At 59.1% G+C, this 56,707-nt stretch carries 56 protein-coding genes and 1 pseudogene (1 of these 57 cut by a window edge); 20 read left to right on the plus strand and 37 right to left on the minus strand.

Going from position 1 to position 56,707, the window contains the following annotated elements; translation table 11 throughout:
• Nucleotides 1–8: 8 nt before the first annotated feature.
• The 13 genes and pseudogenes from DQ393_RS12685 to DQ393_RS12745 form a co-directional block, all read right to left on the minus strand.
• Nucleotides 9–2,348, minus strand: a complete 2,340-nt coding sequence (locus DQ393_RS12685; protein WP_112342126.1) for a methyl-accepting chemotaxis protein — start codon at nt 2,346–2,348, stop codon at nt 9–11.
• Between the two features lie 281 nt (nt 2,349–2,629).
• Nucleotides 2,630–3,094 carry a helix-turn-helix domain-containing protein gene (locus DQ393_RS12690; protein WP_245430334.1) on the minus strand — a complete coding sequence of 155 codons (465 nt, stop codon included), beginning with the start codon at nt 3,092–3,094 and terminating at the stop codon, nt 2,630–2,632.
• Between the two features lie 828 nt (nt 3,095–3,922).
• A pseudogene (locus DQ393_RS12695) lies at nt 3,923–5,172 on the minus strand (malic enzyme-like NAD(P)-binding protein); the annotation flags it as partial.
• Nucleotides 5,173–5,288: 116 nt separating this feature from the next.
• Nucleotides 5,289–6,104 (minus strand): SDR family NAD(P)-dependent oxidoreductase, encoded by an 816-nt coding sequence (locus tag DQ393_RS12700; RefSeq protein WP_112342139.1) that lies wholly within the window; start codon nt 6,102–6,104, stop codon nt 5,289–5,291.
• A gap of 27 nt (nt 6,105–6,131) precedes the next feature.
• Complete coding sequence (locus DQ393_RS12705) at nt 6,132–7,436, minus strand: MFS transporter (RefSeq protein WP_181592336.1); 1,305 nt, start codon at nt 7,434–7,436, stop codon at nt 6,132–6,134.
• 112 nt (nt 7,437–7,548) lie between these two features.
• Complete coding sequence (locus DQ393_RS12710; protein WP_112342141.1) at nt 7,549–7,815, minus strand: hypothetical protein; 267 nt, start codon at nt 7,813–7,815, stop codon at nt 7,549–7,551.
• A complete protein-coding gene (locus DQ393_RS12715) occupies nt 7,812–8,651 on the minus strand; it encodes an extradiol ring-cleavage dioxygenase (protein WP_168598184.1) in 840 nt (279 codons plus the stop codon). The genes DQ393_RS12710 and DQ393_RS12715 overlap by 4 nt, the downstream gene beginning before the upstream one ends.
• 247 nt (nt 8,652–8,898) lie before the next feature.
• Nucleotides 8,899–11,730, minus strand: coding sequence for an ATP-binding protein (locus DQ393_RS12720; protein WP_112342143.1), 2,832 nt, complete (start codon nt 11,728–11,730; stop codon nt 8,899–8,901).
• Between the two features lie 350 nt (nt 11,731–12,080).
• The gene (locus DQ393_RS12725) at nt 12,081–12,350 is read right to left on the minus strand and encodes a helix-turn-helix domain-containing protein (protein WP_112342144.1); all 270 of its coding nucleotides are present in this window, start codon (nt 12,348–12,350) and stop codon (nt 12,081–12,083) included.
• Nucleotides 12,350–13,603 (minus strand): MFS transporter, encoded by a 1,254-nt coding sequence (locus tag DQ393_RS12730; protein WP_112342145.1) that lies wholly within the window; start codon nt 13,601–13,603, stop codon nt 12,350–12,352. Before DQ393_RS12730 ends, DQ393_RS12725 begins: the two co-directional genes overlap by 1 nt.
• A 165-nt stretch (nt 13,604–13,768) precedes the next feature.
• Entirely contained in the window at nt 13,769–14,653 is an 885-nt protein-coding gene (locus DQ393_RS12735; protein ID WP_245430335.1) for a dihydrodipicolinate synthase family protein, read from the minus strand.
• Entirely contained in the window at nt 14,650–15,132 is a 483-nt protein-coding gene (locus DQ393_RS12740; protein ID WP_112342146.1) for a hypothetical protein, read from the minus strand. Before DQ393_RS12740 ends, DQ393_RS12735 begins: the two co-directional genes overlap by 4 nt.
• 25 nt (nt 15,133–15,157) lie before the next feature.
• On the minus strand, nt 15,158–16,321 hold the full coding sequence (locus DQ393_RS12745) for a zinc-dependent alcohol dehydrogenase (RefSeq protein WP_112342147.1): 1,164 nt from the start codon (nt 16,319–16,321) through the stop codon (nt 15,158–15,160).
• 186 nt (nt 16,322–16,507) lie between these two features.
• Here DQ393_RS12745 and DQ393_RS12750 point away from each other — a divergent pair, with 186 nt between their 5' ends.
• Entirely contained in the window at nt 16,508–17,155 is a 648-nt protein-coding gene (locus tag DQ393_RS12750; RefSeq protein WP_245430336.1) for a FadR/GntR family transcriptional regulator, read from the plus strand.
• A 438-nt stretch (nt 17,156–17,593) separates the two neighbouring features.
• Here the strand turns inward: DQ393_RS12750 and DQ393_RS12755 are convergent, their stop codons facing one another.
• Entirely contained in the window at nt 17,594–17,800 is a 207-nt protein-coding gene (locus DQ393_RS12755; protein ID WP_112342149.1) for a hypothetical protein, read from the minus strand.
• Nucleotides 17,801–17,963: 163 nt separating this feature from the next.
• Here DQ393_RS12755 and DQ393_RS12760 point away from each other — a divergent pair, with 163 nt between their 5' ends.
• The 5 genes from DQ393_RS12760 to DQ393_RS12780 are packed head-to-tail and all read left to right on the plus strand — an operon-like array spanning nt 17,964 to nt 23,262.
• Nucleotides 17,964–18,752 (plus strand): alpha/beta fold hydrolase, encoded by a 789-nt coding sequence (locus tag DQ393_RS12760; protein WP_210209416.1) that lies wholly within the window; start codon nt 17,964–17,966, stop codon nt 18,750–18,752.
• Nucleotides 18,749–19,639, plus strand: coding sequence for an alpha/beta fold hydrolase (locus DQ393_RS12765; RefSeq protein WP_112342151.1), 891 nt, complete (start codon nt 18,749–18,751; stop codon nt 19,637–19,639). The genes DQ393_RS12760 and DQ393_RS12765 overlap by 4 nt, the downstream gene beginning before the upstream one ends.
• On the plus strand, nt 19,636–21,219 hold the full coding sequence (locus tag DQ393_RS12770; RefSeq protein WP_112342152.1) for an FAD-dependent oxidoreductase: 1,584 nt from the start codon (nt 19,636–19,638) through the stop codon (nt 21,217–21,219). The genes DQ393_RS12765 and DQ393_RS12770 overlap by 4 nt, the downstream gene beginning before the upstream one ends.
• A complete protein-coding gene (locus DQ393_RS12775; protein ID WP_112342153.1) occupies nt 21,216–22,604 on the plus strand; it encodes an amidohydrolase family protein in 1,389 nt (462 codons plus the stop codon). The genes DQ393_RS12770 and DQ393_RS12775 overlap by 4 nt, the downstream gene beginning before the upstream one ends.
• Before the next feature lie 37 nt (nt 22,605–22,641).
• On the plus strand, nt 22,642–23,262 hold the full coding sequence (locus DQ393_RS12780) for a TetR/AcrR family transcriptional regulator (RefSeq protein ID WP_210209417.1): 621 nt from the start codon (nt 22,642–22,644) through the stop codon (nt 23,260–23,262).
• Between the two features lie 153 nt (nt 23,263–23,415).
• On the opposite strand, the gene DQ393_RS12785 is transcribed toward DQ393_RS12780, so the two are convergent.
• Nucleotides 23,416–24,405, minus strand: a complete 990-nt coding sequence (locus DQ393_RS12785) for an IS5 family transposase (RefSeq protein ID WP_112342154.1) — start codon at nt 24,403–24,405, stop codon at nt 23,416–23,418.
• 333 nt (nt 24,406–24,738) lie between these two features.
• On the opposite strand from DQ393_RS12785, the gene DQ393_RS12790 reads away from it, so the two are divergent.
• The 3 genes from DQ393_RS12790 to DQ393_RS12800 all read left to right on the plus strand — a co-directional run bounded on the left by DQ393_RS12790 (nt 24,739) and on the right by DQ393_RS12800 (nt 27,613).
• Nucleotides 24,739–25,944 carry an aminotransferase class I/II-fold pyridoxal phosphate-dependent enzyme gene (locus DQ393_RS12790; RefSeq protein ID WP_112342155.1) on the plus strand — a complete coding sequence of 402 codons (1,206 nt, stop codon included), beginning with the start codon at nt 24,739–24,741 and terminating at the stop codon, nt 25,942–25,944.
• 37 nt (nt 25,945–25,981) lie between these two features.
• Nucleotides 25,982–26,632, plus strand: coding sequence for an RraA family protein (locus DQ393_RS12795; protein WP_112342156.1), 651 nt, complete (start codon nt 25,982–25,984; stop codon nt 26,630–26,632).
• A gap of 78 nt (nt 26,633–26,710) precedes the next feature.
• Nucleotides 26,711–27,613, plus strand: coding sequence for a LysR family transcriptional regulator (locus DQ393_RS12800; protein WP_112342157.1), 903 nt, complete (start codon nt 26,711–26,713; stop codon nt 27,611–27,613).
• Here the strand turns inward: DQ393_RS12800 and DQ393_RS12805 are convergent, their stop codons facing one another.
• Genes DQ393_RS12805 through DQ393_RS12835 form a run of 7 tightly spaced genes read right to left on the minus strand, consistent with a single transcriptional unit; the run spans nt 27,614 to nt 33,687 of the window.
• Nucleotides 27,614–28,375: a LamB/YcsF family protein gene (locus DQ393_RS12805; protein ID WP_112342158.1), complete on the minus strand. Its 762-nt coding sequence runs from the start codon at nt 28,373–28,375 to the stop codon at nt 27,614–27,616. It abuts the gene before it with no gap.
• Nucleotides 28,372–28,806, minus strand: coding sequence for a hypothetical protein (locus tag DQ393_RS12810; protein WP_112342159.1), 435 nt, complete (start codon nt 28,804–28,806; stop codon nt 28,372–28,374). The genes DQ393_RS12805 and DQ393_RS12810 overlap by 4 nt, the downstream gene beginning before the upstream one ends.
• Nucleotides 28,806–29,780 carry a biotin-dependent carboxyltransferase family protein gene (locus tag DQ393_RS12815; RefSeq protein ID WP_112342160.1) on the minus strand — a complete coding sequence of 325 codons (975 nt, stop codon included), beginning with the start codon at nt 29,778–29,780 and terminating at the stop codon, nt 28,806–28,808. The genes DQ393_RS12810 and DQ393_RS12815 overlap by 1 nt, the downstream gene beginning before the upstream one ends.
• Nucleotides 29,777–30,439: a 5-oxoprolinase subunit PxpB gene (gene pxpB, locus DQ393_RS12820; RefSeq protein ID WP_112342161.1), complete on the minus strand. Its 663-nt coding sequence runs from the start codon at nt 30,437–30,439 to the stop codon at nt 29,777–29,779. Before pxpB ends, DQ393_RS12815 begins: the two co-directional genes overlap by 4 nt.
• Nucleotides 30,429–31,784: an acetyl-CoA carboxylase biotin carboxylase subunit gene (gene accC / locus DQ393_RS12825; protein ID WP_112342162.1), complete on the minus strand. Its 1,356-nt coding sequence runs from the start codon at nt 31,782–31,784 to the stop codon at nt 30,429–30,431. The genes pxpB and accC overlap by 11 nt, the downstream gene beginning before the upstream one ends.
• 28 nt (nt 31,785–31,812) lie before the next feature.
• Entirely contained in the window at nt 31,813–32,256 is a 444-nt protein-coding gene (locus tag DQ393_RS12830; RefSeq protein WP_146758977.1) for an acetyl-CoA carboxylase biotin carboxyl carrier protein, read from the minus strand.
• Between the two features lie 57 nt (nt 32,257–32,313).
• Entirely contained in the window at nt 32,314–33,687 is a 1,374-nt protein-coding gene (locus DQ393_RS12835) for an MFS transporter (RefSeq protein ID WP_112342164.1), read from the minus strand.
• Between the two features lie 275 nt (nt 33,688–33,962).
• Here DQ393_RS12835 and DQ393_RS12840 point away from each other — a divergent pair, with 275 nt between their 5' ends.
• Nucleotides 33,963–34,142, plus strand: coding sequence for a LysR family transcriptional regulator (locus tag DQ393_RS12840; RefSeq protein ID WP_112342165.1), 180 nt, complete (start codon nt 33,963–33,965; stop codon nt 34,140–34,142).
• A 42-nt stretch (nt 34,143–34,184) separates the two neighbouring features.
• Here DQ393_RS12840 and DQ393_RS12845 read toward each other — a convergent pair whose 3' ends face one another.
• From DQ393_RS12845 to DQ393_RS12905, 13 genes are all read right to left on the minus strand, one after another.
• Nucleotides 34,185–34,580 (minus strand): hypothetical protein, encoded by a 396-nt coding sequence (locus DQ393_RS12845; RefSeq protein ID WP_245430337.1) that lies wholly within the window; start codon nt 34,578–34,580, stop codon nt 34,185–34,187.
• Nucleotides 34,581–34,609: 29 nt separating this feature from the next.
• Nucleotides 34,610–35,296 carry a 3-oxoacid CoA-transferase subunit B gene (locus tag DQ393_RS12850; protein ID WP_112342167.1) on the minus strand — a complete coding sequence of 229 codons (687 nt, stop codon included), beginning with the start codon at nt 35,294–35,296 and terminating at the stop codon, nt 34,610–34,612.
• Nucleotide 35,297: 1 nt separating this feature from the next.
• Nucleotides 35,298–36,011: a CoA transferase subunit A gene (locus DQ393_RS12855; protein ID WP_112342168.1), complete on the minus strand. Its 714-nt coding sequence runs from the start codon at nt 36,009–36,011 to the stop codon at nt 35,298–35,300.
• A 77-nt stretch (nt 36,012–36,088) separates the two neighbouring features.
• Nucleotides 36,089–36,868: a cyclase family protein gene (locus DQ393_RS12860; RefSeq protein WP_112342169.1), complete on the minus strand. Its 780-nt coding sequence runs from the start codon at nt 36,866–36,868 to the stop codon at nt 36,089–36,091.
• A gap of 2 nt (nt 36,869–36,870) precedes the next feature.
• Nucleotides 36,871–37,794, minus strand: coding sequence for an NAD-dependent epimerase/dehydratase family protein (locus tag DQ393_RS12865; protein ID WP_112342170.1), 924 nt, complete (start codon nt 37,792–37,794; stop codon nt 36,871–36,873).
• Nucleotides 37,794–38,771, minus strand: a complete 978-nt coding sequence (locus DQ393_RS12870; protein ID WP_112342171.1) for a fumarylacetoacetate hydrolase family protein — start codon at nt 38,769–38,771, stop codon at nt 37,794–37,796. The genes DQ393_RS12865 and DQ393_RS12870 overlap by 1 nt, the downstream gene beginning before the upstream one ends.
• Nucleotides 38,772–38,800: 29 nt before the next feature.
• The gene (locus DQ393_RS12875; RefSeq protein WP_112342172.1) at nt 38,801–39,388 is read right to left on the minus strand and encodes a cupin domain-containing protein; all 588 of its coding nucleotides are present in this window, start codon (nt 39,386–39,388) and stop codon (nt 38,801–38,803) included.
• Entirely contained in the window at nt 39,385–40,482 is a 1,098-nt protein-coding gene (locus DQ393_RS12880) for an MFS transporter (RefSeq protein WP_245430338.1), read from the minus strand. The genes DQ393_RS12875 and DQ393_RS12880 overlap by 4 nt, the downstream gene beginning before the upstream one ends.
• A gap of 90 nt (nt 40,483–40,572) precedes the next feature.
• Nucleotides 40,573–41,703, minus strand: coding sequence for an FAD-dependent oxidoreductase (locus DQ393_RS12885; protein ID WP_112342174.1), 1,131 nt, complete (start codon nt 41,701–41,703; stop codon nt 40,573–40,575).
• On the minus strand, nt 41,700–42,077 hold the full coding sequence (locus tag DQ393_RS12890; RefSeq protein WP_112342175.1) for a Rieske (2Fe-2S) protein: 378 nt from the start codon (nt 42,075–42,077) through the stop codon (nt 41,700–41,702). Before DQ393_RS12890 ends, DQ393_RS12885 begins: the two co-directional genes overlap by 4 nt.
• A gap of 4 nt (nt 42,078–42,081) precedes the next feature.
• Nucleotides 42,082–43,026 carry a VOC family protein gene (locus tag DQ393_RS12895; RefSeq protein ID WP_112342202.1) on the minus strand — a complete coding sequence of 315 codons (945 nt, stop codon included), beginning with the start codon at nt 43,024–43,026 and terminating at the stop codon, nt 42,082–42,084.
• 25 nt (nt 43,027–43,051) lie between these two features.
• Nucleotides 43,052–43,717, minus strand: a complete 666-nt coding sequence (locus DQ393_RS12900; RefSeq protein ID WP_112342176.1) for an EthD domain-containing protein — start codon at nt 43,715–43,717, stop codon at nt 43,052–43,054.
• The gene (locus DQ393_RS12905; protein ID WP_112342177.1) at nt 43,714–44,886 is read right to left on the minus strand and encodes an alpha/beta hydrolase family protein; all 1,173 of its coding nucleotides are present in this window, start codon (nt 44,884–44,886) and stop codon (nt 43,714–43,716) included. The genes DQ393_RS12900 and DQ393_RS12905 overlap by 4 nt, the downstream gene beginning before the upstream one ends.
• Nucleotides 44,887–45,061: 175 nt before the next feature.
• On the opposite strand from DQ393_RS12905, the gene DQ393_RS12910 reads away from it, so the two are divergent.
• Entirely contained in the window at nt 45,062–45,985 is a 924-nt protein-coding gene (locus DQ393_RS12910; protein ID WP_112342178.1) for a LysR substrate-binding domain-containing protein, read from the plus strand.
• Between the two features lie 280 nt (nt 45,986–46,265).
• A complete protein-coding gene (locus DQ393_RS12915; RefSeq protein ID WP_112342179.1) occupies nt 46,266–47,417 on the plus strand; it encodes an MFS transporter in 1,152 nt (383 codons plus the stop codon).
• Between the two features lie 97 nt (nt 47,418–47,514).
• Here the strand turns inward: DQ393_RS12915 and DQ393_RS12920 are convergent, their stop codons facing one another.
• Nucleotides 47,515–48,435 (minus strand): LysR family transcriptional regulator, encoded by a 921-nt coding sequence (locus tag DQ393_RS12920; protein WP_112342180.1) that lies wholly within the window; start codon nt 48,433–48,435, stop codon nt 47,515–47,517.
• A 202-nt stretch (nt 48,436–48,637) separates the two neighbouring features.
• Between DQ393_RS12920 and DQ393_RS12925 the strand changes: the two genes are divergently transcribed.
• Genes DQ393_RS12925 through DQ393_RS12945 form a run of 5 tightly spaced genes read left to right on the plus strand, consistent with a single transcriptional unit; the run spans nt 48,638 to nt 52,667 of the window.
• Nucleotides 48,638–50,221: a phytoene desaturase family protein gene (locus DQ393_RS12925; RefSeq protein ID WP_112342181.1), complete on the plus strand. Its 1,584-nt coding sequence runs from the start codon at nt 48,638–48,640 to the stop codon at nt 50,219–50,221.
• Entirely contained in the window at nt 50,218–50,439 is a 222-nt protein-coding gene (locus DQ393_RS12930) for a hypothetical protein (protein ID WP_112342182.1), read from the plus strand. The genes DQ393_RS12925 and DQ393_RS12930 overlap by 4 nt, the downstream gene beginning before the upstream one ends.
• The gene (locus DQ393_RS12935) at nt 50,436–51,464 is read left to right on the plus strand and encodes a quinone oxidoreductase family protein (RefSeq protein WP_112342183.1); all 1,029 of its coding nucleotides are present in this window, start codon (nt 50,436–50,438) and stop codon (nt 51,462–51,464) included. The genes DQ393_RS12930 and DQ393_RS12935 overlap by 4 nt, the downstream gene beginning before the upstream one ends.
• Nucleotides 51,457–52,230: an SDR family NAD(P)-dependent oxidoreductase gene (locus DQ393_RS12940; protein WP_112342184.1), complete on the plus strand. Its 774-nt coding sequence runs from the start codon at nt 51,457–51,459 to the stop codon at nt 52,228–52,230. The genes DQ393_RS12935 and DQ393_RS12940 overlap by 8 nt, the downstream gene beginning before the upstream one ends.
• A 50-nt stretch (nt 52,231–52,280) precedes the next feature.
• Nucleotides 52,281–52,667 carry a nuclear transport factor 2 family protein gene (locus tag DQ393_RS12945; RefSeq protein WP_181592337.1) on the plus strand — a complete coding sequence of 129 codons (387 nt, stop codon included), beginning with the start codon at nt 52,281–52,283 and terminating at the stop codon, nt 52,665–52,667.
• 480 nt (nt 52,668–53,147) lie between these two features.
• On the opposite strand, the gene DQ393_RS12950 is transcribed toward DQ393_RS12945, so the two are convergent.
• A complete protein-coding gene (locus tag DQ393_RS12950) occupies nt 53,148–54,053 on the minus strand; it encodes a TetR/AcrR family transcriptional regulator (protein ID WP_112342186.1) in 906 nt (301 codons plus the stop codon).
• Here DQ393_RS12950 and DQ393_RS12955 point away from each other — a divergent pair.
• The 3 genes in view from DQ393_RS12955 to DQ393_RS12965 are tightly spaced (at most 29 nt apart) and all read left to right on the plus strand, a layout consistent with a single transcriptional unit that may run on beyond the window.
• Nucleotides 53,952–55,277 carry an NAD(P)/FAD-dependent oxidoreductase gene (locus DQ393_RS12955; protein WP_112342203.1) on the plus strand — a complete coding sequence of 442 codons (1,326 nt, stop codon included), beginning with the start codon at nt 53,952–53,954 and terminating at the stop codon, nt 55,275–55,277. The two genes, DQ393_RS12950 and DQ393_RS12955, sit on opposite strands and share 102 nt — an antisense overlap.
• A 29-nt stretch (nt 55,278–55,306) precedes the next feature.
• Nucleotides 55,307–56,443, plus strand: a complete 1,137-nt coding sequence (locus tag DQ393_RS12960) for an efflux RND transporter periplasmic adaptor subunit (protein ID WP_112342187.1) — start codon at nt 55,307–55,309, stop codon at nt 56,441–56,443.
• Between the two features lie 4 nt (nt 56,444–56,447).
• Nucleotides 56,448–56,707, plus strand: the 5' end (the start) of a protein-coding gene (locus DQ393_RS12965) for an efflux RND transporter permease subunit (protein WP_112342188.1). 2,893 nt of this gene lie beyond the right edge of the window; 260 of the gene's 3,153 nt are visible here — the first part of the coding sequence; its start codon is at nt 56,448–56,450; its stop codon lies off the right edge, out of view.

Below are 56,707 nucleotides of genomic sequence, written 5' to 3' on the forward strand. Positions count from 1 at the left end.
AGGCTTAATCAGAACTCCGACCACTCCTGCTGGAGACGTTTAAGCGCAGCATTGCCCTGCGTGACGGGAGCGGGGCGAGCAGCAGGCCGACCGGCTGTCGGGGCCGAGGCAAGCCGGGCCACGGACTTCGCCTGTGGCTCAATGCGCTCGGTTTCGCCTGTGCGGAACGCGCTCAGGAGCTCTCCGAGACGCTTGCTTTCCTCGGCCAAACCTGCGCCGGCCGCATTCATCTCTTCAACCATGGCGGCATTCTGCTGTGTCGCCTGATCCATGTGATTGACAGCGCTGTTGATCTCCGAAAGCCCCATGGACTGCTCCTGAGCGGCCGTTGCAATCGCATCCATGTGCTGATTGATCTGCAGGACCAGGTCGGCAATAGCTGCGAGACCCTCGCCGGTGTCGTTGACGAGTTTCACGCCTTCGCCGACGGCGACTTCGGAATTGCCAATCAGAACCTTGATCTCCTTGGCGGCATTGGCCGAACGCTGGGCCAACTCGCGGACTTCCTGGGCGACGACGGCGAAGCCCTTGCCTGCTTCACCCGCACGTGCTGCCTCGACGCCTGCGTTGAGCGCAAGCAGGTTGGTCTGGAAGGCGATCTCGTCGATCACGCTGATGATCTGGCTGATCTGCTTGGACGAATGCTCGATCCTGCCCATGGCATTGACGGCATTGTTGACGACCTGGCTGGAGTTTTCGGCCCGCGACCGGGCGCCGCGTACCAAATCACGGGCATCGCCAGCCCGCTTGGAGGTCGACTGAACATTGGCCGTAACCTCTTCGAGCGCCGCTGCCGTCTCTTCCAGCGAGGCGGCCTGCTGCTCCGTGCGCTTGGAAAGATTATCGGAAGCCTGCGAAATCTCGTAACTGCCGCTGTTTACGAGTGACGCGGCGTGGCCGACCTGAGACATCGCAGCGCGCAACTGGCTGACCGACGAATTGAAATCGTGACGCAGAGCTTCGAACTGCGCAGCCAGCGGCGTTTCGATCTCGCACCGCAGGTCGCCGGATGCCAAATGACGAAGTCCTGTCGCAAGCGAGCCCGTAGCCTGCAGCAGCCGCTCTTCGGCCTCTGCTTCGGCGCGGCGCTGGACTTCGAGGCGTTCGTTCTCCGATGAAATGCGTGCCTCGGCGGCTTCGGCTTCGAGCGCCTTGTTGCGCAGAGCTGCCTGCTGGAAAATCTGGACAGAACGCGCCATGGCGCCGATCTCATCACGCCGTTCGACGCCACCGATCAAGACCGAGAGGTTGCCTTCGGCGAGTGCGGTCATGGAATGGGTTAGCGCGCCCACGGGCCTGGTGACGCGAAAGATGATGACGCAGATGCCCGTAATGCTCAGAACCACGGAAACAAGGAAAGTGAGCCCGTAGGCGATCAAGCTGACGAACGCATCATTCTGGCTGGCGGATGCGTTCGCGACCATGCCGTCTGCGGCTGCCGCGGCGGTGTTCGTGATGGTCAGAAGGGCGGCGTTGCCAAGCGGGCGCCAGTCGTCAAGGGGCATGGCCTTCTTCTCACCAGCTGCGAACTTCGCAAGCAATGCACTGTGTTTTGCTGCAAAATCACCGTTGAAGAAGGTCGCGCTGCTGACTTTATAGGCGTCTCTGACGACCTGTGGTGTCGACGGATGATTGACCAGAGTACCGATCTGTTCCCAGGTGAAATTCGCAGTGTAATCGAATTGTTGGATCTTGCTGACGTCCTCGGGCTTCATCGCCTCTCCGGAGGCGAGCGTGTTGACGAACAACAGGTTTGCAGCCCCAGCCGTTGCGCGCGTGTACCATGTCAGTGCACGGATCTGAATGAGTGCCGTCATTGAGGGATCACTCGTGCGGATCCGGCTTTCGACGGCGGTCGAACCTGCCTCCAACGCGGTCAAGAGCTGCTGACCGAGGTCCAGCGTCGTGGCTTGCAGTGTCGGGTCGCGATCAGCAAGCTTCCTGGCGACTTCGCTGTCGAGCTTTGAGCGGAATGCAACTACCCGATCATAGGCGTTCATGACGTCGGCAATCGGGGCTTCGAGCGCCTGGTCGTCGATATCTGCAAAGACCGATTTTGCGTCACCCATATATTTGTCGACGATGCCCCTATCCTTTTTCAACAAGGCGAGCGTTGCATCTTGCGAGCCAAGCTCAAGTTTGGCGAGCGACGAGCCGTCACCTCGCTCGTTGCGAAAGTTGGCGAGTGTCTGGAAGAGCGCGCGGTCGAGCAAGGTGAACTTCGAGACGTCGGCATACTTGCCTGCATCGCGATAGGCATCAAGCGTCGACGATCCCGTCAGCACACATAGAGCGATGCTGAGAAAAAGGAAAATTCCAACAAGTATATTGCGCAGAGAAAAAATCATAATTGCTCACCTACGTTCGGGGTGCCATGACGCTAACCCGCTTCGCCAAACCCGTATTTCTGGAGCTCTTGTGGTGAAACTTCTAAAAGAAAAGCAGTCCGTGAGCCATCGAGACGCCGCTCGACCACAGGCGCATCATGCCCTGTCCAATCAAAAACAAAGCTAGCCAAGCTTTATTGAAACAGGATTAATGCCCCTAAAAATATACGGGATGTCACGATCAGCCCTGTTAGCGTTGTCTATAGAACTATACGTCAGCCTAGAGCCACGCGGCTGTTCTTTCAAAACCGTGCGGATCGCGAAAATTGGAACTCCATTGGCGTTCTTCCTCGATATCTCTTCATCGTTGTTGATAGGTGGCTCTGATCCGAAAAGCCGGTCATAAGAGCGATTTCCGCAATGGCGATTCCGCCTTCGACGAGCAGCTGTTCCGCCATGTCCAGACGAAGATTTATCAGGTAGCGATGCGGAGGCATGCCGAACGTCCTCGCGAAGCTGAGGATGAAATGGCTCGCCGAAACGCCGGCGACCGCTGCTAGTTCCGCGATCTGTATTTTTTCGGTAAAATGCTCGCGAAGATATTCCCTTACCCGTCGAGCGCTTTTGGCGGGAAGCCCGCCCTTTGGCGGCGGAAGCTGTTTCATGCGGGCTGTATCGATGCGAAGTAGATGGTTACTGGATGGCATCCCCAGGGAATCCAGATCAATGTTTTCATGTCGTTTTGCTGCCAGAAAACAGGCACCCACGTTTAAGCTTTCCAAGCTTAAATAATGGATACATTGTGGCCTTTATCAAGGACAGTCAAGCACAATTGCACTGGTCAGCATCAGCTTTGGTGGGTATCGTTTCGCGGATATAAACGCCCGCGATGTGCGACGCGTGAAACGATGCTCCAGCTTGGCCTCGTCGGCTGCGTTTAAGGCGACCGGATCCGGCTCATCTTCTTCATACGCACTCCTGCGGGGAAATCTCGGGCACTCTATCGTTGGCCGACGACAAATGGCCCGTGTCGGCGATGGCATCCCTTACAGGGGTCCCCCGTCGTTTCAGCGAGTTACGCCGCCTCATGGATGAGGATCACGCAGCGCATGCCGACGCTTAGCGGTAGTTGGAGCGAAAGGCTTTGCTGATCTTCCCCGCCCGGCCACGCCTCCCAAAAAGACGTGGAGGGCCGCAAGAGTGGGACAAAACGCAATTCTTCCGTCAAACCCTCCGCGCCACTGAAAGGAAAGCAAGCGCGCTCCCTCGCAAGGAGCGGCGGATTGCGTGTAGCGCCTGGTCGAACAACTCGGTTCTCCTGTGACGCTCCATCTAATTGTGAGAATGCCGAAGCCACAGTGCTTACAATTAAATGCCACGCCCGAACTAAACTGCCGCTTTCTTACAATTAAGTCCAAAACGACAGCTGGTATCGTCCGGCTGACATCATGATCACCTCATCGCCAGATGGTCAGTTTGGGCGGTTCGGACCAGGTACAGCGCCGCTGCCGTCTAACAGTTCGAGCGCTCGGGACGACCAGATGCTTGTCCTAGACTGCGCCTCGCTGCAACCCGGCGCGGTATCGAGCCGGGCTGATCTTTGCCTCTGAAGCGCCAGTTTCGATAGCGGCCTGCATGACGGCCGAGGCCACTTCGCTAAGCAAACGCGGATCGAATGGGGATGGGATAATGTAGTCTCGGCCAAAAGCGAGGTCATCCCTGCCGTGGATTCGCTTGACGCAGTCTGGTACGTCAGTCCTGGCGAGATGAGCGAGAGCCGTCGCACAGGCAATCTTCATCTCGTCGTTGATTTGCTTTGCTTTTGCATCGAGCGCTCCCCGGAAGATATACGGAAAGCAGAGAACGTTATTGACTTGGTTCGGATAGTCGGATCGGCCGGTTGCAATGATCACATCGCTGCGGACCTCAAGAGCTTCCTCCGGACTTATTTCGGGGTCAGGATTAGCCATGGCGAAGATGATGGGATCGTCCGCCATGCTGCGAACCATTTGTTTTGTTACGGCGCCTTTGACCGATACCCCGATGAACACGTCGGCACCGACCATCGCGTCCGCCAATGACCTTGCAGTGGTCTCGACTGCAAGTTCGGATTTCCAGCGGTTCATCCCGTTTTCGCGGCCCAGCCAAACTGTTCCCTTTGAATCGCACAGGGTAGTGTTTTCGGGGCGGGCACCCATGGCCCGCAGTAGCTTCAGGCAAGCTATTCCCGCGGCACCGGCACCATTCATTACGATCTTGGCACTAGCGAGAGGTTTGCCAACGAGATGCAGCGCGTTGATCAACCCGGCTGCGCAGATGACGGCGGTGCCATGCTGGTCGTCGTGAAAGACAGGGATATCCATCAGCCGCTTCAACTGTTCCTCGATAAGGAAGCACTCAGGAGCCTGATATCCTCAAGATTGATTCCGCCGAAGGTCGGCTGCATCAATCGGACGGCTTGGACAAACTCGTCGACCTCCTCCGAATCCAACTCGATGTCGACCGCATCGATATCGGCAAAAAGCTTGAACAGTGCGGCCTTGCCCTCCATAACCGGTTTGGATGCGAGCGCGCCAAGATTGCCGAGCCTGAGAATTGCAGTGCCATTCGAGATCACCGCGACCATGTTTCCCTTCACTGTGTACTCGTAGACGGCCTCAGGGCGCTTTGCGATGGCATACACCGGGTGGGCCACGCCGGGGCTATAGGCGAGTGACAGATCGCGCGGTGTGTCCAGTGGCTTTGACGCGGTGATCTGATATTTTCCGGGTCTGGGCTCGTTGTGATAGGCAAGCGCCTCCTCAGCGGTGACATTGATTTTGGTCGTCGCGAACTCCAATTTGATATTCGTTTGCGAAAGACCTCGCTGTGCTTCGCCTCTGTTGGCCGGGCACAGCGAGTGTGGGGTTATCCGATGGAATGGATCGTTCGAGCCCGAACAAAGCCGACGATCCGGTGCGATTACATGAAGCGGTCGGCGCCGCCGGACGCTTCGATCGTATCACCCGTCACGAAACCATTGCGGTTTGAGGCCAGAAAAGCGGCGATGGCGGCGATTTCTCGTGCCGAGCCGGCGCGGCCGACCGGAGTGCATTCGGCGGAGATGCGGGCGACGACTTCATCATCCGACAGATCCTTGAACTCCGCGCGAGCGCGCCGAACTGCTGGCACCATGTTGTTTGCCCAATTGTCCGTTGCGACAGCTCCGATTCCGATCGCATTCACCAGGATGCCATCCTTCGCCACCTCAAGGGCAAGCGACTTCGTCAGGTTGTTGATTGCCGCGCTGAGAACGTGGGAGACCAACAGTTTGGGGTTCGGGTAGATACCACCGATCGAGGACATGTTCACGATACGACCCCATTTTGTTTTCTGCATATGCGGGATGGCAGCCCTGCAGAGTCGCCGCATCGAGGTCAGCTTCACACCCGTCATTTCCTCCCAATCCTGCTCGGTAGAGGTCAAAAGACCGCCGGCATGGGCGCGGCCTGCGTTGTTGACCAGGATGTCGAGTTCGCCGAATGCACCAACAGCCTGATCGATGATGAGCTGGGCCGCTTCCGGCCTGGAAACGTCCACAGCCAGAGCAATCACATTTTTCTCATGGCCAGGCGCACCCGAGATCAACCTGGTTGCCGCCTGATTGAGACGTCCCTCGTCTCTGGCCACGATGAGCACACGTGCTCCGTTGGCCAGCAATTCTTCAGCCACCGCAAAGCCGATCCCAGCACTTGCGCCAGTGACAACCGCGACCTTACCTTGGATTTCGAGGTTCATTTCTATCTCCTTATCTGAAGTTGTTTGTTAGTTGGGAAGGGGCTTGCCGCGCGTTTCGGGCAGGAACCACAGCGCGAGGATGGCGACGAAGTAGAGAAGGGTCATCGACAGAACCGTCATGTGATAGCCCCCCACCGTCGAGAACAGGAAAGCCGTCAGGATCGGAAGCGGAAACGAAACAATCCGGGCAAGATTGAAGACCACGCCCGAAGCCGTCGAGCGAACTCGCGTTTTGAAGAGTTCCGGTAGGTAGATCGGCATCCAGGAAAATGTCCCCAGCGTAAAGATGCCAAGAATGAATACAGAGAGCAGCGACCATGTGAGTGTCTCGGGCGTGCATGCTTGCATCACACCGGAGCAGATCGCACCCATGAACATGAGAAGCATATAAGGTTTGCGGCCTATGCGTTCAGCAATAAACCCGCCACTCATGTAGCCGACGATCGAACCACCATTGTATATGAGAGCGCTGATCGACGCCCATGTGCTTGTCGTTAGCCCTTGCTTAGCGGCTATCGACCCGATGTAGGGCCCAATGAGAGCAGAGATCCCATAAAATACCGACACGGTAACCGTTGCCATCACCAGGGTGGCAAAGGCATTGCCAATGGCTTCCCGATCACTGAATAGATTTACCAGACCGGATTTGCCCTTCGCCGCTGTACGGTCGTTCGACCCCGATTGCTTGATCGCTTCCAGCCAAAGTTTTGACTCCGGTACCTCTCTGCGAATGTACATCAGGACTAACGCGGGCAGCACACCGATGACGAACATAACCCGCCAGGCGTCTGGTCCCCAAAGTGGCTGCAGCCACAGCCACAGTCCAGCAGCAAGAAGGAAACCGAACCCATACCCGGATTGCATTACCCCAAGCGCCTTTGCCCGGGATTTGTCGGGCCATGTTTCCGCCACCAGGGCAGTTCCTGTACTCCATTCGGAGCCGAGAAACATTCCCGTGAGAAAGCGCAGGACGATTAGGACAGTCCATGACGGACTGAATGCGGTCAGCGCCGTCAACGCGCAATAGCCGGCAATTGAGATCATCAGCATCTTTTTTCGTCCGATATGATCCGCCATTATGCTGCCGATCGTCCCCCCAATGGCCCAGCCCATGAGGGTGGCGCCGATGGCGATTCCCACCGCCATTCTGATTTCGTCCGGTGTCGAGTTGCCCAGCAGCAGCATTGCCGCGACCCCACCAACCAGAATCAGGGTGCTAGTTTCAAAACCGTCGAACATCCAGCCGATAAAACTGCTAAAGAGCGCTCGACGCTGAACAGTCCCTGTGCGTTGAAGAACAGTCCCTATGGCTTGAACTTGTCCGTCGCTCATTTCCATCCTCCATCATGAGCTTGTCGAAAACGGAATTCCTCCGGAGCACGTCCTCGGGGGGACTGCTTCGTTCCGTCTATTCCTCATTGTTTCGGCTGCAGGAGCCGGACTGCTATTCCGGCGATCCCGTTCGCATTCGACGGTTAAAAACCGGCAGGGTCAGGCCGAACACCTCGAAACGGGACAGGATAAGCAGCAGAAAGCCGGACGCGCCCTCACGGTTCAGTCGCCCGACATCCCCAGACAGTAATGCCGCCCGCTCGTCTTCCGAAAACGGCATCGACATGACTGCCGACTCTGGCGATCTCTGCACGAGTTTGCGGAAGTCCTTGTCATGGAGTATACGCCGGCAAAGGGTGTGAATGAGATAGATATTCATTGAGCCCTGCCCCTGACGTCCCACGCCGCGAACGCGTTGCCGAGATGTGGCTGATCAATCAGGATTGCTGGAGCCTCCGGTCCGACAAGGGCCAGCGCCACGATCCAATTGAGAAGTTCGCCCGCGACATTGCCGGCTTTCAGCATCCGCGATTCCGTTGCCTGGGAAACAACATCGTCGAAGCGCGCATTTTTAATTTCTTGCAGGATCCAGGCCGCCCATGAAGGGTCGGGGACACCGAAGGTTTTGCCGACCTCCGCCCTCGGCCCGCCAATTTCCAGGCTGAGGGAGCCGCTTGCTACGACTGCGACACGTGCGCCGCTGTCCCACGTTCGGATTGCCAATGCCAGTGCACGGCCCAAAGCGAAACATCGTGAGGCAGCGGGCAATGGCGGCACGACGCAGTTTATGAAGATCGGGACGATCGGCAGGAGCATATCGGGTGTCATAAAATGCAAAGGGACAAGCGCGCCATGATCGATCTCGAAATCGACCGTAGATGCAAAATCGAAACCGGCTCCGATCAATGACGAGAAGAGATGTTTTGCTGCTGCCGTCTCCACCTTGACCTTGTACCACGGCATTCCCGGTGTCTGGTCGTTCGGTCCTGCCGTCTCTTCAGCGGTGCCGATGGCGAATGTTGGCCAATTGTCAAAGAAGAACGTGTTGAAGTGGTCGTTGTTGACGGTCACGACCACGTCCGGGTTCGCGGCTTCGAAATGCCGCCGGATTTCGGCAAAGTATCGCGCTGCCTCCGATTGTTCTCCGTTGATTTGCGCATCAACGACGAAGCTTGGCGTGTGTGGCACGGCATACACGGCGACAAGTTCAGCCACTGCCTTCCTCCTCCTGTCTTGTGCTCGAGCGGCAACTGAACGCCGTTCGCTGATGGAGGGACGTTATCGTGGGCCTCAATCAGCGACTATGATGACGATTTTCAGGTGTCTGAAAATTCCAAATATCGATTGCTCGCCGCGCGGCCAGGAAGTGGCGACTTCGCGAGAACTGCAGCGCGCCATCCAGGTCGTTATAGTTCGGGACTAAGGGCTCGCGCCGTTACAGGCTCGGAGCTATGGTCAAAGATCATCCCAACGTGCTTGCTTGGGCGAGCAAACGAGCGGCATCAACGTGCCTGCCCCTCGAGGAAGCAGAAAAGCTCTGGAGCAGTTCAATCAGCGCTCGTCGGGCATTCCGGGAAGTCTCGGCAGAGGTTTCGCGCGACACAAGGTCGACGGCAATCTTGAGGGCCCACGACAACGCATTTTGCGCGCGGGCATCTGCAAGCACATTCCAAAGATCAAAACCGACCGCAGAAAGCGGCGGATCCAGTTGCAATGCTACCCGATGGAACTCGACATCTGCCCAACTTGGCTCCGCGTCACACCCTCCCATAAGAGCCTCCGATATCGGATGGAGCGCATAGTGATCCCACCCTTTTCTGCGGGCCGCGAGGAGAATTTCGCTGAAGAGGTTCGAGTATTTCGGATGAAACCCGGCGCTCGTGACTGCGTCCACGACAGCAGCGATGTCGCTGGCGGCGACCAACCGGCCGCTCTCTATAGCCGCCCAAAGGTCGAAAAGGCTGGCGTAAGTGTCCCAAAATCCCAGTCCGTGCTGACGGGCGACCTGCTTCAATATCGATGTCGCGCGGCAAACGGCGCCGGTATCACCCTCAAACGCTTCGACGGTACATTCGCCCTCGGCCAACGCGCAGCACAATGTATTCGCATGATCTAACTGTGTCGCCTCTGAAACAGCTGCTTGCGCGAGACGTTTGGCGTCATCGACATCTCCCAAAACCCATAACGTCCGCGCAAGGAACGATTTTGCCGCAACGCTTTGGTCCAGCCCAAACCTGAACGCCTGTGGCGGTCGGTTGACCTGAAACCATCGAAGGCTGCGCTCCAGGAAATCACGCGCGCGATCATGGCTACCCGAAAAGTGGTGTGACACTCCCGCAATGCGCTGTGCAACGGCCGCGGCCTCGAAATCATCGACTTCGGTTGCGCGCCGCAGCATCTCCTGTGAATGTTCGAGCGATGCTTTAAACCGACCGGCTCTCAGGTTGAATAGCCAAAGTCCATACTGCGCTTGCAGTTCGATCTCGGCCGCTTCATGCGACTGGGCAAGCCGAAGCGCCTTTTCCCAAGCTTTCTCCGTCTCAGGGACTGGGCCAACGGCCCAACTCAGGGCAGTTCCCAATGCGGCCTGCAGCGCCATTTCCTCCCCCGGAGACAACTTTTCGCCGAACCGTTCCAAAGCCTCCGAAATACGTCGGCGACATTCGTCATGAAGCGATAGCTGAACCCAGTAGGGTGTTGCACATGCCAAAATGCTGGTGCCAGCTTGCACCTCGCTGTTGGAAAACGACCAGTCCAGTGCGCCGCGGATATCGTCGATGGCGCCAGCATGCGTCAAATGCCATTCATCTGTCGAAAGCGTCTTCCAATCCTCGTTCGCACGGCGAGCAGCGGTCAGGATGTAGGTCGCATATCGCTTCATGATCGCCGCAAGTTCCGCATCATCCGCGAGCTTCTCCAATGCGTAGAACCGGATTGACTCGAGAAAGCGATAACGTGGCCGGTTCCGACTCAGATCAAGTATCAATAAGGATTTGCTTACCAATCTACCCAGTATGTCGACTGCATACCATTGATCCTTTGCTTCCGGCGCCGCCACCGCATGGACAGCGTCAACGTCGAATGCGGACGAGAATACCGAGATGCGCCGGAGCATCAGTTGCTCTTCGGCATCGAGTAAGTGATAACTCCAGTCCACCGTTGCTCTGAGCGTTCGGTGCTTGGCAAGGGCTGTCTTGCGTCCCGCCGTCAACAGATTGAAGCGGTCGTTCAAGACGGCGAGAACTCCATTAAGACCAAGCGTGGCGACACGGGCCGCAGCGAGCTCGAGAGCCAGCGGCAGGCCGTCTAAGCGGTGACAAATCGCGTTTGCCATTTCCACATCGACTTCAAAATTCTGCACGTTCGCGGAGGCACGTTCGACCAGGAGCTCAAAAGCTGGGTACTGCAATGCCGATCTTAGATCTTTTACGTTGGTGGGCGGTATCGCGAGTGGACCGAGCCGATAGACTTGCTCGCCGTCAATGCCCAACGGTTCCTGGCTTGTCGCCAGAACTTTGATGGTTTGCGAATTTTGCAGCAGCAGCTCGATTGCTGCAGCGATCTGGTCGGACAAATGCTCGCAATTGTCAACGACAAGGATGCTGTGTCTCGTCGCGGAACCGCCAAAAGCCTGCCGAATATACCTCGCGTCCAGAGAGGGAACTTGTAATGCATTGGCGAGTGTCGGCTCAACCAAGTCACCTTCCGCGACCTTGGCCATTTCCGCGAAACGCACGTCATGCACCTGCTGCTCGGCCAAGCGCTGGGCAAATTCCAAAACCGATCTGGTCTTTCCCACTCCGCCAGTGCCCACGATTGTTAAAAGACGACCCTTGTCGAACAGGCTGCGGATCTCGGAGAGTTCGGAGTCTCTCCCAAGCAGCCGTGTCAGCGCGGCCGGTAGCAGCGGCATCCCAATCCTGTCGGTGACCGCGTCTGAGACAGGCTGCCTGCTTTCTTTTTTCACGAGGCGATAACCGAGGCCCAGTTCAGTCCTGATCATGTCGCGATCGGCTCCGAACGCGCGCCGGATCGCCGACATCTGCGCTTGCAGGTTATTTTCTTCTACAGCGACGCCCGACCAGACGACGTCCAGCAAATGTTCCTTCGTGACGACGTTGCCGTCCGCTTTTACCAGGAGCCATAAGACATCGATTGCCCGAGGCCCGATTTCGAGCTTGACGCCGTCACGGACAAGAATTCGCAGTCGAGGAAAAATCCGGTAGCGTCCAAAACTAATGCCCTCATCGTCTCGGTTGATTTCCAGCGGGCTTGAGGGGGTCTGTGGTGCCATAAATTGGCGCTCCTTCGCCGGCTGTCATTAGATAGCTTCCATCGCGTCTCCTCGCAATGCGCATTTGACAGATTGGTCGAACGATCACGACGGAAGCCTGGTAGAGCGGCTGCGCCTCAAAGGCATCCGATGCCGCGAGATTGCCGAACTCACCGCAAACAACGCGAACCATCTCGACGTCCTGAAGCCGGGGATGCTGTCAAACTTGCCTGTCTGAACATCACCGCCCTTTCTCTCAGCAAGGCATTGTTGTGGCGCACCCCAAAGTCCGGTCGGGCGATCGGATCGATAGCCTGTCCTGCGTTGGAGAAGAAGCCGCCACACGTTGGCGGCCGATCTTCCCGGCTTCATCAACAGCCATCTCTTCGGGTTTCAGCAAGGGCAGGGAGATGAGAGAGCTCACCCCTGCTGAGGCGAAGTGCCTGGCCCAATACCGAAATCGTCGAGGCAGAAGGTGATGCCGCCCGCCCTTGCTCAAGCTTTACATACCATTCGACGCTGATTCCGGCCAGTTGCGCCGCCTCGTCACGACGAAGTCCTGGCCCTCGTGCGCCGCAGGCTGTAGAGCCCAACGTCGTCAGACGCAGCTTGGGCCGCCCCCACTGGAGACACTCACGCATTAAGGGCCGCGCATCCGTTTCGGGTTAATGAAGCAAACCAGCACCGCCGCGCCGGCCGCGGTCATCGTGACCGTTATGCCGCCGGCCGTCTGCCACCCGACAAGCGGGACCAGAGCGCCGAATGCCGGACCAGAGAGAAATCCCGCAAAATAGAACACGGGCAGGATGATCGACGTTGCCGCACTGATATGGTGGGATTGCACACTTTTCTGCATAACCGCTAGAAACCGTGGATACAGAAAGCCGCTAAGCAGCACGCCGAATATGAACGATGTCGCCATCTGTCCGTACAGCGATATTACATGAAAGAACATGACGTAGCTGTTAAGGGACATCAACGCGAGACCCGCTATAAGGCCCCACCTCTTAAACTTGTCGCCGAGCCACCCTCCAAAAAACGCAGTGAGAGCGCCGATCCCAAACATGCTGAAAGCTAACCCGGCGTCGGCGACGCTATAGGCAAGCGCCGATTTAAGATAAAGCGAATACAAAGCCATATATGCCAGGAATGAAAATCCTGTCAGAAAGAACGCGACGGTACATACCGCCGAATTCAGATTGATAAGCGTAGTCGGGCAGCGCAGGTCCCCCGCTTCGTCATCCCGCCGGGTTTCCTGATCGATCGCCGCGGCAAACCAGCTCGGAACGAAAAGATATACGGAAATGGCCGATACCATGCCCGCGATTCCGAAAAGGTAGAACGGGGACCTCCAGGAGCCGAGCAGTTGAAACATTTGGCTCGCAATCAGCGGCGCGAGAAAGGTCCCAAGGCCGAAGAAGGCATTGTTGATCCCGAAAAACGTTCCGCGACGCTTGCCGAAGTAAGCTCCGATCATGGAAAAGATCGCTGTGATGTGCAGCGCCTCGCCCGCGCCCGTCATCGCTCTGTAGAACGCCAGCTCAGTGTAGCTGCTCGCGAGCGGTATGGCGAACGTGAATGCCGAATACGCAAGCAGGCCGCCGACCAACACATGCTTTCGGCCGAAGCGCCCGATGAACCAGCCGCTCAGCGCCCCAAACAAAGCTATGTTGAGGGTGAATATGTTTGACAGAAAGCCCCCCTGCGCTGGGGTGATACCCAGCTCCGAGCTTATGGGGCTCAGAAGGGCCGGAAACGCAGATCGGTCGAGCCCGTTGAACGAGTAGGACAGACCCAGAATCAGGACGATGATCGCAACCGTATACGCTCTTTCACCATGCGACGACGGCATCGGTCGCGCCGGCAGATCAGCTTTTCCAAGCACTTCTGTCATATCTTCCTCCCTCGATTAGTTTGCTCTTGTCTCTGACGCGGGCTGCCTTTCGGCAGGCTCAGACCTCCTGGCCGGCAACGTCGGACCTAAACCTCCCCGAGCTTCGCCAAGGCGACGTCTCCTTCGTCAACCCCGAGCGAATACAGCTTTATTCCGGTCCTCGTTTTATAAACTATCGAATCGCGCAACCAAGCTTCTGACATCGCTCGGGTTGGTCGCGTGCAACGGCGGCATGACCGCAGCCAATGCGGATAAGCCACGCGCGTGAGCCATCAGCGCCTTGACAGCGGGCACGAGCGGCAGCCCGTCGAAAAGCTTTCGAATAGAAACGGCGGTGCCAAGCGCCGTCTGGTCTCCCTCCTTGAGGGCTTGCGCGCACAGCCTCGAGGTCAGATTGGCGGTCGCGGAAATGCATCCGGCCCACAGGCCGGATCGGGCCTCCATCAGTGTGGCTTCATTCGACGGGAACACATCGAAGTTTCGAAACCGTTCGGCGAGACCTCGAGCGTAGTCGAGGTCGCCCGACGAATCCTTCAATCCAGCAATTCGACCAGGGTACTTATCCATAAGAGTAGCGATCCACTCCGCCTCGTATTTGACGCCCGAGAGCGCGGGAAAATTATAGAGATAAATTCTGATCGGATTGTCCCGCGTTGCTTCGACTATACGACTGAAGAAGGCGACGATCCCTGCCTGGTCGATCCCCTTGTAGTAAAACGGCGGCAGGATAAGCGCGCCTGCAAAGCCCAGTTCAGCTGCCTGCCGTGTAAGTGCGACAGCGTCATCGACCGCCGCGGCGCCGGTTCCGACCATGAGGCGATGACGGGGAAGCCGAGAGGCCACGGCTTGCATCAGGCGCGCGCGCTGTGCAGCCGAGAATGACGTCGCTTCCCCCGTTGTGCCGAGTATGTTCAGACCGTCGCAGCCTTCATTCAGCAAATGACCCGCGAGATCGAGAAAGGCTTCGCTATCCGGCTCCAGATCCTGCGTAATCGGCGTGGGTATAGCGGCGATGATGCCCTTGAGCGAACTGATTGAATGTGACGTCACGCGATGACCCCTGTGGTGCGAGAAAGCGGCCCGACTGAAGCCGATTGTGCGAGCCGAACGTCATCTGGGACCGGCAGAGGCGGATTCGCCCCGCCTTTGAACTCTACGGTCGTGAAGAGAAGGTCGCTTGTTCCGATATTTTCGACGCTATGAACGAAGTGTTCATCTTTGCCGAAGGTGAAATGCTTGGTTTCACCTTTATAATGCTCCACATCCACGACGCGGCCATCATCGTAGTAGCCGCGGGCACGGCCGGCGACGTGCGCGGTCCAGAAGTAATCGAGTTGATGTCGGTGGAACGCGCAGCGCTTCCCCGCAGGGATATGCAGATGCCAGACGCGCACACGATCCGTTTCTGATACCAGCACACTGCCGACGCAGGCGTTCAAAATATTGTCGTCAAATTCACGCTGCAGGTCTTGCGGCCAATGCGAGCGCGGGTTTGGGTCGACGGACTGGGGTTTCGTGGCTGTGCCCATAGGTGTTCTCCTCTTCGTGCGGTTTTTACTCGGCCGCTAGCCGACTTTCGGATTCGGAATGAATTTGAACGACCACCTTGATCGCGTCGTCGACGCGCTCGCGCGCATGTCGCAAGGCTTCCGGGAGTTCAGAAAAGCCGAAAGTATGCGTATGGATTGTCGTGGCGTCGAACCGCTTTGCCGCCATCAGTGCCATGGCGCGATGCGTGGCGGATCGCCCCTCTCCCCGTATCCCATAGACGTAGACGTTGTTCTTTACGAGATAGCCGAGATCGACGGCGATCGGTTCATGCGGGAACGCAGCGAAGCAGATTTTTCCGCCGCGATTGACCATGCGGACCGCCATATCGACAGACTCCTGACTGCCGGCGCAATCGAGCACGTAGTCTACCCCACCATCGGCGGTGAGATCTCTCACCCGCGCAACTGCATCTTCGTGCCTGGCGTTGACGGTCACGTTCGCGCCGAGCCGCCGGCCTTTTTCCAAGCGGTTGTCTCGCGTTCCGACTAGGATCACAGGTTCGGCGCCGAGGGCCTTCGCGACAGCCGCGCCTAGCAAACCGATCGGTCCGGGCCCGATGACGACGACGCTCTCGCCAGCCACGAGGCCGCCGAGCTCGGTGAGCGCGTACATTGACGTCCCAGCCGTGACCACCAGCGTCGCCTCAGCGTCCGTCATGCCGTCAGGAACGCGCACCAGCGTATTGACATTGTTCACCGCGTATTCCGCGAACCCGCCATCCGTTGTGAAACCGTTCGCTCGATGGCCCTTGTTTACGTCGCCGAAGTTGTTCCCGTAATTGAGACACGAGGTGTACATGCCCTGGCGGCATCGTTTGCATTGGCCGCAGCCCGCGTGAATCTCCACGGAGACGCGTTCGCCGACTTTGAACTCATCGACACCAGGGCCGAGCGCGGCCACTGTTCCCATGTATTCATGACCAGGCGTGAAGTTCTTGTTGAACGGCTCTCCGCCCCCGATCCTGGCCGGAGTGCCGTATTGAATAATTTCGAGATCGGTTGCGCAGATCGCGACGGCATCGACCCGCACCAGCACTTCGGCCTTTCCCGGCGCTGGCACGGCTTTCGTGGTCTGGCGAAGCTCGCCCGGGCCGCCTAGCACCCAGGCCCGCATCACCTCTGGAATGTCGTCGCTGACGGTGCCGGTGGGCTTTTCGAGGTCTTGCATCCGAGGCGCTCCCTTGCTGTCCGGTTCAACCAATTCGGCACATTTATGACTATTGGTTGCATTTGGTCAACCATACATAATCTTACTGATGTGTGTCAACCAATATTCGCGCAACCCTACATATTGGTTGACCAATCAGGCGCCATGTCATATGCCCCACTGCATGCAAAAGGATGATGCATCGACGTGACAGACCAACTGAGACAATGGCTCGAAACAGCCCAAATCCGGCCGGACGGCCGCCTGCCGCCCGAACGGGAGCTTGCCGTGACCCTTGGCCTTTCGCGAGCCGAATTGCGCAAGGGTCTCGCCTTGCTGGAAGCCGAAGGACTGCTATGGCGCCGTGTCGGCAAGGGCACGTTCGTGTCAGCGCCGGCCGAGCGTCGTCGCCCGGATGCCTCGGCAATGGCGGAGCGCGTCAGCCCGCCGGAAGCTATGCAGGTCAGGCGCGTTCTTGAGCCCGAGATCGCCGCGCTTGCGGCACGGACGGCCACCGGCCTACAGATCGCACGCATGAAGGCTCTATGCGCGGAGATGCGAAAGGCCCCGGCTTGGCCCGACTATCAGCGGCTGGACTGCGAGTTTCATGCCTCAATCGCCGCGGCGGCGGGCAACAATCTTCTCGCTGAGATCTTCGATATCGTCAACGAGGTACGTCGAAGGGTGGTTTGGGGCGGTCTGGACAAGCGCAGCTACGGCCCCCCGGCCGACTATCATTCCTTTGACGAGCATGAAGCGATTGTTGCCGCGATAGAAAGCAGGGACCGGGCCGGAGCGGCCGAGGCGATGCGAAATCACCTTGTCGCGACCGAGCTCGATCTCATGGGGAAATGAACTTACGAAGCCGCCGGGACGTGTTGATGAAGTGGTGACGTTCTCAGAGCTTGAGCGGGTAGGTAGCGTCTTAGGCGATGAGACCGCCGCCGTTAACTGTTACAGTAATGCCGGCGCCGGCGGCATTGGTGGCGACGAACAGGATCGATGCGCCCACACCTTCTTCTCAACTGTCTGAATCGCAGCCAGCGTCGCGCTCTAGCTCAACCAATGGGTCCCGAGCCTAGTCGACGGCGCTGTGCGAAACTCGTTCAGCTGCGGTCCTACGCAGAACCTCGCGAAGCCAAAGGGCTCCGCGCACGCGCGTCAGCGCGCACTTCCAGGTCTGGGTGAGGCTACTTGATTGGTCCGGCCATGCTTCGGATTGTAGATTCGTGCATCGGCCCAGCGCTTCGAACCTCCGGCAGGTCCGGTGAGGATCGGCAGGCCTTTCAGCTTTCACTGACGCATACTCTGATCTCGGTTTCGGATATCAAGCACGTCGGGACCGGCGACGATGCGGGGGCCGAACACCAGTCGCCCGCACGGGCCGGCACCGCAGAATTCGATCGTCACCTCCACGCCGATCATGGGCGCCATGGTCCGACCGGGCCTCGCGTCCGCGGTGACGGCGATCCTAAGGAGGCGACAATCGAGAGTTTTCATTATGTCCACTCCTACATGTCCACTCCTACAAATCGGCCACCGGCTCACTCGACTGCTGCCCCGTCGGTTGACATCACACAATTTCGGATACATTGTTACCGATATGATCGATTGGAGCAAACCCTCGGCAGACTCATGTTTCGTCCAGCTCGGCGGAGTCCGGGTGCATTTCAAACGTGCGGGTTCCGGACCGGCGATTCTGCTGCTCCATGGTAGCGGTTCATCTATGGAGGGTTTCGAGCGTGTAGCCGCTCTGCTATCGCGCTCGTACACGGTGGTCCGACCCGACTTTCCCGGGTTCGGCCTGACAGGCCCGCGGTCGGATCGCGATTACCGGATCGAGACCTATGTCGCGACGATGGCTGCATTCATGGCAGCGCTCAATATCGAAAGGTACAGCGTTGCCGGCAATTCGCTGGGCGGCAACATCGCGTGGAACCTTGCCCTGAGGCACCCAGAACGGCTTGACGCTCTTGTCCTGATCAACGCCACCGGCTATCCCGAGAAATCCCTGCCCGCCGGATTGCGCCTGGCGCGCAATCCACTGCTGCGGCCCTTGCTGCGACACTGGCTGCCACGCAAGGCGACCCGGGCCAATCTACGATCCATCGTCGGCCAAAGATCGACGATCGTCGATGACGCGATGGTCGATCGCGTACACGGCCTGATGTCGCTGCCTGGCAACCGCTCGGCCTTCGTGGATCTCGCCAATACCAATCAGGCGGATCGCAGCGCGGAGATCCCGCGCATCGTGGCGCCTACTCTGGTGCTGCGCAGCGCCGGCATCGACGGCCAATATTTCGCACGCGATATTTCGGCGGCGCAGGAGCGAATCCACCCGGTGGCCGGACACCTTCTTCCCGAGGAGGACCCGGTCTGGGTCGCGAACGCCATCGCAGATTTCCTGAACGCGCTTCGTGACAGCTTGCGACCGACCAGGACGACCCCATGAAATATTTCGTGGCAAGGGGCGAGGATCGACAGCTCGATGCAACGGCACGCGCAGGCCTTCGCGGCAACTTCATCGAATTGCCCGATGGCGTCACCCACTACGAACTCTCCGGGCCACTGAGCGGGGACGTCGTGATCCTGGCCGGCGGCCTCACCATCCCGCTGTTCTATTGGGACCACTTCGTCCCCGAGTTGCACGCCGCCGGCTTTCGGACACTAGCCTACAGCGGCTACGCGCGCGGCTATTCCGAGCGGCTGCGCAAACCCTATGACGACGCCTTGTTCGTGCGTCAGATCACCGAACTCGTTCGCGCCCTCGCCCTTGGCGGCCGTCACCACATCATCGGCTCATCCATGGGCGCATTGGTGGCGATGGGCTACCTCGTCGAACACCCAGCTTCGGTCGCCACGTTGACGGTGGCGGGCCCCGCCGGGCTCGGCAACATGCCTGCCGCGTTGCGCCTGCTGCAATCCGCCGAACCACTCGCGCGCTTCGTCGCACGCCGGTTCGGGCGCCAGTGGCTCGACAATCATCAAGCGCACAATCTCGGCGATCGCACGCACGCGGCGGATCTCTCGGCCATGATCAATGATGCCTATCGCTATGAGGGTTCGCTTCATGCGCTCTTCGACACGCTGTTGCATTTCGGCCTGTTTGGCCGGGCTGAACTCTACCGGCGTGTCGGCGATCTCGCCTTGCCAAAATTGTTGATCTGGGGGCGCGACGATCAGGTCACGCCGATCGACAAGCTCGACGCCGCCCGTGCCTTGCTGCGACCGGAACGCTGCCATGTCCTCGCATGCGGGCACATGACGCCGTTTGAGCGCCCAAGCGAGGTTGCCGAGCTTTTCACTTCCTTCGTCAACGCCCACAGGGGGCCTTCATGAGCACCAAAATCATCGACGTACTCATCGTCGGCGCGGGGCCTACCGGCACGACGCTGGCGATCGACCTCGCCCGCCGCGGGCTCGACATCCGCATCATCGACAAGGCAATCACGAGCTTTCCGGGTTCGCGCGCCAAGGGCCTGCAGCCCCGGACGCTGGAAGTGCTGCAGGACTTGGGCGCGATTGACGAGGTCATGGCGGGCGGTAGTAATTATCCCTTGCTCGGGTTTCATCTGGGACCGCTGACGATCCCATGGCGGATGATCGCCAGAAAGCCGCGCCAGCCAGACATCCCGTTTCCGAGCACCTGGTTGATACCGCAGTTCCGGACCGACGCCGCGCTGCACGCGCGCCTGGCGGCCTTCGGCCACAGTGTCGAATTCGGCAGCGAACTCACCGGCCTTGCCCAGGACGCGCGGAGCGCGACCGCGCGCGTCTCGGCCCTCGGCGAAACGCGCGAGATCGCCGCCCGCTATATCGTCGGGGCTGATGGCGGCGGCAGCGCCGTGCGCCAGAATCTGGGCTTAGGGTTCGAGGGATCGACGCACGAAGACGACCGGATGATCATCGTCGACGCGGTGACGAGCGGACTGCCGCGCAACCGCTGGCATATCTGGCCAGGCCGGGCGGGACGGTTCATCGGTGCCTGTCCGCTCCCGCATGGCGAACTTTTCCAGTGGATGATCCGGCTGCCACCCGATGAAAAGCCGGAACTCGACCTTGCGGCGATCAACCGGCGCGTTCAGGCGCGGATTGGCACGCCGCGCGTCGTGCTGCATGACATCCAGTGGAAATCGGTGTTCCGGCCCAACATTCGCCTCGCCGAGCATTATCGCCGCGGCCGCGTATTCCTTGCCGGAGATGCTGCCCATGTGCACCCGCCGGCCGGCGCTCAAGGGCTCAATACCGGGATTCAGGATGCCTACAATCTCGGCTGGAAGCTCGGCCAAGTGCTGGCTGGTGCCGACGAAGGACTGCTCGACAGCTACGAGCAGGAGCGCCGGCCGATCGCGGCGGCGGTGCTGTCGCTATCGACCAAGAAATACGAGGGTATCGCCAAACTCGATCCGTCGAGCGTGCGGCGCGGCAAGGATGAGCGCCAGCTCGCGCTGAGTTATCGCGATGGTCCCCTCGCGCAGGATCCCGCGGCGAGGACCGCGCGCCTCCAGGCGGGCGATCGTGCGCCGGATGCCGAACTGGTCACGCCAGATGGACGCCCCTCCCGTCTGCACGAAGCCTTTGTTGGTCCGCACTTCACGGCGATCGCCTATGGCGATAACGCCGCCATTGCGCTCGAAGACCTTGTTTGGCCCGTAGTGGGCGCGGGGTTGCAGCGCATCCTCGTCGAGGTCTCCCATCCCCGGTATGCGCAGGAGAGCTTCACCGATCCCGCCAGGACGTTCCGCCGGGCTTATGGCGTGGCCGAGGATACCGTGTTCCTCATCCGACCCGACGGCTATGTCAGCCAGATCGCTCCCCCAGCGGCGCGAACCAGGCTGCAAGCGGCAGTCGCCTTGCTGACACCTTCGAGCCGATCGTTCGCCTCCGATCCCACGGGCTATGCCGGGCGGGCGCCATGACTCGCATTTTGCTCCACGGCGGAACAGTCATCACCATGGCCATGGACCGGCCCGATGCCGAGCGGCTGGACATTCTAGTGGAGAATGGACGCATCGCGGCCATGGCCGAGAATCTGAAAGAGACAGACGCGGAGACCATCGATTTCTCCGGGCGTATCCTCATGCCCGGCCTGGTCAACGCGCATCTGCACAGTTGGCAGGCCGCCTTGCGGTGTATCGGCAGCGACTGGACCCTGCTCGAGTACCTCGCCAAGACGCATGGCGGCCTTGCCTCGCATTACCAGCCCGAAGACATGCATATCGCCGCTCTGGCGTGCGCGCTCAACCAGATCAACTGCGGAACCACGACGCTCGGTGACTGGTCGCATAATGCGCGAACCCCAGAGCATGCCGATGCAACCCTCCAGGGCCTCGCCGAATCCGGCATTCGCGCCGTCTTTTTTCACGGAATGTCGCACAGGCTTCGCGAGCAGGCGCATCCCGCGGCAGAGATCGATCGCCTGCTGGCAGGCCCTATCGCGCGTCACGATCTGCTGGACCTCGGCATGGCCATTCCGGGACCGCAACTGTCGAGCGCAAAGATCGCGATCGCCGATTTCCTGACCGCGCGGGATCGCGACCTACTCGTCTCCATGCACCAAAGCGGCGGTCGGCCGGGCCCATCCTGGGAAGCGGTGCGGGATGCGGGCCTGATCGGGCCTCTAACCAACATTGTGCATGGCAATGACATTCCTGATGAATGGCTCAAGTCATTCGTCGATGCTGGCGCGACGTTCACGGTCACGCCCGAGAACGAACTCGGCCAGGGCCACGGCTTTCCCGTCACCGGCCGGCTAATGCGCCTTGGCGCAGCTCCCTCGCTTGGCACCGACATCGATACGGCCGTGTCCGGCGAGGTATTGATCGCGGCGCGGATAGCGATCGCTCAGCAGCGCGGATACGATCACGAGCAGCAGCGGCGCTCGACCGGCCTGTTTTCTCCCACCCCAACAATCACCAGCAAGCAGGCATTGACGTGGTCGACGATCGAGGGCGCGCGCGCCCTCGGCCTCGCCGATCGCATCGGGCAGCTGGCGCCGGGCATGCTGGCAGATCTGATCGCCATCGACACCCGCGCTCTCAATCTTTGGCCTGCGCACGACCCGACCGCTGCCGCGCTGCAGGCGAGCATAGCGAATATCGAAGCGGTGATGATAGCGGGCCGATGGCGCAAGCGTGATCACGCGCTGGTCGACGTTGATCTCGGGACGGTGCTGGACAGACTGTCCGAGTCCGGACAACGCCTGCTTGGCAAGATCGAGGCGAGCGGAATCCTGGGACGGATACGCGAACAGGTAATCTTGCGCGTTGTGCACAGGATGCTCAAGAAGCATAGTCGCATCTAGTGCCGACTCGTTCTTGATATCCGGAGTAAGGATCAAATTGCCTTCAGGCCGCCCCGCCATTCCGCTCGATCGCATATTGAGCGCAGCGCTAAGGATCGCAGACGAGGAGGGTACGCAAGCCCTCACGATGCGGCGCCTCGCCAGTGAACTCAATTCCAGTACAGCCATGCTCTACCGGCACTTTGAGAGCCGGGCGGATCTGGTCCTGCAGATCGTTGACTACGTGTTCAAGGAAGCGGAGCTTTTTGCTTTACCCTTCCCGCAAACGGACTGGCGACAGGCATGTCGCTCGTTGGCGCGACGCATGTTCGCTGTTCTGGGCCAGCACCGCGGGGTGGCTCAGCTTCTGCTCGAGGCGACACCGAACGGACCCCATGCGATGGTCCTGCGTGAACGCTGCCTGGCCATGATGCTAGACAACGGGTTTGCGCCCCCTCTCGCGGCGCGCGCCTATGCGACCCTCGCGCGCTTTGTCCTCGGATTCGCGATCCAAGTCGGCCGGCAGGACGCCGCACAATCCGCAGCCTTCCATCAGCTGGATCGAGCCGCCTTCCCCGCAACCTACGCCTTAGCGGATGAACTGCCGGTGCCACTCGAGGAGGAGTTCGCATTTGGGCTGGACCTGATGATCGCGGGCCTAGAGGCTTTCACCTTCTGACAGAAGGGTATGCTGCGTATGCGAACTGGCTAGCATTCGGCCAACCAGAATCACTAACATCATGGAAGACTGGCTCCGCTTCCTGCGAACTGAGATCTACGGCGTTGGTGCATGGGTCACGGAAAGAGCGAATTTCCGTCTTTGATGCTACGGCTATGCGATAGCGAACTTGAGCCGGACGGATTTCAGGCGTGCGCATGCCAGCATTCGATTGAGGATAGCGCAGCCGATGGCGACCTCCGTCTGCTGTGCTACGAATGAGCGCGCCCGCAACCGGCGGCCGATGATGGATTTGTAGCGACCGATCGTGGTCTCGACCAATGAGCGTTTGCCGTAGCCGGTGGCGGCCTGCCACTTCATCCGGCCATCGGCGTTGATCGTCGCGATATGTTGGTTTCGTTGATTGGTGGGATCGTCATGCTGACGTTCCACCGCATTGGCGCGCGGCGGGATAACCACGGCAGCATCGGCGCTATGCCTGGTGACGGCGTCGTAGGTCGGCTCACCCTCATGGGCGCCATCGGCCATGAACTGCCGGATCGGCATGTCAATCTGATCGAGCAGCGGCTCCACCTGCGAGGCGTCGCCGGCATCCCGGTCCGTCATAACGTGAGCGATGATGTCAGAGCTGTCGGCATCCAGCGCCAGATGCAGTTTCCGCCAAGCCCTACGGGATTTGACACCATGCTTTTCCTCCAGCCATTGGCCAGCGCCGTAAACTTGCAGCCCTGTGCTATCGATCAGGACGTGGACAGGCCCTTTCTCCGGGATGCGATCATCGTACCGCTTGTTCCACGCTCTCGGTTTATTTGCACGACGGCTCAGGGTCGTGTGGTCGGGAACGGCGAGATCCAGCCCAATCAGCTTCAGCACGGAGGTCAAGAAGCCTTCGGCCTGCCGCAGCCGCAAGCCGAACACCAGTCCCAGCGTCAGGGCAGTCTCGATCGCCAGATCGGAGTAGCGCGGCTGGCCACCGCGGGTCGTACGCTTCGGCGCTTGCCAGGACGACACCGCCTCCGGCGTCATCCAAAGCGTCAGGCTGCCACGCCGACGAAGACCAGCTTCGTATTCCGCCCAGTTCGTGACCTTGAACTTCATCTTGCCGATACGATGGCGGCGGCAGGCGTTGTGTTTGAAAGGCATCGTTGTGGGACAGACCGATTATTGCGATAGCCGACCACATACGACACCGCATTTAACGATCCGCGCACCAACGCCGTGATGAGTTGCTCCTGCAATGGAATGAGATCGAGGATATGTTGGCTGTTACACATTGAGCATAGGCATTTTTCGAGCAACCAGACCGGTTTACGCGTTTGTCGCTGGCGCGTTGTCCAACTGGTATGCCCAGAGCGGAACTTGGCGTTTGCATCTATTATATTCCTTTCAGGAACTAAATTGCATGACTATTAATCGCTTTTCTTGAACTTGCTTAAGCCATAGCTTTTTGAGACATCGACAGCCAAGGCAAACACAATGTCTCTTCAAATATCAAATCGCGCGATTGCACTGAAGCCTTCTGCCAGTATCGCGGCCAAGAAAATGGTCTTGGATCTGCAGGCGCAAGGACACAAGATCGTGGACTTGACGATCGGTGAACCGGATATTCCAACCCCTGCTCATATTGTTGAGGCTGCAGTTGCTGCGATGAAAGCAGGGGACACCCACTATACCCCGTCTGCCGGGACGCCAGCGCTCCGCGCCGCCATTGCCGCCCATATCAACCGGGAAAAAGGGTTACCGGCCAAGCCCGAGAATATTGCTGTTGGCTGCGGCGCCAAACAATTAATTTTCGAAGTCTTTTCGGCGACGCTCAACGAAGGTGACGAAGTGATAGTGCCGGCTCCCTACTGGGTATCCTACCCCGACTTAACGACTCTGCACGGTGGCAAGCCTGTGGTCATAATTTGTGGCGAAGAGGTAGATTTCAAACTAACGCCAGATGCGCTTGAAGCGGCAATTACCGAAAAGACCCGCTGGCTCGTTCTCAACACGCCGAATAACCCGTCCGGCGCCATCTATTCCCGTGACGAGCTTTCGGCTCTGGGCGAGGTTCTGCGGCGCCATCCCCACGTGTGGGTGATGACGGATGAGATTTACGAGTATCTTTCCTATCACGACGAACGCGCGCCGAGCCTTATTGAAGTCGTGCCGTCACTTTTTGATCGAGCAATCATCATCAACGGCATGTCCAAGGCCTACGCCATGACTGGATGGCGCGTCGGCTACGTCGCAGGCCCAAAGGCGCTGATCGACGTGGTCGTCAAGATGTTAAGCCAGAGCACAACGTGCGCAAGCTCGATCAGTCAGGCCGCCGCGGTCGCAGCGCTGATGGGCGATCAGGCTTGCGTGCGTGAAGCGACCGCAATGTATCGAAGCCGTCGCGACCGAATGGTCGAGATCCTGTCGGATGCGCCGGGCTTGTCGCCCCGTGCGCCTTCCGGGGCTTTCTATTTGTTTATGTCCGTCGCCAATTTGATCGGCAAAAAGACGCCTGGCGGTAAGGAATTGCGCACCGATCGTGATGTCTCCCTCTACCTTCTGGAGCAGGCCAAGGTGGCCGTTCTAGACGGGTCAGCTTACGGCGTTTCCCCCTATCTTCGGCTTTCCTTCGCGGCCTCCATGCAAGTCGTCGAGTCCGGAAGTCAAGCTATCGTGGCAGCGGTCAAGGCTCTTCGCTGAGCAGCGTCGTGTCGCACTCAATCCAGAAAGAATTTCAATGATCGGAAACCGGATACTCCCAAGCGCGCCGCAGGCAGATGCCGAGCTCATCTCAGCCTATGCCAAGTCCTCGACTGCAATTATAAGCGACAACCTCGCTCGACTTCCGGGCGTCATCGGTGTTCGACCTTTTCATAAGGTCAATGGCACGATGGCCGGAACTGCTTTGACAGTTCGTGTAGCCGCAGGCGACAACCTGCTGATCCACAAGGCGCTCGATCTTGTTCGTCCTGGCGATGTCGTCGTCGTAGATGGTGACGGCGAAACCAACCGTGCTCTCATCGGCGAGATCATGGCAACGATTGCGCAAACACGAGGCGCGGCCGGCATGGTGATAGACGGCGCGATCCGCGATGCCGGAGCCTTGGCGAAATCGGAATTTCCGGTGTTTGCCCGCGCCGCCATCCATCGCGGACCCTACAAAAACGGCCCAGGCGAGATCAACGTACCAGTTGCGATCGGCGGCTTTGTGATCGAACCGGGAGATATCGTCGTGGGAGACGAGGACGGCATTGTTGCCTTTCCGCAGGCAGTTGCTGTCGAACTTCTGAAGGCTGTCCATGCGCAGGAGCAAAAAGAAGAAGACATCCTGCGCAGCATTCGCCAAGGAACTTATACCGGCGCTTACGGAACGCCAGCATCACCTTGATTTTTGACGATTGACGGATTTTGCTGATACGTGAAGGTGTGTACGATCTTTATCTGACTGGATTGGAACGCAGCCCGCGTGATTACCTTCAAACAGCTTGAAGCAATTTACTGGATAGCCGATCTCGGGAGCTTCGCAGCAGCGGCCGCGAAGCTCAATACGACGCAATCCGCCGTCTCGAAGAGGGTTCAGGAACTCGAGCAACAGTTCAACGTCGAGATTTTCGACCGCACCAAGCGTACCGCGAGATTGACGGAAAAGGGCGCGGAAGTACTCGATTACGCCAAGCGCCTCCTGGAAGAGCGCGATCAATTCGTCGAACGAGTCAGTTCCAGTCAGGTCCTCCTGAGGCGTTTCCGCATTGGCGTAACCGAGCTCACGGCAATGACATGGCTTCCCGGCCTTGTTGGTATGATCAAGACCGAATACCCGCGCGTCAGCATTGAGCCTGAAGTCGAGCTCAGTGCCACACTGTTCGATCGGTTGATGGACGACACGATCGATATGATTGTCATTCCCGACGTCTTCAACGATTCTCGCTGCGTCACCGTGCCTCTCAAGGCGGTCGAAAACGCATGGATGGCCGCTCCAAGCCTCTATAAGGGGGAAGAAGAGCTTTCCATGACTGAGCTGGTTAATTTTACCATGCTTGTCCAAGGCAGTAGATCAGGTACCGGACTTGTGTATGGCCGTTGGCTGTCGAGCCATGAGGTCGCTCCCTCGAAGACTATTCACTGTGAAAGTCTCGTGGCACAGATTGGCTTCACCGTGTCAGGCCTTGGGGTGAGTTACCTGCCGGTACCAGTCACGGCAAAGCTTGTCAAAGACGGCCGCTTGCGACGCCTGCCGATGAAGACCCGGCTGCCGCACGTGCGGTATGCCGTGCTATATCGAACAGACCGTAGCTCGGACTTCAAGAAATCAGTTGCCGGTTTTGCCGAGCAATGCTGCAATTTCGAAACCTTCTTCCTGCCAGCATAGTCAAAGCCGGGACAGGGAGACGATCTCGGCACCCGCTTCCAGAACGGCTGAGCGTATGGTTTCGCCAAGCTGTACGGCGCCCGGCGTATCGCTGTGGACGAGGATTGACTGGACAGACATCTTGATCTCCTGCCCATCCACGGTCACCACCGTCCCATCCTGTAACAGGCGGATGATCCGCTCGCGGATCTTCACTGGGTCTTTTACGATCGAGCCCTGCTTCCCACGAGAGACCAGCAGGCCCCGTTCGTCATAGGCCCGGTCGGCCAAGAACGAATTTACAACGTTCAGTCCGTGGATTCGGGCCGCCTTTTCCGCCTCCGTATTCGGCAAGGCCACGAATATGAGGTCGCGATTGAAGGTCCGGACGGCTTTGAGCAAAGCATCGGCGACATCGGCATCCACGAAGGAAAGATTGCCGAGCGCGCCGTGGAAGTTGGCGTGGGTCAGCCGATGCCCGGCGGCATCCGCGACGGCTGTCAACGCACCGAGCTGATAGAGCGTCATCAATTCAAGCTCGCGCGGCGAGAACGCCATGTTTCGGCGGCCGAAGCCCTGCCGATCGGGATAGCCAACGTGTGCGCCGACATCGACATTGTTCTTTAGCGCCAACTGCACGGTGCGATCCATGACCACCGGATCGCCAGCGTGATAGCCACAAGCCACATTGGCGGAGGACACCAGAGACAGAATGCTCTCGTCGTCGGCAGCGCTGTAGATGCCGAAACCTTCACCGAGGTCGGAATTGATATCGATCTTCATCGCGCACTACCTTGTTGTGGAGTGATTAGAAAAACCACGTCGCCGTAACCGACCAGTGCCTTCTCGCGGTATCCGCAGCTTTTTAGAGTTCCGCGTTGTGGAGCGCGAATGGCCTTCATAACTGGTCCGAGCCGGACAAACCCAAGAATCTGCCCCTCATTCACCACCATTCCGTCGCCGATCAACAGGTTTTCCGGCTGATGAAACTCGCCGAAACTCGGCGCATGGACTGCTTCCGAGCGAGGCTGTTCGGGTTGAGTCCCTTTGGTCGAAGCCGCTCGGAATTTGCGGCTCGCCGGCTTGAGCTTTAGCGATATCCTCGCCTCACCATCGCACCACTCCAGCTCGGAGACGCCATGTTCTGACGCATAGCGAGCAAGTGAGACAAGCTCGGCATTATCGAGCAGCTTCAGTTCCTTGCCGTTAGCCATTACAATGCCTTCCTGCTCTTGCCGATTTGCGAAAACACCGCCGCCATGCCAGCATTCCGGTCGCAAAGTGCCCCGATTGCCTCTTGGCGGGAGACCTCGACAAAGCGCAGCTTGCCGCCTAGCCTTGCCTGGCCCAAGCGCCAGAGATCAGCCGCAATGACAACGCCGATCTTTGGGTATCCGCCGCAGGTATTGGCATCACTGAGCTGGATGACGGGTTGGCCCGACGGTGGCACCTGGATCGTACCAGGCATGATGCCGTGTGAGCGCAGTTCCAGCTTGGCTTTCAGGTCCAGGACCGGTCCAGCCAGACGATAACCGATACGGTTGCTATCCGGTTGGATGGTCCAGGCCTCGTCTCGAAACAAATTGAGCGCCGTGTCCTCGAAGGACGAGTATTCGGCCGCAGCGAGAAAGCGCACGGAAACTTCGTCAGGATAGCCGGCCTCGTAGAAGGATGAGAGCGCGCGCGGATCGAGACCGAAATCGGAAGCGATCGGCAAGGTAGCCGGCGTCGTGAGCGGTAGCCGGTCTCCAGCTTTAAGGGGACGTCCGCCAAGACCACCGAAGCCCCCCTTCATATCAGTGCTGCGGGAGCCGAGAACCGGCTCCACGACAAGTCCGCCGGCGATCGCGAGATAAGTTCGCATGCCATGCCGTGGAGCGGTTGCCTTGAGAACCTGCCCCGCCTTGGCGTGAGCAGACCAGAAGGGTGGAATTTCGACACTGTCCAGCTTTACGGCACAATCGGCGCCGGCCAAAGCGAAGGCGGTATCCTGTTCGAAGCGGATTTCGAACGAGCCGATCGTGAATTCGATCGCAGCCGCTCCATCGTCATTGTCGACAAGCCTATTGGCGATGATAAGCGCGAGCGGATCCATGGCGCCACAAAAGCCGACGCCGATATCATAATAGCCATGGCGACCAAGGTCCTGGACCGTCGCCAGCGGGCCGGGTGTGACGATCTCGATCATGGTTTCAAACTCTCAATGCAAAAGCGGATGACGTCACCCGGTGCCAGAAGCGCCGGGGACGAAGCGGCAGGATCGAAAAATCTCAGATCCGTCTTGCCGATTATGTGCCAGCCGGAAGGCGACGTCTTGGAAATGACCCCCGCCTGCGCGCCGCCGATCACGACTGACCCTGCTTCCACCCGCGTCCGCGGCATTTTGCGGCGCGGCACGGCAAGTGACAGATCAAGGCCCGCCAAATAGCCGAAACCCGGTTGGCTGCCGAGGTTGAATACCGTGTAGCGGCCTTCGCTGTGCCGGCGGACATAGTCCTCCGGCGAAAGTCCGACGACCTCGGCGACATGACCAAGGTCGATCCCATGCTCTCCGCCGTAATGCACCGGCACCTCGATCTCCCGACCAGCGACGCTATACACACGAAGCCCGTTCCAGCAGGTCTCGATATCCTTCAACGCCTCAGCCTCACCGATAGCGGCTGGATCGATCATGACGAGCAGGTTGTTCATGCCGGGCACGACTTCCCGCACGAAAGCGCGGCCCTTCAGTTGCTCGGCAAGCGCCCAGAACCGTTCCTGCAGTTTGAGATCGATCGCTGCGTGTCCAGTGTCGCAGAGAATGGCCTGCTCGCCCATCCAGCTCAGCTTGAGGGGCTCAATCGTCATGGCGGCGCGTCTCCAGCCAATGTTCGAGGTGGTGGATACCGAGATTGCCGGCGACGAAATCCGGGTTGGCCATGATATCACGATGCAGCGGGATGTTGCACGTGATGCCGTCAAGAACGGCCTCCCCGAGTGCTGCCTTCATGCGCGCAATCGCCTCGTCACGACTTTCACCATGGGCAATGATCTTTCCGATCATGCTATCGTAATGCGGCGGCACGACGTAACCGCTTTCCACATGGGTGTCCACACGGATGCCTGGCCCGCCTGGCGCATGCCAGTGCTGGATACGGCCGGGACTGGGGCGGAAAGTGTAGGGATCTTCCGCATTGATCCTGCATTCGATCGCATGTCCCTGCCGAGCGATGTCCTTTTGTTCGAAGCTGAGGCGCTCGCCGCCTGCGATACGGATTTGCCAGGCGACGATATCGATGCCCGTGACGGCTTCCGTTACCGGATGCTCCACCTGAACGCGGGTGTTCATCTCGATGAAGTAGAAAGCTCCGTTTTCGTAAAGAAACTCAAAGGTCCCTGCCCCGGAGTAGCCGATGCTGCGGCAGGCGGCTGCGCAGCGCTCGCCGACTTCCGCGATCAAATTGCGCGAAATGCCCGGTGCGGGAGCTTCTTCGACGACCTTCTGGTGACGGCGCTGTAATGAGCAATCGCGCTCGCCAAGCCAGACAGCATTGCCGTGATTGTCCGCCAGCACCTGAATTTCCACGTGGCGCGGGGCTTGGAGAAATTTCTCCATGTAGACGGCGGGATTGCCGAATGCGCGTCCCGCTTCTTCTCGCGTGGTGACGATGGCTTCAGCGAGTTCGTTGGCGGATCGGACGATCCGCATACCGCGTCCACCACCGCCACCAGCTGCCTTGATTATAACCGGATACCCGATCTCATCTGCCATGTGAGCACAACGGATCATATCGTCCGGCAGTGCTTCGTCGCCGCCGGGGACGCAAGGAACACCAGCCGCCTTCATCGCCCGCTTGGCCGCGATCTTATCGCCCATGGTTTCGATCGAGGCAGCTTTGGGGCCGATGAAGGCCAGACCAGCCTCCTCCACGGCTTTCGAAAAGGCCGCGTTCTCCGAAAGGAACCCATAGCCGGGATGGACAGCATCTGCCCCAATGAGTTCGGCGGCCTGTAGTATTTTCGCGATGTTGAGATAGCTATCCCTTGCCGGCGCCGGGCCGATGCAGAGGCTCAGACTCGCGCTCTTCGCGTAAGGCGCATCTCGATCCGCATCGGAAAAAATCTGGACGGACTCGATGCCCAGAACCCGGCACGCGCGTTGAATGCGAACGGCAATCTCACCTCGGTTCGCGATAAGAACCCTCTTCAGCATTAGCCTTATTCCCTAACCGGAAGAACGGTCACGATGCGATTTCAAACAATGCGGCGCCAGCTTCAACCGAGACACCATTTTCCACAAGGACAGCGGAAACGTCGCCGTCTTCAGTCGCCTTCACGGGCGTCAACATCTTCATTGCCTCAATCAACGCCAATGTCTGACCTTGGGTAACCTTGGCACCCGCCTCCACGAATGGCGGCTCGCCGGGGCTTGCAGAGCGATAGAATACGCCGGGCAACGGCGCTTCCACCATGTTATTGTTGCTGCGAGAAGGGGTGTTGGGCGGAACAGATTCTACCTCTTGCGCGGCCGCGGTCGTGTAACTCTCTGCCGACGCGTATCCGTTTGTATTGGAAGCTGCCTGCTTCACGATCCTCAGGCGAACGTTTCCCTCGCTGTATTCCAATTCGGAAACGGCAGCTTCGTCCAACGCCTTGATAAGGGCTCTAATCTGTTCGAAGTTCATTTCATCACCTGTCAAAAAGGCGCCGCGTGCATAACGACGCCTTCATTTAAATATTTGTCAGATGGCTTTACGGTGGGCAGCGGGCGCCGTTGACGAACCATCCAGCGTATCGGCATCGATCTCTTCGAGGCTCTTACGGTTGGTTTCCACGGCAAGCGTTGCGATCATCACGGCTTGGACGACAAGCAGCGCTGCTACCGTGCCTACGACTGCCAACAGACCACCGGACTGGACGAGATAAACCGAAACAAAGGGTATGCCAATCGAGGTCAGGCGGCCCGCTATGACTGCCCAGCTGGTCAGGCGCATGCGTACTTCTGTTGGGAACAGTTCCGGCAGATATCCAGCCTGGATGACAGAGACGAGGAAGTACACCAAGCCGAACATCAGGAAGCCGAGTGCGGTAGCGATCTCCTGCGATTGTACCAGGGCGAAGCATGGACCGATGATGGCACCAAGAACCGAAGCTCCGATGATCGCGGGCTTGCGACCAATGCGGTCCGTCAAGAAATAGGCGGCAAGCGCACCGGCAGGACCGCCAAAGGTCATGAGAACGGACTGACCGAGCGACTTGTTGATCGGAATGCCTTGCTTGGCAAGGAAGGTGGGAAGAAGAGCGATGAAGCCATAGATGGCAGCGCTCTGTACGATTTGCGTCACGGCGCCAATCGCTAGCGGCTTGTGGAAACGGGCTGCGAGAGGATTGATCTTACCGAGGGAGGCTGCTTGCTGGGAAGGAGCGATAGGGGCAAGTTTTCCGACACTTGTTTCGGATTCGATCTTGGTAACGATCGCATCGGCTTCCGCCTGCTTGCCGTTCCGTTCCAACCAACGTGGAGACTCGGGAATATTCTTGCGGGCAATGAAGACGATGAGCCCACCTACGCCGGCGATGATGAACATCGCCCGCCAGCCAAGTAATGGGATGACGATCCAGCTTGTCAGCGTCGCAGCAAAGAGGCCGAATTGAGCGATGCAGGAGAGCAATGCAGCCCAGCGACCGCGATGGCTTGGCGGTACAAATTCGCTCAACAGTCCATAACCGATAACAAGCTCTGCACCCAGACCGATACCGGTCACGAAGCGCGCTCCGATAAGCCATTCCATCGTCGGCATGAATGCGCAGGCGATCGACGACAGACCAAAAACCAGAAGATTGAACTGGTAGGTAAACTTGCGACCGTAACGGTCACCGAGGATGCCGGCCATGACAGAGCCTAAGAGCATGCCGAATGCGGTGGCCGAAAGAAATGCGGCGTTCTTGTCGACCGTCGACCATCCATCCTGAACGAGGGCGCCGAGGACGGAGTTCGCGAGATAGATGTCGAAGGCATCGAAAAAGAGGCCGGCTCCGACGAGCATCAGAATTCTTTTATGGAAGGGCAGAATTGGCAGCCTATCCAGACGCTGTGAGACTGTGGCGGTTTGCATCGGTTTGTTCCCCGTCTATAATTATGGGGAAAGAATGACAAAACCCAATCGCAAGAAAAAGCGATATTAACGCATCTCGGATTATCGCTTTTAGGAATGTGAAGGACATTCTTCGAGTTGGCGATGAAATTGTGCTACACGAATGTCTAGCGCTAGATAGCCAGAAATTGTTTGATGGCGTTTCTCTCGATAGCTTGAACTTGCGCACCTTGATCGCCGCCGCCGGTCAAGGCAGCCTGCACAGCTGCAGGACGTGTTCTGGGTGAGCGCAGTCGATGGTCAGCCAGTCGATCTCCAATCTGGAGGAACAGTTAGGCGCGCCATTGTTTGAGCGTGTCGGTCGCTTCCCGCAGTTGACACCCCAGGGTGCCAACCTGCTCAAAGATGCCCGGCAGCTGGTCGACGACGCCGATCGATCGGAGGCGAAGGCCAGGAGCTTTTTCCGCCGGGCTTGAGCCCGAGCTTTCCATCGTCATCGACGTCATGCTCCCGCAAGGCTACCTCACCGATGCCCTCGCCGGTTTCAAACAGTGATTCAGATCGACACGCTGCGCTTGCATATAGAAGCTCTTGGCGCAGTTGCGCAGATGGTGCTTGATGGCCGACACGCACTCGGCATAAGCGGAATACTCCCGGTCGTCCCGCCAAGCGTGGCCGCTGAGCGCCTGTTCAGTTTCAGCAAGAGAATGGGTGACGATCGTGGCATCCGGCTCGCCGTTGGCCTCGTCTGGCATTCGGACATCTTTTGCCGCGCGGCGCACTGGGTTCCGTCCCTCCCCTGCCGCCAGGACCTGGCCAAGGAGAAGTTCGTGCACATCGGCGGAGATGACACCGGCACGATCCACCGCGCTGACGATAGCAGTTGCCGAGATTACCGGCAGCGAGGTTCGCAAATGCGCCGTTCTAAGCTTGCCGACGAACGTTACGCAACCCACGAAGGCTCGGCGCAGGGCACCGGCCGGTCCGTATGCAACTGGACCTCGAACTCTGCCTCGGTCTTGCTTCTGATTTCCGCAAGGGTGACCCCTTCGGCAATCTCGACGAGCGCCATCTTGGGCGGCCCCCTCCTCGCGACTTCGAAAACGGCGAGGTCAGTGATGACGAGATCGATAACCCGGTGGCCGGTCAACGGAAGAGTGCATTCCTTGAGAAGCTTAGACTTTCCCTTGGCTTCATGTTCCATGACGACGACAACCCGCTTGACCCCAGCAACCAGGTCCATGGCTCCGCCCATACCTTTCACCATTTTGCCCGGAATCATCCAATTGGCGAGATCGCCACTTTGAGACACTTGCATCGCACCCAGAATCGAAAGGTCAATATGTCCACCTCTGATCATGGCGAAGCTATCCGCTGAGGAAAAAAAGCTTGTCTTTGGCAGAGCCGTAATGGTTTGCTTGCCGGCATTGATGAGGTCTGCATCTTCCTCTCCCTCAAAAGGAAAAGGCCCCATCCCCAGCATGCCGTTTTCGCTCTGGAGGGTGACCTCCAGTCCGTCGGGAATGAAGTTGGCCACCAATGTGGGAATGCCGATGCCAAGGTTAGCATAGAAGCCATCTTGCAATTCTTTCGCGGCCCGCGCCGCCATCTGTTCACGTGTCCAGGGCATGTCAACCGATCTCCATCTCGCGGGAACGCACCGTGCGCTGCTCGATCCGCTTCTCCAAATCCATCACATGAACGATCTTATTCACGAAAATACCCGAGGTATGGACAGCGTCTGGGTCCAAGCTGCCGTCGGGCACCAGAAGTTCCACCTCTGCAACTGTCATGCGGGCCGCAGTCGCCATCATCGGATTGAAGTTGCGGGCTGTCTTGCGGTAAATCAAATTGCCTTCGTGATCCGACTTCCATGCGTGGATCAGGGCGATGTCAGCCACAAGCCCGGTCTCCAGAATGTAATCGTCATCGCCAAAACGTCGGCACTCCTTCCCCTCCGCGACAAGGGTGCCTACACCTGTTTTCGTATAGAAAGCCGGGATCCCCGCACCGCCAGCGCGGATTCTTTCGGCAAGGGTTCCTTGGGGATTGAACTCGATCTCGAGTTCGCCAGCCAGATACTGCTGGGCAAAGAGCTTGTTCTCGCCAACGTAGGAGGAGATCATCTTCCGTACCTGTCGCGTTTCAAGGAGGGTACCCAAACCGTAACCGTCAACCCCGGCATTATTCGAAATGACCGTGAGGTTCCTGGCGCCGGACAGGCGGACAGCCTCAATGAGTGTGACGGGTATGCCGCATAACCCAAAGCCCCCGGACATTATTGTCATTCCGTCGTGTAGCTTGCCGGCCAGAGCTTCTGTCGCATTGACGCACGTCTTCTTCATTTTTCCTCCGTAAGATCGCGCTCCAATGGGACGTTCCCAAAAGACAGGATCTGGCTGCGATGCTTTAACGTCGATCATCAGCTTCCATTTTCTGTCAACATTGCCACCGCCCGGCACCATCCGGCCGAGCCGCCACGAATCTTGACCGGCAGGCACGAGATTGTGAAGCCGCGCGCCGGCAGTTGATCGAGACAAGTTAGCTTTTCCATATGCAGAAAGACGCCGTCTCGCCCTGCTTTGTGGCCTTCCCAGATCAGACCGGCGTTTCCGGTGGCAGCGAAGCGCTTGGCGGTGATGGGAAACGGTGCATCCCAGGACCACGCGTCGGTGCCGGTGATATGCACGCCTTGCGACAAAAGCCAGAGGGTCGCTTCACGGCCGATGCCGCAGCCCCGGCCGATATAATCCGGCCGCCCGTAGGCTGCGCCGGCGGAGGTGTTGACGAGGACGATGTCAGAGGCTTTTAGGGGAGCGCCAGTTGCTTCGACGGCGGCGCGGATTTCGTCGGCGGTGGCGACATGACCATCCGGCAGATGACGAAGATCGAGCTTGACGCCGGGGCGGATGCACCAATCCAGCGGAACTTCGTCAATCGTCCAGGCTCGCTCGCCACCATTCATGGTCGAGGCGAAGTGCCAGGGCGCGTCGAGATGCGTGCCTGCATGCGCCGTCAGCGTCAGTTGCTCCACCGCCCAACCTTCCGCTCCCGGCAAGTCTGCCCGGTCAAGGCCCGGAAAGAAGCGCATCACCTCTTCTGTGCCGGCCTGATGATCGGAATAGACAATTTTTGGTCCGAGCCCGGGTGGATCGGCGGGCGTCTCGTTGTCGATGGCGACGGACAGATCGACGATTTTCATGGTTAGTCTCCAGATATGGCCGCGCGGGCCAGCGATTGAAGATCGGCGTCTCCGGCAATGCCGAGGCTGCGCGCCAGCGAAGCGTCGATATCAGGCATCGCCCCGAACAGACGGGTCAGCCGTGTGTCGTCGCCCCATTGGATCGACGCCGGTCGTCCCTCGACAGCTTCGATGGCCTGAACCATTTCCGCCATCGAAGCGCAGAGCGCCGGGGGCAACAGCACGGTCGGCGCATCGGATTGAAGGTGGGAGGCTTGCAGAAGCGCTTCCACCGCGGCAGCGCGGGACATCCACCAGCACCGCGCCAACGCCGGAACCGGGCTTGAGAAATTCTCGCCTGCACTGATGTTGTGAAAAATCTGGCTCATGAAGGCGGAACCATGTCCGCTTTCGGCCGGTGGGCGCGCCACAAGCCCCGGAAAGCGTAGGCTGATTGCCGATAGCTCTCCCCGACGGGCGAGGTCGGTTAGAAGGATCTCGGTCATCAGCTTATGGGCACCATAGGACAACCCCGGCGAGGTCGGCGTCGCCTCCGATATGACCTCCGCAGCGACATCGCCGTAGACGGCGATCGAGGAGGCGAAAACGAAGCGCGCCCCGCGCCGGCTCGCTGCCGTTCGCCATGCGAGATCCAAGGGCGCGACCAAATTGATCTTGTGACCACGCGCCTGCTCGGCCTCCGCCTGGCTGCCTGGCATACTGGCGAGATGATAGACAATATCAAAGCCGGGTTCGAACAGGGTGTCGAGAAAATCCGATTGCGTCAGATCGCCGGGCATCAAATCGGCGCCCGCGATCTGGGCGGACTTGCCGACGAATCGGCGGTCCGTCAGCGTTAACCGGCTCAGGCCCGCAGCCGTATTGGCAAGCCGCCGGGCGAGACCGGAGCCCAGAAAGCCATCCGCGCCAGTGACGAGAACGCGCATCAGGCCTTCACCACCCGCTGATCGATGATGCCGAACGGGGTCGATCCATCGGGAAGCCGCGCCTCCATCCGGACCCGGTCGTCCCAGGTGAGGAATGGCGTGACGGACGCGCCCTGATCGAGGAGCTCGATCACCCGGATTTCCGAAATGCATGAGGAGCCGGCACCGCGATCCGCGTTCGAGACGGTGCCTGATCCGAGGATAGTGCCGGCAGTCAGCTTTCGGGTACGGGCGCAATGGGCAATGATGTCGCTGAAGGAAAAATGCATCTCCGCGCCGTTCGCACGTCCGACCTCGCGCCCGTTAATCGCCACATGGAGCGGCATTTTCACCCGCGCGTCTTCCCAGAAGGGTGCGATTTCGTCGAGTGTGATCGCGAGTGGAGCGAAAGCCGTGGAGGGCTTGGCCTGCAGCCAGCCGAAACCGGCGCGCATCTCACGTGGACCAAGTTTGCGCAACGACCAGTCATTGATCTGCACCAGAAGCCGGATATGCGAGACGGCCTGTTCGGCACTTGCCCCCATAGGAACGTCAGATACGATCACCCCGAATTCGCCCTCCATGTCGATCGACAGGCTGTCGTCAGCAAACTCGACGTCATCGACGGGACCGCGCAGATCATCGCTCGCCCCCTGATAGACCAAGGGAATGGTCTCGAAATCCGGATTCACCGGATTGTCGAAAGCCTTGTCCATCAACCGGCCGTGGTTGAGAAAGGCGGAGGCGTCGAGCCATTGCGGCGCACGCGGCAAGGGCGCCATGCAACGCTCCAGTTCAAAACGCGTGGCGAAGGCTTCCTCGCGGGCATTCAAGCGCTCGTCAAGCGCCTTGAGGCGTGGTGCAACTGCGTCCCAGTTTTCGACCGCTTCCAGCATCGTCGAAGCTATTCCGACCGCTGGCGCGGCCACCGCCAGGTCTTTCGAGACCACCCATAGCTGGCCGTCACGGCTGCCGTCTTTATAGGTCGCGAGTTTCATTTCAACCTCCGAAAGATGTTTTGTTCCGATCAGTAACCGGGACCGGAAAGCGTCTCGGCGATCGCAGGCTCGTAGATGCCATCGATCAAAACGAACAACATGCGGCACATCCGACCGGAGCGATTGGCCCAGGCATGGTTCGTGCCGCGCTGGATGACAACCGAACCTGGCTTCAGAAGCGCCTCGCCCTTGTCGAGCACCAGCGTCATTTCACCTTCGATCACCACGCCGTAGTCGATCGATTGGGTCCGGTGCATTAGCGGATGGGGGGATTGTTCAGTTACGGTCGATGCGGCTTCATCGCCGATTTCCGAGAATGCCGCGCCCATTTTCGACGCACCATGGGCCAGAAATTCCTCAGTGTCAGGGGGAATATCGACGAAGCGAAAACGGGTGCCGCGGCTTGGGGGCGGCAGCACAAGGGGCCCGATGGTGGGATCCGCGCCATTTTCAACGAGAACCGGCGCACCCGACGTAGCCCACACCTCGTGAAACACCGTGCCGGGAATGGCGTCCAGTTCCACAACGGTCGGCAGCGGGCCGACATGGGCCACGAATGAACGGCCCGCGTTGTCATGGCCGGTCACCACCCGGGTGATCGCGGGAAACTCGGTCATGCGGTCCTCGCTTTGGTGAAGAAAACGATCGAAAGGATCGCGACGGCCACCCCCGCTGCCCCGAGTGCGCCGAAGCCGAAATTCTGGCCGAGAGCGCCGCCGACAATCGGGCCGAGCGCCGCGCCGATCATCAGCATCGCTGGCGTGGCCGCCACGGCCCTGCCCGTTCGATCGAGACGGGCGAGCAGACCGAAGGCGAAGGTGTGGGTGAAAATCTGGATCGCGACGAAGAAGGCGGCCACCGGCGCCCATAGCGCAAAGACCGTGGCGCTCGTCACAATCACCGCGAAGACAGCCTGCACCGCGGGGCCGATCTGGACCACGGTCTCGGCGACCAGTCGTCTCTGCAGGATCGCCGCCAGCGGCGAGGGAATCAGGAAATTGACAATGCCGAGGGCGATCAGCACACCCAACACGGCGTCAGCGGGAAAGCCCCTGAGCTTTCCAATCACTTCCACGAAAGAAAAGACCATCGCTTGATTGAAAGTCATGATACTGATGCCGAAGACGGTGAACCAGATCGCGCGACCGAACGGCGCCGATGCATGCAACTCACCACGATCAGGATTCTCGAATAGGACGGCGCAGAACAGACAAGCTATGGCCATGAAGAGGCCGAAAGCCTGGAACAGAGCCTCGCGGCCAAAGGCGATCAACAGCTGCGGCAGTACGCCGAGCAGCACAATGCCAAGAAGACCGATTGCGATGCCGGCCACAGCAAAGAGACGATGGGGATTGTTAGATTTGCCGATCGCGCCGTGCACCATCGACAGCCCCGTGCCGACCGCCAGGCCCGCGACCAGATGGAGCGCAGCCAACTCCACCAAGCCGCTTTGCGTCGATGCGATGAAGAAGGCGAGCGCGGCGACGCCATAACCGACGGTAGCGGCCAGTTTTTGATTGATCCGGTTGACGCGCGGCGCAACGAAGAGGCTCGCCGCCACCGCGCCCAAAAGAAATAAGGTTACGATGCCGCCTGCCTGTTGCGGACTGAATCCGAACCGTTCGACAAGCGCGCCGACCCAGACCGGCAAAGCAGTGAGATCGAGCATGCCCGCGCAGTGAGCCACCACCAGCGCTGCCGTTCCGCCCATGCCGTATTTTTGTTCCGTCATTTATGATCCTCCTGAGCCGGAGCGACATCACGCGCCCGGCCCCTGGTTCCCCGGTGTCGTTTCGCCTGCTCAGATGACTTCGGCGAGCGTTTTCATAGAGGCGCCCATGATCGCCGCGTGCTCCTCGCGGCTACCGCCGTGGATCTCGATGTCGGCCAGACGCCCTGAATTCTCGACTACCATCCGACACCGCTCCCAGCGCCGGGCCTCGAAGGCCGCCAGCGCCTCATGCACGGTTGCGGCATTTCCTACTTCCTGCGCCAGCACCATGGCATCCTCGATGCCGATGCAAGCTCCTGCCGCCAAATGCGGCGTGGTCGCGTGAACGGCATCGCCAATGAGTGCGACGCGTCCTTTCCGCCATGGACGCGGCATCAGCATTTGTTCGAGCGGGCGATAAATGACGTGATTTTCCTCGGACAGTTGATCGGCGATGGTTTGGATGATCGGCGAGGGAAACTGCCTCAGAAGCGCGCGAAGCGTCTCCACAAACGTGTCCGGCGCCACAAAATCGTTGACTTCCTTGTCCTCGGTCAGGAAGAGGTAGGCCTTGTCGGTTGACACGCCGTTGATACCGACCTTGAGCTTCGAGCCAAGCCACATGGTGACCGTGGTGATCTCCGCGGACCGCGGCAGCACCGCGCGCCAGACAGACTGGCCAATAAAGCGCGGCTTAGGCGCTTCCGGAAACAGCGTAGCGCGAACGCGGGAATAAAGACCATCGGCGCCAATGGCGAGATCATAGTGCTCGGGAGAGCCGTCGCCGATGTCGACCCAAACGCCGTCTTCCCGATCCTCGATCGTCGAAAATGTCGCGCCAAGTCGGACTTTGACACCTGCCGCGACAACCTCTTCCTGCAGGATTTTGGCGAGCGCCGGACGCATGATCCCGCCTCCACCGGGGACGTCGGGACCGGCAACGCGCGGTGTCGGTAAAGTCACCAGAATGCGATCGTCGGGACCACGCATCTGGACGCCGTCAGAGGCAAATCCTTCCTCCATGAAGCGATCAAGAAGGCCGAGTTCCTTCAACACGCGCAATGTCGAGCCATGCAGGCTGATGCCCGCGCCATAGGATCGCCAGCCGGGATCGATCTCGAGAAGATCGACCTCGACGCCCTGGCGCGCTAGCCGCGCCGCTGCCGTCATTCCGGCGAAGCCGCCCCCGATGATCAAGGCTTTGTTGATGCCCGCATTCATAGTGCTTTCTCCTCCTCGGCCAGAGCGGCGAAAACCTCGCCCTCCTCGGTAACCGTCAACTCCACGCGCGTCAGCCCCTGCCCCAGGCAGGGACCTAAGACGCATTCTCCCGTTTCCATGTCGAACAGCGCCCCATGCGAATGGCAGGCGATATGCGTGCCGTCGCCATTCAGATAGGCGTTGGACCGCCAGGCCATCGGCGTGCCCTGCGGATAATGCGGGCAGGCGTCTAGCCAGGCGTGAAGTCGTCCCTCTTTGCGAAGAACAATGATCTTCCGGCGATATCCTCCCACCGGACCGAAGCCTCGCGCTTTACCCTCGCCAATGTCCTCGGTGCGACAGAGACCCACCTGATGCAAGTCCAGCGCCGTCATCGGATCAGGCCTTCGCGCCGGGAGGCGGGCCACCGGGCATCCATTTCTCGCGCATTTCGAACAGCACAATCTGCGACGTCTCCGCGCCCATCGGTGCTTCGCGCGCCACCCAATTGTCGTCGTGCTTGTCCATATCGGCGTCATATTCGACATGACAGCCGAGCGGACTATTGAAATACCAGAACCAGTTCGAGCCGAACTTGTGGCGGCCCGGCCCCCAGAAGCTTTGATAGCCCTTTTTGACGAAGCGGGTACCGGCAACCATCAATTCGGTTGGTCCTCCCATATGGAAGGCAAGGTGTTCGCAACCCTTCATGTATTCCGGTGTGCGGATGAAGAAGAGGGTATGATGATCGTCATTCGCTTTTGGCCGCAGGAAGGGGCCGGCACCTTTCAGCGTGTCGGTAATCACAAAACCGAGCCGGTTGCAGTAGAAGTCCGTTGCCACCTCGAGGTCGGGCACGAAGAGGACGACATGGCTGAGCGTCCGCGGCGCGGCGGGCATTTCTTCCCAAACGCCGATCTCGTTCGGCTTGCGTTGGGCGGGAGCGCCTGGCGCATTGATCTTCTCGGCCGGCATGTTGAGCTCGCGCCGGATCGTCACCTGAAATTTGAGCTCGAAGCCATGCGCGTCACGGGTCTCGATGGAACCGTCGGCAAGGCGGGTGACACGCCGGTCCTTGGAGAGCTCGGCTTCGATCACGTCAAGGTCATCAGCCGAACGCACGCCATAAACCTGCTGGCGCAGAAGATTGGCTGTCGGAAGCGGCATGGGTAGCGACGGGTCGGATTTATGCCGGATGACGATTCCGGTTCCGTCGAGCGCGGCAAACAGGCCGCCAGTCTCATCGACATTGACGGGCTGCAGGCCGAAATCACGGAGGTAGTCTGTGGCGGCGGCGACGTTATCGACGCCGAACACGAGATAGTCGGGTCCGATGATGTTCATGATGATCCTCTCTTGGAGCGGCGCCTCAGCGGCCGGCAAATAATCTGTATTCGCGGGCGATGAGATAGGCGGCGGAACGTCCACCATCTGTCTCGCCCGTTTCGAGCGCCTGGCGGCAATGATGCAGAAGTCGGGCAGCCTCCACTTCGTAGCGCGCCCAGAATTCGTCGACGACGGCAATCGGTCCTGGCGTGACGGCCGTGTTGCGACAGTAGCCGGAATAGGCGGCATCGCTCGAAGAGATACGATCAACAAGATCGACTGCCGCCGCGCCTGCGGGCCTGACGACAAACAATTTCAGATCGATCAATGCGGAAGCCGGCTCCCGCACTCGCTCTTCCGCGAAGGGCTGCCCGACAACATTGGCGTTGTCGACGAAACGCGGTTCGTCGGGGCGTAGGCGCTCATTGTAGAACGGTGTTTCCCGAGACGCCTTCACCGATCCGATATCCTCGAACCAGAGCTGGGTCACGAAATCCAATCCCAAGCACAGAGCAACGGGGGCGGCGTCATCAGCGGCGAAGACCCCGTCCAGCCCATGATTTTGCGCATATTTGCGCGGCGCGTTTTGCGGATCGGCGGCGATGTAATCGAGCACGATCCGGCCATGGACATCCTTCATGTGATGGCGATGCTCTGCGAGGGTCTGACCGGGAGAACGGCGTCCGAACATCATAAGCTTGATCGTCATGCCGCGTCTCCTACCGCCGTGCGTCCGCCAAGAACCTCCGCCACCCAATCGGCGATATAGGCGCCTGCATTGGCGGAATTGTCGAAGCTTGAATGCTGAACACCGCCGGTGCGGGCGTCGAAGATCTTCAATTCGCGCTTCGGGCTGTTGACCAGTTGGTCATAGGTGGCCTGGGCCCAATGCAGCGGGATCTGGCTGTCCTTTTCGCCATGGGTGACGAGGAAGGGAACGTGAATCCGGTCGAGCACGCCGTCGAGATGGACATGTTCAGCGATACACATGAAGTCGTCCATGTCCTTGGCACCCCAGACCCAGCGGACATGCTCCCAGTAATGCGGCACCGGAAAATTGCCTTCCCGGGCGAGGCGCTTCTTCTGCACGTCACGCCAATCGTGGTTGGCGCCCCACACGACGCCACAGGCGAAACGGGGTTCAAAGGCCACGGCGCGGGGGCAGTAATAACCGCCGAGAGAGACGCCTTCCATACCGATGCGCTTCGAATCGATCTCCGGCCGGGTTTCCAGCCAGTCCACCACACGGCTCGCCCAATGCTCGCTATCAAAACGGGCCGTGAGGCCCTCCAGCCGGAGTGCTTCGCCGGTTCCAGGCTGGTCGACCACCAGCGAGGCGATGCCGCGCTTGGCAAGCCATTGGGGAAGGCCGACGAGAAATTTCATTTCCTTGGTGCTGTCGAGCCCGTTGACCTGAACGAGCAAAGGCTGCGGCCCGCTGACGCCCTCGGCCGGCACATAGAGCGCCGAAAGATGCGTTCCTTCATAGGGAATCTCGACGCGACGACAGGAAGAGCCCGACAGTCGCAAACCTTTTTCGAACGTGTCGAGAAAGCGCCGGTAAAGCGCCAGACGCCCTTCCGATCCATGCGCCTGCAGCCGCTCGGCCGTCAGCAAATAGTTGGCGGCGCGGATGAGCTTGTCGCCGGCGGATATCTTTCGTCCCTTGGCTTCGTCTTCCTTGGCGAGTGAAATGAGCTTGTCGCCCATGCTTGCCCATGTCTGGCGAAAGGCCATGACGCCGGCCGCATCAGGGGCCTTCGCGGCCTCCTGGAGGGGGGCGCACATTTCCTCGATCTCCCCGATGCGGGCGCCCATCTCGATAGACAGATTGACCGACAGGTTCCAGACGTAATTTGTGGGGAAATATTTGAACACAATGCCTCCTCAACTCTCGTGTCGGTCACTCTGACGCTTCGGGCGGAACGACTGCGGCGCATACACGTGGCCGATCGATCACTCCCCCTAGGCCGAGATCTAACGAAAAGAAAAACGTTTATGAAATTGGTTGTTTCAATCCATGATATTGATAATCTGAATACATGGAGGAGCGATGCGTTTCAAAAATCTCGATCTCAACCTGCTGGTGGCGCTCGACACCCTGATCCGACTGCGCAATGTCAGCCGCGCGGCGGATGAAATGTTCATGACCCAATCCGCGATGAGCAATGCGCTGGGACGTCTCAGGGAGTATTTCGACGATCCCTTGCTGATCCAAGTGGGGCGAACGATGGAACTATCACCACTTGCCGCTTCCCTCGAACAGCCCTTGCGCGACATCATCGTGCGTATCGACAGCGCCGTGGTCTCGACGCCATCTTTCAATCCTGCGGATTCCCGACGTGTGATCGGCATGGTGGTTTCCGATTACTCGCTGCACACGCTGATCCCGATCTTCCTGGCGATCGTTGCCGGCGAAGCCCCGGGTCTGCAATTCGATTTCAAGCCGCAACAGAATTTTCCGCATCTGCTGCTGGAAAAGGGAGAAGCTGATCTTCTGATCGCACCGTCCGTTTTCTGCTCCACCCACCATCCGGCGGATATACTGTTCGCCGATGAAATCTGTTGCGTTACGGATTCCTCTAGCCGTTTTGCGACGGGAGCGAGAATGACCCGGGAGCAGTTCGAAACCTCAGGTCATGTGGTGATGCGTCCGCCGAATGGCGGGGAAAGCTTCGCAGAACGCGCATGCCGCGAGGTCGGCTTGGCTATCCGAGTGGACGTATCGACGTTCGCCTTTTCCACGCTTTCCGTGCTGGTCAGAGGAAGCGATCGGCTCGCGCTTGTTCAACGAAGTCTCGCGAGAGAAATGGTGAAGACCGGCGGACTCACGATCGTCAATCCGCCTCTGGAGCTCCCGCTCCTCGAACAGTCGGTGCAATGGCACAGTTACCGCTCACGCGATCCGGCACTAACCTGGGTGCGGGAGAGGCTGAAGGTTGCAGCATCCACTTTTGCGACAGAAGGCCTCGAGTAAGGGCGGTCATTCTTGTGCGGTGAGAGGGACAGGAATTGAACGACATCATCGTGAGAGCGCAATCATCCATCGCTGCGAACTATGATTTTTGATCAGGAAAATCACCTTTGCAAATACAAGGCTCGTGCCTAGGCTTACCGAACTCAGTCGACACATTGAACGTGCCCGCCCTGCCCAAGTTTCTGCTTGAGTTAGGAGGCAGGCGACACTTGTGGCGTTGGACTGCGGATCGCTCGGGGGGGGGCCGAGCGATAGCCAGACATCGGTGGAGGAGGCCACAATGGCTACGAAAGAAACTTGGCGCCCGCGCATGGCGCTGCTCATCGCGCATGTCGCAGGCATGATTGATCTGGTGGCATTGCCGGTGTGGATCAGCACCCTGATCACCGAATATCATTTTGATCCGCAACAAGCCGGCGCGATGGTGACGCTTTTCCTGGTCGGGACGGTCGCCGCGAGCCTTCTTTTCGCGCCGCGCATCAATGACTTCAATGGCCGGATCGTCACGACGGTGTCGCTCGCTTTGGCGGCCACGGCCTGGGCCGCAGCAACGCAGCAGACCCAGTTCATTCCCATGGCGATGTGCCATGCAGCCGCCGGCTTCACCGCTGGAACGGCACTTTCGTTTACACACGGTACGATCGGGCGAAGCCTGAACCCGCACCGGCTGTTCGCTATGGCCGGTGCGGCAATCGGCATCTTCGGTACGGTGTTCCTCGGGATGGTCCCAAAGCTTGTGGCGACCCATGGTCGGGAAATGGTGTTTCTCGTTTTCTGCGGCCTCATGATCCTGGCGAGCCTGACCTCGCTGCTCGCCTTTCCAAAGCCAACGCTTGCCCATGATCCCGTCGCGGCGGCTGGCGGGCAAAAGCTCAGCCGCGCCGTTTGGGCCGGCATTATCGGCGTCAGCCTGATGGCCGTCACCCAGTCGATGGTCTTCGGTTTCTACCAGGAAATTGGCATCGGACACGGGTTCTCCATGGATGCGATTGCCGGCGTGTTGATCGCTCTTGGCATCGTCGCCCTGTTCCCGGGACCCATTGCCGGCTTTCTCGAGAAAAGCCTAAGCGCGGAGAAGGTGGTGCTTGCCGGACCGGTGTTTCAGGCCGTCTTCGCGCTTACCATCACCCTGAGCTCTGCTTTCCTTCCCTATGCGATTTCAGGTCCGCTCTTTGTAGTGACGATGGTGTTCACCCACACCTTCGCATTCGGTCTTCTGTCGCGGCTGGACAAAAGCGGGCGGGCCGTTGCAGCAACGCCGGCCATGCTGATGACCGGGGCGGCCATCGGCCCGATCCTAGGCGGAACCCTGATCAAGATGTCCGGCTACACAGCAATCGGCTTTGCAGCCTGCGTCTGCGCAACGCTTGCGTTTCTCGCCTTCTCCCGGGTGCGGGCGAGCCAACATCCTGTCACGGCCGCCGGCGAATAGGCATCCGTCCCATCAAACACCATGGCGGCCCGGCGGTCCTGGCGACTGCGGGACCGCCTTGTTCGTGGGGATCGGGCGGACCTCTCTCGGTTGTCGATCAGGCAGACACCGTATCGAGCATTCGCGCGTGGGTCTCCATCCGATCGATGAGCCACTGAATGGCGCGATCGCCGCGGCTTGAAGCGCGCCACTGGACGCATTCTTCAAAGGCAGGAAGGGTCGCGGGGATCTCGAATATTCTCAGCGGGAAATGCCGCGCATAGTCATGAGCAAGCCGGCGATGAAAGATCGCGATCCTCTGCGTGCCCATCAAATAATGCGGCACTAGGCTCCATGATGGAACGATCACCTCGATCCTTCGAGGTGAAAAAGACCTTTCGAGAAACGTCGCGTCGGTGGTCGGCAGGCCGGAACCACCCAGTCTTACAAGGACATGCCGCATCGCGAGGAATGTCTCGATTTCAGTGACATCGTCTACGGCGTCGTTGTCGGCGCAAGCGACGCCGACGAAATCATCTGCGAAGAGCGGCTTGAAAGGGTGATTTTGCGAAAGCGCCTGCTGGGGACCGAGCAGGACGTCGATGCGTCCCGTTTCCAACGCCTCGCTCGGGAGGTCGGCATATTGGTGCAGGTCGAACGTCATACCTGGCGCCTCCACTGAAAGCGCACGCAAAACATTCGCCAGAAAGATTGTCGCTGCATAGTCCGACACCATCACGGTGAAACTCCGCTGCGCTTCCTGTGGTAGGAATCGCGTTTGGACCGTCAAACGCGAACGGACGGTTGCCAGTATTTCCTTTGCCGGAACGGAAAGTGCTGCGCCCAGAGGCGTAGGTATCATCTGCTTGCCGTTTTGCGTCAGCAGATCGTCGTTGAAGTATTGCCGTAACCTGTTCAGCGCGCCGCTCATGCCGGGTTGGCTGATATTCAGCTTCTCAGCCGCCCTAGTGACGTTTCGTTCGGTCAGGATGGCGTCGAGCGCGACAATCAGGTTGAGATCCAAGCCATTGAAATGCATGTCACTACCCCGGCAGGAAAGCCATCGGCCGTGACGCGGTCAGCCGCGTCGCCTCAATCATTCGTCTTAGCTATGGAAATACATAAAAGAAATCATTTTTGCAAATGCTTTGGTCGTCGGTACAACCTTCGGGAAGACACATTTCATGACGTGAAGCGGCTGGAGCGCTTGGCGTCAGGCACAGGGATTTCGGGAGGAAATCATGAGTATATCCACGACATACGATGTCATCGCGATCGGTTCGGGACATAATGGACTGATCGCCGCCGGCTATCTTGCCAAAGCCGGCAAGAGCGTTCTCGTCATCGAGAGCCAACCCTGGCTCGGAGGCGGTGTTGTCACGCGCGAATTGACCGCGCCGGGTTTCTGGCACGATCAGCACAGCACCGCTCACATCTTTATCCAGGCCAATCCGGTCCTTGCGAAGGACGAACTCGGTTTGAAATCGCGTTACGGCCTTGAATATATCTACCCCGATCCGCCGCATATTTCAGTCTTCGAGGATGGTGAGACGCTGGCGCTTTATACCGACCGCTCAAAGAATTATAAGGCGATCGAGCACTTCTCCAAAACGGATGCGGAATCGTTTCTGAAGCTTGCTGAATTGGGCGACCGCATCCTGCCCATGCTTCTGTCGGGTCTCTATTCACCCCCGATACCCAACGGCGCCATGAGTGCAATGCTCGACCAGAGTCGGGAGGGCCGTGAAATTTTGATGATCATGCAGAAAAGTGCCCTCGACATCATCACGGAGTATTTCGAAAGCGACTATGTCCGGGTGCATTTTCTCAAACTGGTCACGGAAAACCTTCAACTCCCTGACGAGATGGGAACGGGAATCGGGCTGTTCATGTTCGTTGCCTTTCTCGAGCGTTACGGAATCGGCGTCGCCAAAGGCGGCAGCGGGGCGCTGACGGACGCACTCGTTGCCCAGATTCGCGATCATGGCGGCACCATCCTCAAGGAAACCAGGGTCGAAAAGGTACTGGTCAAGGGCGACCGCGCCGTTGGCGTACGGACCGCGACGGGCGAATTTTTCGCAAGAGACTGCGTGATCGGTGCACTCCACCCCCATCGTCTGCATTCTTATATCGACAATCTCGATCCCTACGTCGACAAGGCCGCGCGCAAAACCCGGCCGGCGGCTTTCAGCGCATTTGTCGTTCATGGCGCGCTCAAGGAACCCGCGAAATTTGCCGCTGGCGACCATGTGAACGGTACGATTATCACGGAGTTGCTGCCGACCAAGCTCGAGCACCTGCGTCGGTCTTTTGATGAATTGCGCTATGGCGTGCTGCCTGAAAGGCCGCTTTTCGGCGCTAATTGCCCGTCCAATGTCGATCCGTCGAGAGCACCTGCAGGGAACGCGACATTTCTGATGTTCTCCTATGCGCCCTATGACCTCAAGGACGGCGGCGCTGCGAGGTGGGACGGCTACAAGGAAGACTATGCCGATTGGCTTTGTGACAAAGCAGGAACATTCATCACCAATCTCGGTAAGGATAATTTCATCGCCCGTTCGGTCTACAGTCCGCTCGATTTGGAACGCGATTCAGAAAGTTTTCAAAAGGGCGACATTCACGGTATCGCGCCTTATTCCTACCAATTCGGCTCGCACCGGCCGACGCCCGACCTTGGCGGCCTGACCGTTCCGGGCATCGAGCGCCTGTTCCTCGTCGGTCCGTTCATGCATCCGGGGGGCGGCGTATTCGGCGCAGGCAGAGCCGCCGCGATGAAGGCCTTCGAGGCGCTGGGGCTCGATTTCGACAAGGTAAGCGCGGCATGAAAGTCTTCACCACAGACAAGACCGAACTCATGACGATCAGCTCGATTGAGGCGAAGGACGCCGACTTGCTGATCAAAGGCAAGATATTTGGCGCGATGCCCATGTCTGCCGTCATTACGCCTGAACAGGCGAGACTAGCTTTCCGGCTGCTGACGCCCAGGTTGATCTGGTTCTTGTTGCGGCTGCCGTTCAAACGTACCCAGGGAGAGAAGAAATGAGCCTGTCGAGAACGATGCTGTCGGTCCGCTTTCACCAAACCGGGGGCCCCGAGGTTCTGCGCGTGGAAACCCTAGCCCGTCCCGAACCCAAAAAGGGTGAGGTGATCGTCCGGGTTCTCGCTGCAGGCGTCAATTTTGCCGATCTGGTCAGGCGGCGCGGCGGCCATTATCCGGTCCCTACCCCGCTGCCCTTCAATCCGGGCTGTGAATTTGCCGGAATCATCGAAGATTGCGGCGAAGGCGTGGACAGGTCGCGGATCGGTGAGTCGGTCATCGGTGCCAATATCGTGGGCGGTGCTTATGCGGATTACATCGCCGTCGAGGCCACGAATCTCATGCCGTGGTTCGAAGGTCTTTCACCCGAACAGGCGGCAATGCTTCCCATTCAGGGACTGACGGCATATCTGGCTCTCACAGACGCAGGCATGTTGACGAAAAACGACACAGTCTTCGTGCAGGGAGCAACGGGCGGTGTCGGCTCCTTGATCGTACGGATTGCAAAGGCACTGGGTGCCAAACGGGTCATCGCCGGCGTAGGCCATGAAAGCAAGGTCCGTCTGGCTTTAGCCGCCGGCGCAGAAGCGGTGGTCGATTATTCTCAGCCGGATTGGGTTGACGCCTTGCGCGCAGCCAGCGGTGGCCTTGGCGTCGATCTCGTCATGGATGCGACCTCGGGACGCATTCTGGAAGGCGGGATCGATTGCCTTGTACCGAACGGCCGTGCCGTAGTCTACGGCCATGCAGCGCCGACTTCCAATCCGGTCAATGTCACCAGATTGCTGGAGGGCAATCTCCGCGTCACGGGCTTCTTTCTCGGCTACTACCACGTGAAAAGACCAGACATCGTGGTTGCCGCATTAAAGAATCTGGAAACGCTGGTCAAACGCGGCGAACTCGACCTTGTGCCGGCGAAAGTGCTGCCGTTCGCCAGGGCAGAAGAGGCCCATCGCCTGATGGAGGAGCGAAACAGCGAGGGCAAGATCATTCTGGTGCCGTCGAACCGAATGGAGGACCAAAATGGCTGACGATTTCGACGGCAAGGTGGTAGTGGTTACCGGCGCAACATCGGGAATCGGATTCGCCACGGCTCTGGCCTTCGCCGAGAAGGGGGCGCGGCTCATCCTGAGTGGACGCGCATCGCTAGACCCCATTGTCTCGCGATGCCGCACGCTGGGCGCGGAGGCTTTCGGTTTGTCCGGTGATCTTGCAAAGGCGGAATTGAGCCGCAGTATCATAGAGGAAGCGATCAGCCGGTTTGGCACCGTCGATATCCTGATCAACAACGCGGGTTTCGGGACTTCCGGCGGTGTCGAGACTGTGACGGAAGAGCAGCTGCGTGCGGTCTGGGACGTGAACTTCCTGGGTGCCTTTCGCATGTCGCGCCTCGCCATCCCCATCATGCGCGAGCATGGCGGCGGCGCAATCCTCTTCACCACCGCGCTTGCCGGTATGTACGGCATGGCCAACGCGCTCGCCTATTCGACCAGCAAGGCCGCCGTCATCAATCTTTGCAAGGCGATGGCGATGGAGGTCAGTCGCGACGGCATCAACTGCAATTGCGTAAGCCCCGGCCCCGTCGACACGCCAATGCTGCAGGAAGCAATCGATGCCTACGGGCTTTCGCGCGAAGATTTCCAGGCGGTTTCGCCGACCGGACGTATTGCCACGGCGCAAGATGTCGCCCACGCATTGTTGTTTCTGTCATCTGGCGCTGCCCGCTCGATCAACGGTCATGTCCTTGTTGTCGACAACGGCATGTATGCAGGCATGTTTACTCCAAGCCCGGCATGAGGCGGCGCGTCCTAATACGCCAAACAGAAGTCATTATAGGAACGACAAAAATGAGTGAGAGAATTCAGTCCAACAAGGAAATCGCCTTGGATTTTCACCGCCGCGCCTTTGTTGAAAAGGATCCGGTTTCGGCTATTAGCGCCCACGTCGGTTCAACATACATACAGCACAATCCCCAGGTAGCCGATGGCCCTGAAGGCTTTGTCGGCTTTGTTAAAGGTTTTCACCAGCAGTTTCCCGATTTCAAAATCGAAATCAAACGCACGATCGCCGACGCCGATCTCGTTGCAATACACTTTTGCGCCTATTTGAACAAAGAGGACCGCGGAACTGCCGGCGTCGATATATTTCGTATTGAAAGCGGTAAAGTGGTTGAACACTGGGACATTCTTCAGCCGATCCCCGAGCAGGCCGCCAATTCCAACGGCATGTTCTAAGAAGGGTTTGATGTGGCGGACGGCCTCCTGCCCAGCGGTGAAGTGCCATAATGGGGTTTGTTAGGAGCCACAACGAGGAAGGCCGTCCGCCTCATCCGGCCTCTTCCGCGCCTTCACATAATATCAAACATACTTCTGCGACATCAGGCGGGCCTCGTCACCCCGGGAGGCGAAACGCCGGCTCAGGTGGTGAGCACTGCAGCACGCCTGCATAGCAATCATGCAAATTGGGATCTTGCTGACAATCTCTATAAGCGTCTGCCGCCGCATCGTTCGGCGGACAGTCACCGGAGCGTTGTTGTCGACGTGAACAACGCTGCAGATGCTTTATCATTGATAATCGTCATGGATCAGCGGCTGCTTCAACAATGCATCATCATACTCGATACCCTTGGAAGGCGGCCATCCCCATAATCATCGTTCCGGAGATGCACCCGCGGGAGGCGTTAAAGGCGCTGCTTATTGATAAAAGGCGCGATGTTATCCGATGACGAGACCTGAACGGGAGTAGGCACGTAGGAATGCATCGACAGCAGCGACCACAGCCTCCCTCGGCGCGAATTCCGCTTCGGCTCCATATTGCAGTGGCTCGACGATACCCGCCTCGAGCAGCCCCTTGAAATGAGCGGCGGCGACGCGGGGATCGGTGGTATTGATGATATTTCGCTCCTTCAAATGGCTCATATATGTGGTTAGATGTTCCCAACCCATTTTGGGGCCACGCACGTATAATTCGGGTCCAAGTTTGGAATTAGCCGCCTCCGCAACGGCAGTGCGAACAATCGCCAATATGTCGTCCGACGTCACCAATCGCAAATAGGCTTCACCGAAGCTTTCGAGAACGCGGCGGAGATCGGGCTGCGACGGGTCGAGCATCGCCGTCAGCTGTCGGCCTTGCTCTTCCATCGCCCCCGTCATCGCCGCAGCAAACAATTCCTCCTTTGACTTGAAGTATCCGTAGAGCGTGGTCTTCGATCCGCCGATCCTCGCGGAGATCATGGCAATGCTCGCGCGCTCATATCCCACCTCGCGAAACACCTGCGTCGCGGTTTCGAGAATCGCCTGGCGACGGGCATCGGTTCTGACACGCATTTCGACCTCCCCTTCCGATCGTCTTTTACGGACCGACTTGTAGTGTTTTCGATTGACAACGCAACTCGGCAACATTAAATAAACCGTACAGTACAGTTTTAAAAAGTATAACATGGATTTCTGCCTTCGCTTAGACGGTCTCAAATGGCTCCAGGCGTGCAGATAAATCATCAGATGAAAAGCCGAAATATAATGAGGCAGCCGAAGGAATGGCAGCGACATCGGGTGGTCGTCGTAGGTGGCGGCGTTGCTGGCCTGGCGATTGCCTCCACTCTCGGACGCCGGTGGAAGCATCGCGAGCCCATGTTCTCCTTCTCACCGTCCATGACGCTGATCGACGCCGACTCCGCGCATGTCTGGAAGCCGATGCTTCACACCATCGCGGCGGGAACGTGTGATGTCTCGCAGCAACAGACCACCTATCTGGCCCAGGCGCGCGATGCCGGTTTCATCTACGAACCCGGCGAGCTATGCGGACTGGACCGGGCCGTTCGCGAAGTGGCAATCGCTCCCTTGTACGAGCGCGACGGGCGTCTTCTCGTGCCCGCGCGTCACGTGAAATACGATACGCTGATCCTGGCCGTTGGTAGCCGCGCCAATGATTATGCAACGCCCGGCGTGAACGAACATTGCCTCACGATCGATTCCCGCCGGCAGGCGGAGGCATTTAATCGCGAGGTCCGGGATCGTATGCTCCAATGCGTTAAGCTTGGGCAAGAGTTATCGATTGCCATTGTTGGCGGTGGTGCAACCGGTGTGGAGCTTGCTGCCGAATTGGTGCAGCTCATCGAGGCCTCCTCCGCCTATGGAGCGCGACAACTAGCCGGGACCATCGCCATCACCCTAATCGAAAGCGGTCCACGGCTGCTTTCCGCCTTTCCGAAGGATATTTCCTCCGCTACCCGGTTACGTCTCGGCGCCATGGGTATACGCGTGATTACAAATGCACGCGTTAACGGGGCCCACGCGGATGGGTTCACCCTCGATGACGGCCGGAGAATTCCTGCGTCGCTAAAGGTCTGGGCCGCAGGCGTCAAGGCGCCGGATTTCCTCACTCGCCTCGACGGGCTTGAGACCAATGGGTGCAATCAACTGCTGATTCTGCCTTCGCTGTGCACGACCCTGGACCCCAATATCTATGCCGTCGGCGATTGCGCGAGCTTGACCCCGCCCGGCGCCTCTCGTCCGCTGCCGCCGACGGCTCAGGTTGCGCATCAGCAAGCGCAGCACTTGATTCGCCATCTGAAGAAGGACATCGTCGACAGCATTCCGATTCCCGACTTCATTTATCGGGACTTCGGCTCCCTCGTCTCGCTTGGGAACTACAACGCCTACGGATCTCTCGGCCAGCTCGGGCTTTTCAAAGGCGGGACCATTCACGGGCGCCTCGCTCGGCTCAGCCATAGCCTGCTCTATCGCAGCCACCAGTCGTCGCTTCACGGCTTCTACCGCGGCGGCCTCCTCTGGCTGGTCGACCGGCTGAGCGCGCGCCTGCGACCCTCTATCCGCCTGGACTGAAACAACGGAAATTCGAACTGAGGACTGCCATGCGTAATGTCTCGTGCCATCTCCTGGCCTTTACTTTCCTGTCCTTCGCCACCTCCGCATCGGCCCAGATGCCGGGCGCCGGAGGGCCTCCACCCGTCGGTGTCGTGACGGTCACCGAGACGGCGATCAACGAAACCACGGAATTCAACGGCCGAATCGAAGCGACCGACAAGGTCAACATCGTCGCGCGCGTCTCGGCCTTTCTGGAAGAGCAGCTATTCACCGAAGGCGCCGACGTGAAGAAAGGAGACCTTCTCTTCCGGCTGGAGCGGCCGCCTTACGAGGCTGACCTAGAGGCCAAGGCGGCCTCGGTCGCCGAAGCGCAGGCGACACTCGAAAACGCCAATATCGCCTTTGATCGTGCCGACCAGATGCACAAATCCGGCTCGGGCTCGCAAAGCACGCTGGATAACGCGCTTGCCACGCAACGGACCTCGGCCGCGCAGCTTCGTTCCGCCCAGGCGGCGTTGCGGTCGTCGCAGATCAATCTGGACTATACTGAGATCCGCTCGCCGATCGATGGTCGGATCGGTCGCGCAGCGGTGACTGTTGGCAACGTCGTTTCCGCTTCGTCGGGTACGCTCGTCACCGTCGTCAGCCAGGACCCGATGTATGTTACCTTCCCGGTGCCAACACGCAAACTCATCGAATTCCAGCAGAAGCGTACGAGCGGAGGAAGCGAAGGTTTGCGGCTGCGGCTTCGCCTGCCCGACGGCCGCATTTACGATCAGACCGGTATACTCGATTTCCTCGATGTCAGCGTTGCCTCGGACACCGATTCCATCACCGTGCGCGGCGCCATTGCTAACCCGGTCATTCACAATGGCCAGCGCGAACTGTTCAACGACGAATTCGTCCGCGTGATCGTGGAGGCTGTAACGCCGCAAAAGGTTCTTGCGATCCCGCGCGCCGCGGTCCTGACCGATCAGCAGGGCGACTATGTCTATACTGTAGGCGCCGACAATGTGGTCCAGATTCGCCGGATAAAGCTAGGGCAATCGACCGCCGAAACCGCGACAGTCCTCGATGGGCTCGCGGTCGGCGACAAGGTAGTCGCCGAAGGCGTCCAGCGCGTTCGTCCCAACGCGCCGGTGACACCGCAGCTTCTGACGACTCAACTCGCCACGAAGGGCTGATCCGATGATCTCCAATCTTTTCATCGACCGGCCGCGTCTGGCAATCGTCGTTGCCATCGTCATCTCGCTCGCCGGCGCGCTGGCGCTGACGAGCCTTCCGGTGTCGCAGCTTCCCGACATCGTGCCGCCGCAGGTCTCGGTGACCGCGACCTATCCGGGCGCCTCGGCCGAGGTCCTCGAAACGACCGTCGCTCAACCGATCGAATCAAAGGTCATCGGCGTCGACAAGGCGCTCTACATGAAGAGCACCAGCGGCAATGATGG

Source organism: Martinezella tropici, assembly GCF_003287875.1.
Lineage (GTDB): Bacteria > Pseudomonadota > Alphaproteobacteria > Rhizobiales > Rhizobiaceae > Rhizobium > Rhizobium tropici_C.

Bases quoted from the DNA above. Each gene is read 5' to 3' on its own strand.
- DQ393_RS12685 (WP_112342126.1), bottom strand. From the start codon at position 2,348: ATGATTTTTTCTCTGCGCAATATACTTGTTGGAATTTTCCTTTTTCTC.
- DQ393_RS12700 (WP_112342139.1), bottom strand. From the start codon at position 6,104: ATGAACCTCGAAATCCAAGGTAAGGTCGCGGTTGTCACTGGCGCAAGT.
- DQ393_RS12705 (WP_181592336.1), bottom strand. From the start codon at position 7,436: ATGAGCGACGGACAAGTTCAAGCCATAGGGACTGTTCTTCAACGCACA.
- DQ393_RS12710 (WP_112342141.1), bottom strand. From the start codon at position 7,815: ATGAATATCTATCTCATTCACACCCTTTGCCGGCGTATACTCCATGAC.
- DQ393_RS12720 (WP_112342143.1), bottom strand. From the start codon at position 11,730: ATGGCACCACAGACCCCCTCAAGCCCGCTGGAAATCAACCGAGACGAT.
- DQ393_RS12725 (WP_112342144.1), bottom strand. From the start codon at position 12,350: ATGCGTGAGTGTCTCCAGTGGGGGCGGCCCAAGCTGCGTCTGACGACG.
- DQ393_RS12730 (WP_112342145.1), bottom strand. From the start codon at position 13,603: ATGACAGAAGTGCTTGGAAAAGCTGATCTGCCGGCGCGACCGATGCCG.
- DQ393_RS12740 (WP_112342146.1), bottom strand. From the start codon at position 15,132: ATGGGCACAGCCACGAAACCCCAGTCCGTCGACCCAAACCCGCGCTCG.
- DQ393_RS12745 (WP_112342147.1), bottom strand. From the start codon at position 16,321: ATGCAAGACCTCGAAAAGCCCACCGGCACCGTCAGCGACGACATTCCA.
- DQ393_RS12755 (WP_112342149.1), bottom strand. From the start codon at position 17,800: ATGAAAACTCTCGATTGTCGCCTCCTTAGGATCGCCGTCACCGCGGAC.
- DQ393_RS12765 (WP_112342151.1), top strand. From the start codon at position 18,749: ATGAAATATTTCGTGGCAAGGGGCGAGGATCGACAGCTCGATGCAACG.
- DQ393_RS12770 (WP_112342152.1), top strand. From the start codon at position 19,636: ATGAGCACCAAAATCATCGACGTACTCATCGTCGGCGCGGGGCCTACC.
- DQ393_RS12775 (WP_112342153.1), top strand. From the start codon at position 21,216: ATGACTCGCATTTTGCTCCACGGCGGAACAGTCATCACCATGGCCATG.
- DQ393_RS12785 (WP_112342154.1), bottom strand. From the start codon at position 24,405: ATGCCTTTCAAACACAACGCCTGCCGCCGCCATCGTATCGGCAAGATG.
- DQ393_RS12790 (WP_112342155.1), top strand. From the start codon at position 24,739: ATGTCTCTTCAAATATCAAATCGCGCGATTGCACTGAAGCCTTCTGCC.
- DQ393_RS12795 (WP_112342156.1), top strand. From the start codon at position 25,982: ATGATCGGAAACCGGATACTCCCAAGCGCGCCGCAGGCAGATGCCGAG.
- DQ393_RS12805 (WP_112342158.1), bottom strand. From the start codon at position 28,375: ATGAAGATCGATATCAATTCCGACCTCGGTGAAGGTTTCGGCATCTAC.
- DQ393_RS12810 (WP_112342159.1), bottom strand. From the start codon at position 28,806: ATGGCTAACGGCAAGGAACTGAAGCTGCTCGATAATGCCGAGCTTGTC.
- DQ393_RS12815 (WP_112342160.1), bottom strand. From the start codon at position 29,780: ATGATCGAGATCGTCACACCCGGCCCGCTGGCGACGGTCCAGGACCTT.
- pxpB (WP_112342161.1), bottom strand. From the start codon at position 30,439: ATGACGATTGAGCCCCTCAAGCTGAGCTGGATGGGCGAGCAGGCCATT.
- accC (WP_112342162.1), bottom strand. From the start codon at position 31,784: ATGCTGAAGAGGGTTCTTATCGCGAACCGAGGTGAGATTGCCGTTCGC.
- DQ393_RS12830 (WP_146758977.1), bottom strand. From the start codon at position 32,256: ATGAACTTCGAACAGATTAGAGCCCTTATCAAGGCGTTGGACGAAGCT.
- DQ393_RS12835 (WP_112342164.1), bottom strand. From the start codon at position 33,687: ATGCAAACCGCCACAGTCTCACAGCGTCTGGATAGGCTGCCAATTCTG.
- DQ393_RS12840 (WP_112342165.1), top strand. From the start codon at position 33,963: ATGGTCAGCCAGTCGATCTCCAATCTGGAGGAACAGTTAGGCGCGCCA.
- DQ393_RS12850 (WP_112342167.1), bottom strand. From the start codon at position 35,296: ATGCCCTGGACACGTGAACAGATGGCGGCGCGGGCCGCGAAAGAATTG.
- DQ393_RS12855 (WP_112342168.1), bottom strand. From the start codon at position 36,011: ATGAAGAAGACGTGCGTCAATGCGACAGAAGCTCTGGCCGGCAAGCTA.
- DQ393_RS12860 (WP_112342169.1), bottom strand. From the start codon at position 36,868: ATGAAAATCGTCGATCTGTCCGTCGCCATCGACAACGAGACGCCCGCC.
- DQ393_RS12865 (WP_112342170.1), bottom strand. From the start codon at position 37,794: ATGCGCGTTCTCGTCACTGGCGCGGATGGCTTTCTGGGCTCCGGTCTC.
- DQ393_RS12870 (WP_112342171.1), bottom strand. From the start codon at position 38,771: ATGAAACTCGCGACCTATAAAGACGGCAGCCGTGACGGCCAGCTATGG.
- DQ393_RS12875 (WP_112342172.1), bottom strand. From the start codon at position 39,388: ATGACCGAGTTTCCCGCGATCACCCGGGTGGTGACCGGCCATGACAAC.
- DQ393_RS12880 (WP_245430338.1), bottom strand. From the start codon at position 40,482: ATGGGCGGAACGGCAGCGCTGGTGGTGGCTCACTGCGCGGGCATGCTC.
- DQ393_RS12885 (WP_112342174.1), bottom strand. From the start codon at position 41,703: ATGAATGCGGGCATCAACAAAGCCTTGATCATCGGGGGCGGCTTCGCC.
- DQ393_RS12890 (WP_112342175.1), bottom strand. From the start codon at position 42,077: ATGACGGCGCTGGACTTGCATCAGGTGGGTCTCTGTCGCACCGAGGAC.
- DQ393_RS12895 (WP_112342202.1), bottom strand. From the start codon at position 43,026: ATGAACATCATCGGACCCGACTATCTCGTGTTCGGCGTCGATAACGTC.
- DQ393_RS12900 (WP_112342176.1), bottom strand. From the start codon at position 43,717: ATGACGATCAAGCTTATGATGTTCGGACGCCGTTCTCCCGGTCAGACC.
- DQ393_RS12910 (WP_112342178.1), top strand. From the start codon at position 45,062: ATGCGTTTCAAAAATCTCGATCTCAACCTGCTGGTGGCGCTCGACACC.
- DQ393_RS12915 (WP_112342179.1), top strand. From the start codon at position 46,266: ATGGCTACGAAAGAAACTTGGCGCCCGCGCATGGCGCTGCTCATCGCG.
- DQ393_RS12920 (WP_112342180.1), bottom strand. From the start codon at position 48,435: ATGCATTTCAATGGCTTGGATCTCAACCTGATTGTCGCGCTCGACGCC.
- DQ393_RS12925 (WP_112342181.1), top strand. From the start codon at position 48,638: ATGAGTATATCCACGACATACGATGTCATCGCGATCGGTTCGGGACAT.
- DQ393_RS12930 (WP_112342182.1), top strand. From the start codon at position 50,218: ATGAAAGTCTTCACCACAGACAAGACCGAACTCATGACGATCAGCTCG.
- DQ393_RS12935 (WP_112342183.1), top strand. From the start codon at position 50,436: ATGAGCCTGTCGAGAACGATGCTGTCGGTCCGCTTTCACCAAACCGGG.
- DQ393_RS12940 (WP_112342184.1), top strand. From the start codon at position 51,457: ATGGCTGACGATTTCGACGGCAAGGTGGTAGTGGTTACCGGCGCAACA.
- DQ393_RS12945 (WP_181592337.1), top strand. From the start codon at position 52,281: ATGAGTGAGAGAATTCAGTCCAACAAGGAAATCGCCTTGGATTTTCAC.
- DQ393_RS12955 (WP_112342203.1), top strand. From the start codon at position 53,952: ATGAGGCAGCCGAAGGAATGGCAGCGACATCGGGTGGTCGTCGTAGGT.
- DQ393_RS12950 (WP_112342186.1), bottom strand. From the start codon at position 54,053: ATGCTTCCACCGGCGTCCGAGAGTGGAGGCAATCGCCAGGCCAGCAAC.
- DQ393_RS12960 (WP_112342187.1), top strand. From the start codon at position 55,307: ATGCGTAATGTCTCGTGCCATCTCCTGGCCTTTACTTTCCTGTCCTTC.